The following is a 57,349-nucleotide window of genomic DNA, read 5'->3' as shown; positions in this document are numbered from 1 at the left end:
CTGAGCCATGCCGAGGTGGCGGCCGCCCTGGGAATCCCTTTCGGAACCGTCGCGTCCCGGCTGAACCGGGCGCGCAAACAACTGCGCAGGGCACTCGGCTCCGTCAACCCGCTGAAGGAGGACTCCGATGGATGAGATGGACCTGCTCGCTCGCGCCCTGCCCGACGCTCGACCGCCGTCGCCCGAAGTCGTGGCGCGCGCCCGCGCCCGCTCGGCCGCCGCCCCGGTCTCTCGGGCCCGGCCTCGCCCGTGGGTCCTGTGGGCGCCACTGGCCACGGCCGCGATCGTGGCCGTGGTCTTCGCGCTGGTGACGAACCTGGCCTCCGCTCCTGCCGTGCTCAAGCCGCCGAAGGTCAACCAGGAGCTGTTCGACCTGGCCGACAGGATCGAGAAGCTCCCGGCGGAGAGCAACACCTACTGGCGCGAGGTGGAGATCGACGGCAACTACCTGTCCACCGGCGGCTACACGCTCGTGGTGAGCGGGCGACGGGAGACCTGGCAGCCGCGCGACCCCGCCGATCTGGCGCTCATGCAGGTGTGGCGGCGGGAAAGCGCCCGCCCGGCCACGACCGCGGACGAGCGCGCCTGGCAGGCGGCGGGAGCTCCCGGCCGGGTCAAGGGCCGCTGCGAGTACGGCGGGCCGTGCCCTTCCGTTCCGATCGCCGATCAGCCGCAGGACTGCAGGTACAGCTCAAAGATTGATCCCACGGGAACGTATCCTGACCGGACGATCAGCGAGTTCACCATGGCCGATCTCGCGGCCATCCCCGCCGATCCCACCAAGCTCATGGAGCGGCTTCACTCCTACCACGAGATCTGGAAGGGCCGCGGCTTCACGGAGCCTTTCGAGAAGTTCCTGCCTACTACCGCGAACCTCCTCCACATGCCGATCAGCCCCGCCACGCGCGCCGCGATCATCCGCGTCCTGGCCGGTCTGCCGACCACCAAGGTCGTCGGCACGGTGACGGACCCCCTGGGCAGAAAGGGCATATCCGTGGACACCGGCGAGGCGGGCGGCTCCCTCGTGTACTCCGACAAACCACGTAAGGAGCTACCGGTCTACCACAGGCTGATCCTCAACCCCGGGACGGGGGAGACACTCTCCTCCATCACCTACGCGGCTCGCACGGCTCTGGGGGCGACAAAGGGTGAGGTCATGAGCTACCACGCTCGCGGTCCCGAGTCGGGCTGGTCCGGCCCACCGGCTTCTCCCCCGAAGGGATGCACGAAGGGGAAATAGGGGGTGTGAACCCCGGCGGCGGAGGGCGCGCGGCCGGGGTTCAGTGGTCACACCTGGCCGCGCGGCGGCATGGCGGCCAGCACCTTGGCCAGGGCCTCGGCCAGGTGGGCGGCGTGGCGGGGATCGTCCATGAGCATCGACTGCCGGACCCAGACCACCTCCCGAGCCGCCGCCTCGGCGGCCGGGCACGGCTCCACCCGCGCGCCCTCCCTGACGAGCGCCGCCATCGTCCCGAGCGGCGGGTACCCGCCTTCGAGCGGCACCCCCTCGGCGGCCATGGCGGCGAACAGGAACTCCCGGTCCACCGGCTCGTGGAAGCGGAGCATGAGCAGATGGCGGGAGTCCCGGGTGGTACCAGGCGGCCGCGGCACCACACTCACCGAACCCACACCCGCCGACTCACCGCCGTGCGCTACGCACCACTCGGTGCCCAGTTCGTGTTCGGCGGCGGCGCAGAAGGCCTCGCGGCGGGCGATCTCGGTGTCGAGGCGGTCGAGCCAGGGCAGCAGGAGGGCGGCCTGGATCTCGGTGAGCCGGAGGTTCCAGCCGACCGATGGGTGGCCGTACCACTGACCGCCGAGCCGACGGCCGAGGTTGCAGACCGACCAGATCGCCTCGTACGCGGCCTCGTCGCGGCAGACGATCAAGCCGCCCTCACCCGCCGTCATGGCCTTGCTCGCCTGGAAGCTGTACACCCCGGCATCGCCAAGGCCGCCGACCGGGCGGCCCTTGTAGGTCGCGCCGTGCGCCTGGGCGGTGTCCTCGACCACGACCAGGCCGTGGCGGGCGGCCAGCGCGTTGAGCGGGTCCATGTCGGCGGGGCTGCCGGCCAGGTGGACGGGCATGATGGCGGCCGTTCTGTCCGTCAGCGCCGCTTCGACGGCCTCCGGGGAGAGGTGCAGGTCCACCGGGTTCACGTCGGCGATCACGGGCGTGGCACCGGCCAGGAGCACCGCCGTTGCTGAGGCGACGAACGTGTAGGCGGGCACGATCACCTCGTCGCCCCGCCCCACGCCCAGACCTCTCAGCGCGGCGAACAGGCCCAGTGTCGCGTTCCCGACCGCCACGCCGTACGGCACGCCGGACCTGTGGGCGAACGCGGCGGTCAGGTCCGTGACCGTGGAACCACCCTGGGTGGCGCCCCACTGGCCACTCTCCAGGACCTCGGTGACGAGAGCGCGCTGGGCCGGGTCGAGCGGCGGCGGCCACGCGGGCCAGGGCGCCGAGCGGACCGGCGTACCGCCGTGGAGGGCGAGTGTCACGGGGAACGTCCCTTTCGATGCGACGTCGGGGAAGGCCGGGGAAGGTCGAGGAGGCGGGCGAGGTTCGCGCCCTGGACGAGGGTGCGGTCCGCGTCAGTGAGCGGGGCGAGAGCGATGCGGCCGAAACCGGTGCGCAGGTCGAGGAAGCAGGCGTCCGAGCCGAACAGCACCCGGTCCGCCCCGATCATGTCGACGAGCCGGGCGATCCAGCGGCCGGTCATCTTGGAGCCGCAGATCTCCAGGTAGAGGTTCGGGTGGTCGGCCGCCAGACGGGCGGCGCGGGCGAAGCCGTACGCCCAGAGCCCGGTATGCCCCATGAGTAGCGGCACCGCCGGATGGCGGGCGGCGACGGCGGCGAACTGGGCGGGGTCGCTCCACGGCGAATCGGTCTGGCCGTGGGCGAGAACGGGCAGGCCGAGCTCCCACACCGGGTCGTAGAGCGGGTCGTCCAGACGGCACTGGTGTACGTCGGGATGCAGCTTCACGCCCCACACGCCCTCCAGGGTCAGGGGCGTGCGGTGGTGCGGGTTGTAGACCTGCCAGACGCCGAACCGGCCGGGGAAGCGCTCGGCGATCTCGACAGCCAGCCGGTTGCCGCGTACGGCGTCCGGGCCGACGGCGAGCAGGTGGCTGATGCCCATCGCGGTGACGCCGATCCGGTCCATCGTGGCCACCAGGCCGTCCGCGGACGGATCGGGGATGAGGAAATCGGGCCAGTCGCCGACGTGACCGTGCGCGTCGAGCACCACATCAGCCCGCCCAGGAAGAGAGCTCACGTCGGCCGGTTCAGGAAGGAGGGTCACAGCAGCCCGCTCAGGGAGCCGGCGGCGATCAGGTCGACGGCGGTCGGCTCCAGGTCGAGGTGGTCGAGGAGGAAGCGAGGGCCGCAGTCGTCGGCGATCGGTGCGCCCGTACCGAAGACCAGCCGGTCCGCCCCGAACCGGTGGGCGAGCCATTCGACGCCGCCCTGGGTGTTGACGGTGCCGATCTCCAGCCAGAGGCGGCGGGTCTCCGCCATCAGTTCGGCCACCGCGCGCAGGCGGCGGTAGCCGGGGTTGAGCAGGAGGACGCGCTGCTCGGGCAGCCGCTCCAGCAGTGTGCGGAGCTGGGCGGGCGACGTCTCGTCCAGGTCGATCGCGATGGGCAGGGCGATGGCGGCCAGCCAGCGCAGGGCGATCGGGCCGGTGAGGTCGAAGCGGTGGCGTTCGGGGCAGAGCCTGATCATGCGGACGTTCCACCCCAGCACCTCGTGAACCGCGACCGGCGCGGACGCCCCCGTCACGCCGGGCACCACGACGGGCACCGGGATGAGCCGGGGGTCGTCCAGTCTCAGGAGGGCCTCGTTGCCCGCCTGCGCGTCCGAGTAGAGGCTGAGCGTGTGGGTCACACAGGCCCGGTCGATGCCCAGCCGGTCCATCTCGGGCCCGGGGTCCGACGGCAGGTCGGCGAACGGTACGGGGCCGATCAGCCGGTGGGCATCGATCACTGATTTCGGCACAGACCGAAATCTAGCCAGCGGTCGCCGGGATGGTCAAGGGCGGGCAGCCGGGGTCGAGCCTGATCCGGGCCAGGTTCCGCCCCACCAGGGCCCAGGCCCGCCAGCTGCCGGGCTCGAAGTGGAGCTGGGGGTTGGTGTACCACTCGTCGCCCAGGCCGGTGGCCAGCAGCTTGGCGTCGGTGCCCAGTTCGTAGGCGTTGCCGCCGCCGAAGAAGGTGGACACGAACACCTTGCCCCGATGCGCGGTCAGCTCTCCGTAGCCGGCGAGCTTGCCCTGGCTGACCACCTTCTTGGTGGCCAGGTCCAGCGCGATCCAGGCTCCCGAGTCGCGCTTGTACACCCCGTACAGCAGCCCGCGGTGCACCTTGATGTCCTGGAACGTACGGAAATTGGCGACGGGATCGACCTGCCAGAGCACCTTGCGCTTCCTCAGGTCGAAGGCCGCCACGGACGCCGAGGTCTTGACCGGCGGAGTGCCCCCGCCGCCGAGCACGTCGCCGCCCAGGTAGACGACGCCGGTGCCCAGCGACAGGCTCATCAGGCTCTGGCCGGGGATGACGTCCACGTACACGTCCATCTTGCCGGTGTCCGGGTCGACCACGGACAGGGCGCCCGACAGCTTGGCGCCGAGCGGCGCGGAGGCCACCAGGAGCTTGTCGGTCAGCGGGTCGTACTCGATGTCCCATGGCCGCTGCTGGTCGTGGCCCAGGTAGCCGAGCCCGCGCACCTGGTCGGTGCGGATGTCGATGGAGAGGATCTGCCCGCTCGGGTACATCGCCGCGTAGATCTTGTTGCCACGCCGCACCAGGTCCTTGGGCTCGCCGGGCAGGCGGAACCTGCGCTTGGCGCCCGTACGCAGGTCGCGGACCTCCATGGAGAAGTGCCCGCCGATGTAGAGGGCGCGGTTGGGCACGAGCAGCATGCTCTGCGGCCGTTCGGCGCCGGCGGGTATTCCGGCCTCGATCAGGTCCACGAACTCCGACTTGCCCGTACGCAAGTCGAGCCACCACATGCCGCCGCTGCCCGAGACGCCGAACAGGGTGTTGTCGTCGAGCAGTTGCAGTCGCCTGGTCTCGTCGCCGAGGGACGGCGGGTCGGCGATCTTCGTGAGCGTGGCGTCGCCCGTCCGGTAGCGGTAGACGGCGCCGTCCGGGCGGGTGGTGGCGTAGACCGTGCCGTCGGCGGCCACCGTGAGCATGTCCAGGCTGCCCTCCGCCAGGGCGGGCTGCCGGAGGTCGGTACCGTCCTTGCGCACGTCGATGAGGGTCCCGCCGCTGGCCGCGAGCACGCGGTCGCCGTACTCGGCGACGGCGCCGAAGCCGGTGGGGCCGGTGGCGAGCCGCGTGACCGCGCCGGTGGCCCGGTCGATCGACATGAGCTGGGCCTTGTCGAGCAGGCCCGCGTAGACATGGTCGGCGTCCGCGGCGATGGCCCTGACGTAACGCTCGCCGGGCGCCAGTACGCCGAAGTTCCGGACCGCGCCGGTGCTGGGAACGTACTCCCAGACCTTGCCGTCCGGGTACGTCCCCGCGTAGAGGGTGCCGTCGGGCGCCGCGGTCAGGCTCCAGACGAAACCGCCGTTCTTCCCGAACGAGTACAGGTGCTTCACCTCACCCGTCGCCGGGTCGAAGCTGTAGAGGTCGGGGACCGGGTACGTGCCGACATAGATCTTGCCGCCGGACACGGCGGTGGCCCAGCCACCCTCCGCCTCGCCCGCCGCCGGGCCGTCGGGGAGCGTGACGCTCCTGACGACCTTGCGGGTGGCCAGGTCGATCTCCGCCAGTACGGGCGGCTTGGGGCCGCGTTCGACGACGTAGGCGTGTCCTTCGTGGACGACGGCGCCGACGATCGCACCGGTGACCGACGCCGGTCCGAACGTCTCCACCGCCGGGCTCTCACAATTGGCGACGGCAGCGGCTTCGGCGGTGGGGGCTGTGAGGAGGGCGGGTAACAGGCCGGCCACGACGACCATGAGTGAGCGGAGCATGTGGGCCTCGCGTTCATTTCTGAGCAATTATGGCCCTGACCGTAATCTTCTGCGCGCCGTTCGTCAATGGCATGATTGGCCGCATGGCGATTAGGGACAAGGCCGGTATGGTGTTCGACGCTTGGGGGCTGATCGGTGGGCTGGAGGTGGCCCTGGACGTCGACGTGCTCGTGGGCGCCTACCCGGACCGCGACGGGCCGCCCGGGACGCCGGCCACCGTACGGGCGATGCTGGCGGCGCACCGGATCCGGGCGGGGGCGGTGGCGAGCCTGCGCGCGGCACTCTTCGACGTACGCTCGGGCAACGACGCGACCCTCGCGCTGGCCGCGCCCGATGATCTGACGGCGCCCGGCGCGGCGGCGTCCGGCGGAGGTTCGTCTGCGGCGTTCGTGCCGGTCGGGGTGGTGGATCTGCGGGATCCCGTGGGTGCGGGACGGGAGATGGACCGTCTCGCGGCGGCGGGTGTCCGGGCGGTCCGGCTGTTTCCGGACGAGCAGGGCGTGGAGGCCGGTTTTCCATCAGTCCGGCATGTCGCCCGGCGGGCGGCGCGGCTGGATATGACGGTCCTGACCGGTGGCGACGTACGCAGGTTCTGGCAGCCGTTCGCCGGACTGGAGGCCAGGGTGGTCTTCCTCGACACGCACTTCTACCATCTGGGCGACTTCCTGGTGGCCGCCGCCGACGAGCCCGGCTTCCACACCTCCACCCGCCTGCTCAACTCCCCCGACGCGCTGGAGACGGTCGCCGCGGAACTCGGCGCCGACCGGCTGCTGTACGGCTCGCGGACCCCCCACTACGAACCCATTGTCCCGCTGCTCAGGCTGGCGACCAGCGGCCTGAAGCCCGACGAGGTGGCCGCCGTGGCGGGCGGCAACGCCAGGAGGCTACTCGGATGATCATCGATGTCCACGCCCACTGGGGCCCCTGGTTCTTCACCATGGACGTGGCGGGGGCGACCCTCGCCACCATGGACCGCTACGGCATCGACCGGGCCATCGTGTCGTCGACCGAGGCGGTCATCTACGACGCCCCGGCGGGCAACCGCGCCCTGGCCGCCGCCCTCAACGACCAGGGCAACGGCGGGGTCGGCGGGCGCGGAGACGGCCCACACGCCAGACGTGGAGCCGCCCCAGACAGCGGGCGCGGAGACAGCCCGGACGGCGGGATCGAAGGCGGCCGACATCGGTTGTACGGCTATGTCACCATCAATCCCCGCAGGCTCCAGGAGGCGGTCCGGGACTTGGCCGAGTACCTGCCTACCGGCCGGTTCGTCGGTGTCAAGATCCACACCGACTACACGGGCTCGCCCGCCACCTCGCCCCAGTTGCGCGACGCCCTCGAACTGGTCGCCTCGGCGGGCTGCCCGGCGCTGGTCCACACCTGGGGTCCCTCAGTGCTCGACCTGGCCCAGGTCTGCCTCGACACGCCGGGGCTTCGGGTGATCGCCGGGCACATGGGCGCCGACGGGTTCAGGTACGCGATCGAGGCGGCCAGCGCCTGCGACCGTCTCTACCTGGAGCCCTGCTGGTCCCACGCCCCGGCGGGCCGCATCGCCGAGGTGGCGGCGAACGTGGACGCGCGGCAACTGCTGTTCGGCACCGACGCGACGCTCATCGACCCGTCATCGGCCTTCGGCTCGGTCGCCGCGGCGAACCTCACCGGCGAGACGGCCGAGCGGATCGCGTGGCGCAACGCGGCGGAACTGTTCGGCCTGGAGACGGCCCTCTAGCGGCCGTCCGGGGGATCCGAGGCGGTCCGGGGGATCCGAGGCGGTCGGGAGGGGTCCGAGGCGGTCGGGAGGGGTCCGAGGCGGACTGCCAGAGGGGCGGCGGCCTCAGCGGCCCGAAGCCTTCTGGACATTACGGCCTGGTCCGTTATAGCGTGCGGCGCAACTTCACCAAGGGAGCCGCACATGATCCCCCGTCGTCGTTTCCTGCGAGCGGCCGCCGCGGCCGCCTCCCTCACCGCCGTACCGGTCATCCAGGCCCGGACCGCCGCAGCCCAGTCCGGCGCGGAGACCAGGAGCAGCCGCGAGCCCGAGGGCACCGTCACCGGCCTCGGGCCCGCGAGCGTCGCCAGCCCGCTGGGCAACGGCGAGTTCGTCGGCGGCATCCTGTACGTGGGCTCCCGCGGCCTGTCTCCCAATGTGGTGGGCGCCTACGACTTGGCCAAGGATTCGGTCACCACCCATTTCGACATCCCCACCGGTGTGGGGATCTGGGCGATGTGCCGGGTGGGCACCGACGTCTACGTGGGCACGCACGCCCGTTCCGACCTCTACCGCATCGACACCGTCGCGGGACAGGTGACGAAGGTCGCCGAATACCCCGACCACTACATCTGGACCATGGCCTCCTCCCCCGACGGCAAGGTCTACATGGGCACGTCGGAGCCGGGCCGCGTCTGGGAGTACGACCCGGCCACGGGCACCAGCCGCGACCTGGGCCAGCCCGCCCCCGGCGAGGCGTACGTACGCAGCATCCAGGCCGACGACAAGTACGTCTACGCGGGCGTCGGCTCCCACGCCCACCTCGTCGCGATCGACCGGGCGACCGGCGAGAAGCGGGAGTTGCTCCCGGCCGCCCTGGCCGACCGCGACTGGGTGTCGAGCATGAACATCTCCGACACCCACATAGCGGGCGGTATGAACTCCCTCGCCGAGCTGGTCGTCCTCGACAAGACCGCGCCGGGGGACTACAAGCTGGTCAAGGCCACGGCTCCGGGCGAGAAGTACGTCGTCGCGGTGCTGATCCACGACGGCTACGTCTACTTCTCCGGCCGCCCTTCGGGCACCTTCTACCGCTACGAGCTGGCCACGGGCAAGCTGGAAGCGCTCGGCGTGCCGTACTTCGAGGCGCTCACACACCGGCTGCTGGCCCACGAGGGGCGCGTCTACGGCATCCAGGACAGCGCGGTCTTCGTGTACGACCCCGCGACGGGCACCCTCGACTACCTCAACCTGGTGCAGCGCGGGCTCAAGGCGGCGCCGGAGGAGCCGATGTCGGTCCATTCCGACGGCCGCCGCGTCTACGTGGGCGGCAAGGGCGGCGCCGACGTCCACGACCTGGCCACGGGCAAGGTGAGCAGGCTGGGCATCTCGGGCGAGCCGAAGACGCTGCTGACCGTCGGCGGCACCACCTACCTCGGCGTCTACACCCAGGCCGCGCTCTACTCCTACCGGCCGGGGGACGCGGAGCCGAAGCTGCTGGCCCGTACCGGCAACCAGCAGGACCGGCCGCGCGACCTGGCCTACGACGCGCGGACGGGCCTGGTCGTGATGCCCACGCAGCCGGAGCCCGGCCACATGAACGGCGCGCTGTCGCTCTACTCACCGCGTACCGGCACGTACGAGACTTATCGTCCCGCCGTCGAGCGGCAGACCGTCTACTCCGTCGCCACCCGCCTCGGCACCGCCTACCTCGGCACCACCACCCAGGAGGGCCTCGGGCTGCCGCCCGTCACCACGAGCGCCAGGCTGGCCGCGTTCGACCTGGTCAAACGGAAGCTGCTGTGGCAAGTCGAGCCGATCGCGGGCGCGCGGTACATCGCCTCCCTCGCGCTGGGCCCGATCACCCTGTACGGCATGGCGAGCACGGGTGAGGTGTTCGAGTTCGACCTGATCCGCAAGAAGGTCACCAGGACGCTGAAGGTGGGCGCCAAGGGCGGCGAGCTGTTCGTCACCGGCCGCGTCGCCTACTGCACCGACGGCGACAAGGTGTACAAGCTGGACCTGGTCACGTTCACGGCGAAGACGATCGTCGAGGGTCTGGCCGGTCAGTGGTTCGGCGGCGAGCCCAAGCTGGCCCTGGACCCCTCCGGCCAGGCCCTGTACGGCGTGCGCGGCCGCGACCTGGTCCGCATCGCCATCTCAGGCCGCCGCTGACCCCGTCAGACCGAGAGCCGTCGCTGAGCCGACAAAACGAGCGCCAAGCCCGTCAGATCCACCCACGTTCCCTCGCCGCCATCCCCGCCTGGAAGCGGGTGATGGCGTTGAGGTCCTGCATGAGGTCGTGGATGCGGCGCTGCACGGTACGCAGCCCGAGCCCGAGCGCCCGCGCGATGCCCTCGTCGGTCAGTCCCCCGGCCATCAGCGCCAGCAGGTCCCTGGCCAGCTCGTCCGGGCCGTCGGCGGCGGGCGGCCGGGGCACGGCGCGTAACGGGAAGCCGCGCAGCCACTCCCGCTCGAACAGCGCGATCAGCGCGTCCAGCAGCGCCGAGTGGTGCAGGATGAACGCCGCGTCGATCGAGTACGCCCCGTTGCGGATGGGGATCAGCGCCAGCGCGTCGTCGGCGATCCACATCTTCACCGACGCGTCCGCCACCACGCGCGCCTTCTCGCCGCGCGCCGCCGCGTCCTGGATCAGCTCCAGCCGGCCGGGCATCGCCAGCACCTCAAGGTCGTAGACGCTGCGGTAGTCGACGCCCGCCTGGATCATCCGCTGCTCCCGCTCGACGTTGTTCGAGTGGTCCGGCATGACGTACGGGGGCTTGTCGATGTTGCGGAACATGCTCTGCGCGCTGTCCTGCAGCGCGTACGCCCGGCTGATGATGTTGTCGGTGCCCATGACCACCTCCACCTGCTCGGCCGGATGCGCCGCGTAGCGCGAGGCCCGCTGGAACGACGCGGTGAGTTCGTGGATGGCCGTCCGCACCTGGTGCAGCTCCTCCTCCTGGCGGCTGAGCATCGGCCGGATGGCGATGTCCGGCGCGACCGCCACGTACCGGGCGCGGCGGCCGGGCAGGCGGCTGGCCAGCCCGCGCCTGGCGAATCCGGCGAGCGTGCGCGCGGCCAGCGGCGTCGACACCCCGCAGTGCGTGGCGAGCTCGGCGGCCGATGACCGCGGATTCTCGACGAGCATCGTGTACAGGCGGCTCTCGGCCGGTGACAGGCCGATCGCTTCGAGCATGGCGGCACCCTTCTGACCGATGGCGGGATACCGCCACCTGGCGGGTTTTGGCCCCTCCGGCGTACTTGTGCCCTGACTGATTCCCAGATTAGGTCAGCGAGGAAACGATCTCCACCGCACAGGAGAGTGCCGTGCGCATGCTGTCCACCCCCCGGCGACGCGGTCTCGGGGCCTTACTCGCGTTCGCGCTGGCGGTGCCGCTGGTCGCCGTAGCCGAGCCGGCCACCGCCGCGCCCGCCGCCGCACCCGCCGAGGCGCCCGCCAACGGGTCCGCCAACGCGCCCGCCGCCGTCAAGGCACCGGGTACGGCGCCCGTCAAGATCACCCTGGTCACCGGGGACACCGTCACCTACTCCAAGGACGCCGCGGGCCGCGCGGCGGTCGTCGTGGACCCCCGCGACGGCCACGAGGCGACGACCTACCAGGCCCAGCAGGACGAGCACGGCTACTACGTGATCCCCACCGACGCCGGGCCTTACGTCAGCAGCGGTCTGCTGGACAAGGAGCTGTTCAACGTCGACTACCTGGCCGTCAACGGGTACGGCGACGCCAAGGCCGATCGGCTGCCCCTCATCGTCCAGTACCAGCCGCAGGTGAAGTCCGGCGACGTTGCGGGCAAGGCCCGGTCTCTGAAGGGCGGCGCGGAACCGCTGGTCCTGAAGAGCATCGACGGCGCCGCGCTGAAGGTCGACAAGAAGCAGGCCCGAGCGTTCTGGCAGTCCGTAACCGGGGAGACGACCCCGTCGGAGGCCAAGGCGAAGGCGGCCCCCGCCCTCGAGAGCGGCCTGCGCAAGGTGTGGCTCGACGGCAAGGCCAAGGCGCTCGACGACGTCAGCAACCCGCAGATCGGCGCGCCGAAGGCGTGGGCCGCCGGGTTCGACGGCACCGGCGCCACGGTCGGCATCATCGACACCGGCATCGACGCCCGGCACCCCGACCTTCAGGGCAGGATCGCCGAGGCGCGCAGCTTCGTCCCGGCGGGCAGTCCCGGCGGCGGCGACCCGGCCAACGTCTCCGACAAGTTCGGCCACGGAACCCACGTGGCGGGCATCATCGCGGGCAGCGGCGCCGCGTCCAACGGCCGCTACAAGGGCGTCGCGCCCGGTGCCCGGCTGACCATCGCCAAGGCGCTGGACGACACCGGCAGCGGCAACAACTCCGAGATCATCGCGGCGATGGAGTGGCAGGCGGCCACCGAGCACGCCCGGGTGGTCAACATGAGCCTGGGCAGCAACGGCGCGACCGACGGCACCGACCCGCTGAGCCAGGCGGCCAACGACCTGACCGCCGAGTACGGCACGCTGTTCGTGGTCGCGGCGGGCAACTCGGGCCCTGACCGGTTCACCGTGGCCGCGCCCGGCGCGGCGACCTCGGCCCTCACGGTCGGGGCGGTCGACTCCGCCGACAAGATCGCGTCGTTCTCCAGCCGCGGCCCGCGCCTGAGCGACGACTTCGCGATCAAGCCGGAGATCACCGCGCCCGGCGTGAACATCATCGCGGCCCGCGCGGCCGGGACCTCGCTCGGCGAGGGCAGCAGCGTCCCGGGCGGCGGCCCGATCGACGACAACTACACGGCGGCGTCCGGCACCTCGATGGCCACGCCGCACGTGGCCGCCGCGGCGGGCATCCTGGCCGCCCAGCATCCCGACTGGACGCCCGACCAGCTCAAGACCGCCCTGGTGGGCACCGCGCAGCCCCTTGACGCCACCTCGCCGTACGACCAGGGCGCCGGCCGGCTGGACATCGGCCGGGCCGTCACCCAGCAGGTCTTCGACGACCTGTCGGCGGTGTCGGCCGGGTTCACCGACCCGTACACCGGCCAGACGCTCACCAAGAAGGTGACCTACCGCAACACCGGCAAGGACCCCGTCACGCTGGCCCTGTCGGTGGCCCTGACGCACGACGGCACGCAGGCGCCCGCCGGGATGGCCACGATCACGCCGTCGTCGGTGACCGTCCCCGCCGGCGGCACCGCCGCCGCGGACCTCACCATCGAGCCCAAGCTCGGCGACCCCGGCTGGTACGAGGGCCGCCTGACGGCGACGGCCGGGACCGACCGGCTGACGGCCCCCATCGCCTTCCGTAAGCAGGCCCAGATGGACACGGTGCACGTCAAGCTCGTCGGCAAGCCCGAGTGGACGAGGCTGAACCCCGGACCGCTGGCCGTGATCAGGGTCAGCGACACCGATCCGATCCTGGCCGGCGAGCCGCTCACCGTGGTCACCGAGAACTGGCGGACCACCGACGTGCCCGGCACGGTGCAGGTGGACGTGAAGCTCGCCCACGGCGGCGTCTACTCCATCAGCGCCCAGCCGTGGTGGTACACCATGCCGGCCCGCCAGCTCCAGTACGGCCTGCTGATCGCCCCCGAGACCAAGCTCACCGGCGAGACCACGATCACCCTGGACGCGACGAAGACCGAGCAGTTGCGGATCAGCACGCCGCGCGAGTCGGAGCCGGTGTTCCTGAACGTGATGAACGTCCGCACGACCGCCTCGGGACGGATGTACGCCGGCGCCTCGCTGCTGAGCTACGAGCCGGCCATCACCGGTAACTACTGGGTCACGCCCCTGACGTCCAAGCCGACCGTGGGCACCTTCACGTTCCTGTTCGACCAGATCCGCCGGGCGCCGGAGGTCTCGCTGAGCGTGCCGGGCCTGTCGCTGCACCCGCGCTACGTCAGTGAGCACGACGCCCTGGTGCCCAAGTTCGCCGCCGACCAGCGGCTGAGCCTGACCACCATCGGCGCGGACATACGCGGCAAGCTGGTCTACCTCCCCGCCAGGAACTCACTGCAGCTCCTCCTGACCGACATGGAGACGGCGATCAAGGGCGGGGCCGCGGGTGTGATCACCAGCGACCGCTTCGCCTGGATCCTCAGCGCCGACGCCTACCTCGCCCAGAACAAGCTGCCCCTCCTGTGGCTCGACAGCGCCGAAGCCGACACCCTCGGCAAGGCCATGGCCCGCAAGCCGTACCCGGCCGGCAAGCTGACCGTCCAGCCGACCAGCCCGTTCGAGTACAAGCTGGCCTACTACGTGAAGGGCGTCACCGCCGGCCGCCTGACCTTCGCCCCGAAGGCCCGCGACCTGACCGCGATCGACACCACCTACCACGCCCAGTTCCCCATGCAGGCGGGGAGGTGGGGGCCGTACCCGAACTTCAACGAGGTCGACCACACCTACATCCCCGTCCAGCCGCTCAGCGTCCGCGGCTCGCACCTCTTCAACGCGCCCGTGACCCGGACCGAGTACTACAACACGACCGGCAGCGAGGTGCTGTGGCAGCGCGGCTATCAGTTCCGCGACCCCGCCACGGACACCACTCGCCTGGCCATGTCCGAACGGGGGTTCACCCGCGCCACCCAGGAGCGGGAGGACTGGAACGAAGCCCTCATGCCCACCCAGATCACCGCCGGGCCTGACCGGCCGGACTGGGTCGATCCGGGGATCTTCTGCGACGGCTGCCGCCAGGGCGACCGGATGCGGGTGCGCGCGCTCGTCCCGGCCGGCCTGGGCTACTACACCGACGCCTCCGACCCCAGCCACACCTACGTGGGGGCGCCGGGCGACGAGCAGACCCACCTGTTCAGCGGCGAGACGGAGGTGCAGCCCCAGTACGACGAGATCGGCCTGCCGTACTACAGCGTGCCGGCCGGGTCGGGCACGTACCGGCTGACCGATGTGTGGAAGGACGGGTTCACCGGCAAGCACCCGGGCACCAGCGTCGAGTCCACCTGGACGTTCCGATCCGCCCGGCCGGCGAAGGACAACGCCCCCTACCCCTGTCTGGACGGCTTGCTCTTCGGCGACAAGCAGCCGTGTGCCCGGTTGCCGCTGATCCAGCTCCGGTACCAGCTCAACCTGCCGGGGAACGACACCGTGGCGGCCGGCCGGCCGTTCGCGTTCACCGTCAAGGCCGAGGGCGGCGCGTCCGCGCTGCGGGTCTGGACCTCCGCCGACAAGGGCGCCCACTGGACGCCGGCCGTGGTCCTCCCGGCGCCGGGCGGCTCCTACAAGGTCCTGGTGGTCAACCCGGCCGGCAGCATCACGATCAAGGCCGAGGCGAAGGGCAAGGACGGCAACACCGTCACGCAGACCGTCGCCGACGCCTACTTGGCGAGGTAGCCCCCCGCCCTCGCCACCGCGGCCCGCTCCTGCTCCGGCAAGGGCGGGCCGTACGGGTCGTGGGCGTGGGACTCCGGGATGCGGCCCTCGGCCGCCGCGAGCCACAGCATGCGCTGGACGTAGCCCTCCATGGGCTCGGTGAAGGTGGCGGTGGCCAGGCGGTCCAGGCGGCCCGACGCCGCGTCGAAGGCCCGCAGGTCCGAACCTCGGTAGGCGGCCATGACCGCGGCCGTGACCGGGACCGACGCGGCCGCGAGGCCCACCAGGGCGGCCTCGGCGCCCCACAGGAGCGACGGGCCGAACATGCGGTCCTCGCCGGTGATGGCCAGCCTGCCCGCCTCCCTCGCCAGGGTGATGGCACGCTGGCAGCCCATGGCGTCGGACAGCAGCGCGGTCTTGATCCCGGCCACGCCGGGATGCCGGAGGAGGTCCCGCATGGTCTCGGGCGGGCAGGGCCGGGTGTAGAGGTCGAAGGCGATCATGGGGATCCCGGCCGCCCGCCAGATCGCCTCGTGGCCGCCCAGCCGGTCGCCCTCGGCGGGGAAGACCAGGACGCCATCGGCACCGAGCCTCGCGGCCACCCGGGCCTGCTCCTCGGCCTGAGCGACCCCCCCGGAATGCGCCGACGAGCCGCCGACGCCGACGATGACCGGCACGCCGAGCGCGACCGCGCGCTCGATCACGGCGGCGCGTACGTCCGGACTCAGGTACGGCCCGCGGCCGGTGTGCGCGAGCACCGCCAGCCCGTCGGCGCCGTCCTCGACCAGCCCGGCGAGGTAGCGCGACACCACGCCGAGATCCACCTCGCCCGACTCCGTCATGGGGGTGGCCGCGGCGGCGAGCAGCGTGCCGCGAAGACGATCACGGAGGACTTGTGCCGAAATATCCACCCGAGAGAGCTTATTTCAGCCCAGTCATCGCGATGCTGTTGACCAGGTACCGCTGCAACAGAAAGAAGACCAGCAGGCACGGCACCACGGAGATCGCCGCCGACGCCATCAGCACCGACAGCTGCATCTCCTCGGTCCGCAGCGTGGTCAGGCCGACGGTGAGCGTACGGGTGGCGTCGCTCTGCCCCACGACCAGTGGCCACAAGAAGTCGTTCCAGTGCCACAGGAACACGAACACGCCCAGCGTGGCCAGGACGGGCCGGGTCAGCGGCACCACGATCGTCCAGTAGACCCGCAGCTCGGAGGCGCCGTCCACCTTGGCCGCGTCGAACAGCTCGTCGGGCAGCCCCATGATGAACTGCCGCATCAGGAACACGGCCTGCGAGTTGGCCAGCGTCGGCACGATCAGCCCCCAGAACGTGTCCACCCCGTCCAGGCTGTTGACCAGCACGAACGTCGGGATCAGGGTGGCCTGGAAGGGCACCATCATGGTCGCGAGGAACGTCCAGAACATCGCCTGGCGGCCGGGGAAGCGCTTCTTGGCGAACGCGTACCCGGCCATCGAGGCGGTGAGCAGGATGATCACCACCGAGACCACGGAGTACACCAGCGAGTTGACCGTCCACCCCACGAAGCCGGAGGCGGACAGCACCCGCGTGAGGTTGTCGAGCGTGAGCGAGTCCGGCCACTGCGCGGGCAGGGTCGGGGCGCCCGCGGGCGACAGCGCGACGATCAGCATGGCGGCGAACGGGCTGACGGTCAGCACCGACAGCACGCCGAGCAGCGCGACGAGCGGCCATCTCTGCCGCGTGCGCGTCATGTGTTCCCCCGGTCCAGGAAGCGGCGCTGGATCAGCGACACGATGAGCACCAAGGCGAACAGGACCATCCCCCACGTGGCGGCGTAGCCGAAGTCGAAGGATCTGAAGCCGTGGTCGTAGATGCCGTAGATGAGGGTGTAGGTGGCCCTGGCGGGACCGCCACCGGTCATCACGTAGACGGTGTCGAAGGTCTGGAAGGCGCTGATCGTCTCGATCACCAGGACGAAGAAGAGCGCGGGCTTCAGCAGCGGCAGCGTGATCCGGCGGAAGCGCTGCCACGCCGAGGCCCCGTCGACCCGGGCCGCCTCCAGGTAGGAGCCGGGGATGGCCTTCAGCCCGGCCAGCAGGATCAGCATGGAGTAGCCGAAGCCCTTCCACGCCGACACCACGGCCAGGGCCGGCAGCACCAGCGACGACTGCTCCAGGAAGGCCACCGGGCCGAGCCCGGCCTTGCCCAGGACGCCGTTGATCAGGCCGTCGAACTCGTAGATCCACCGCCAGATGACGCCGGCCAGCACGAAGCTGGTCACGTACGGCAGGAACAGCATGCCGCGGAACAGGCCGCGCAGGAACACGACCTGGTTCAGCAGCAACGCCGTGCCGAGCGAGACGAGCAGGGTGAGCGGCACGTAGACGGCCACGTACACGAGCGTCACGCGCAGGCTCGTCCAGAAGATCGTGTCGTCGAGCAGCCGGGCGTAGTTGTCCGCGCCGACGAAGCTCCACTCCCCGCCGATGTTCCAGTTGGTCAGGCTCATCCCCGCCGCGCCGAGGGCGGGGAAGATCCGGAAGATCAGGAAGAGCACCAGCACGGGCAGCACGAACAGCAGGCCCGTGACCGGGTCACGCAGGCGTTGGCGCATCCCTATCCGCCGTTGCCCAGCAGCGCGTCGGCCTCCTTGGCCGCCGCGTCGAGCGCCGTCTTCGCGTCCTCCTTGCCGAGCAGGGCCGCCTGGATGTGCGGGGCGATGACGCCCATCACCTGGCGGGCCTTCGGGTGGGTGTCACCGGGGAAGGCGTACTGCAGCGACTTGGCGAACTCCGTGGCCGCGGCCGACTGCCCCGGCACGGTCACGTCGGTACGGGCGGGGAAGAAGCCCGACTCCGCGGCCAGGCTCGCGGCGACCTCGGGCGAGGACAGGTAAGTGGCGAACTTCTTCGCCGCGTCCTTGTTCTCGGCGTGCTTGGCCAGCACCAGGGCACCCGGGATGCCGAACGCGACCCGCTTGACGCCCTCCAGCGGCAGGCCGATGCCGACGTTCTCGGCGCCGATCGCGGCGCCGAGCTGGGTGGCCTGCAGGGCGGTGGCCGCGTGGTACATCGCGCTCTTGCCCTTGGCCAGGGCGCCGCCCTCGACCTCGTTGCCCTTGCTGGCGGTGTCCTCGGGCAGGCCGCCGGCGGCCTTCAGGTCGAGCAGCAGTTGCAGGCTGTCGACGCCCTGCTGGCTGTTGAAGGCCACCTTCTTGCCGTCGGGGGCGAAGACGCTGCCGCCGTTGGCCCACAGGATGGGGTAGAAGCTCTGGTTGAGGCTGACCTCGGGCTTGCCGGGGTAGTCGAGCACGGCGACCTTCTTGGCGGCCAGCTTGGGCGCCGCCGCCTTGAGCTCGGCCAGCGTCTCGGGCACCTTGTCGACGCCCGCCTCGGCGAACAGCTTCTTGTTGTAGATGGGCGCGGTGATCGTCTGATAGATCGGCACGCCGTACAGCTTGCCGTTCACGGTCAGCGCGGTGAGCGCGCTGGGCAGGTAGGTCGCCTTGTCCTTGCCCACCACGTCGTCGACGGCGTCGATGGTGCCCTGCTGGGCGTACTGCGGGATCTGGTCGGGACCCAGGACGACGAGGTCGAAGCCCTTCTTCGAGACCAGTGCCGTGGTGACCTTCTCCTGACGGCCCTCCCACGGCTGCTGGTCGATCTTGATGTCGATCGTCGCGTTCTTGGCCTCGAAGTCCTTCTCGACCTTGGCCCAGAACGCCTGGCTCTTGGCCTGGTCCCCGATGACGGGGTACATCCAGAGGGTCACGGTGCTCTTGTCCGAGCCGCTGGATCCGCACCCGGCGGCGGCGAGGGCCAGGGCGGCCGTCAGGCCGAGTGCCGCTGTCTTCCTCATCGGCGGATTCCTTTCGAGTAATACCGGTCCTGACCGAAACCTAATGACGAGGACCTCGTGCGGTCAATGGGCGATACCTGAACGTAACTACGGCCTCCACCGTTAACGCGCGGTGAATCGGGTGATCTCGCGGGCGACGGCGTCGGCGTGCTCGGCCGTGTAGTTCTCGTTCCAGTCGATGATCAGCAGCGTCTCGGCGACCAGCCGCTCGGCTTCGGGGCACGGGTTCGGGACGTAGCCGTCGAGCGGGTAGCGCGAGGAGCCGTAGATGGGCCGATCCCACAGTGGGGCGCGGTTCAGCGGCTCCTCCAGGTAACCGGCCCGCGCGGGTATCCCGGCCGCGGCCAGGTGCGCGGCCAGCTCCCGGGCGTCACCCTCCGGCCGCACGATGGGGAACAGCCACCAGGCGTGCCCCTCCGGGCGCGGCAGCCGTACCCCTGGCAGACCCTGAAGGGCGTCGAGCAGCCGTACGGCCGTGCTCCGGCGGGCCGCGACGACGCCGGGCAGCTTGGCGAGCTGGGCCCGCGCCACGGCGGCCTGCAGCTCGGTCATGCGGTAGTTCAGGCCGAAACCGGCGTGCGAGCGCCCGGCCGCCCGGTCCCAGCCCTTGTCGGCGAACAGCCGCATCCGGCGCGCCAGCTCGTCGTCCTCGGTGAGCGCCAGGCCGCCGTCGCCGCAGGTGATGTGCTTCCACTGCTGCAGGCTGAGGGTGGCGACGTCGCCCACCGTGCCGGACGGCCGGCCGTCCGGCAGCTCGGCGAGCCACGCCTGGGCACAGTCCTCGATCAGCGCCAGGCCGTGCTCGTCGGCCAGCGCCCGCAGCTCGGCCACGCGGGCGGGCGCGCCGAACAGGTGGACGGCCATGATCGCCCGCGTTCGCGGGCCGATCAGCTTGGCCACCGCGCCGGGGTCGAGATTGCCGTCCGAGGGATCTACATCCGCGAAGACAGGGACCGCGTTCTGCGCCAGGATGGGGGCCACGGTCCCGAAGTCGGTGATCGGCGTCGTGATGATCTCGTCTCCGGGGTCCGGCGCAGCCGCCACGACCGACAGATGGAGGGCCGCGGTGCCGGAGCCGCACGCGACCGCGTGGCGCACGCCGTACAAGGCGGCGACCTCGCGTTCGAGCGCTCTGGTCTCGGTCCCCCAGACGGAGCTGAGCATGCCCGAGCGGATCACCCGCGCCGCGGCGGCGACCTCCTCGTCGCCGAGCGTACGGCCGGCGGCCTCGGCCATGGACGGGAACTTCACAGGGGCACCTCACAAGTTATAATTGCGGTCTTGACCGAAAACAGCGAGAGGGAGGCGTGGGTGGGAATCGTCATCGGGGTCGTCGGCCCGCATGATCTGGTCGACGACGTCGCGGCCACCTGCGAGGAGCAGCCCGGGGTCACCGCGCTGCGCCTCGACTACGACCACGAGTCGCAGGCGCCCGCGATCGTCGAGGCGCACGCCGCCGCCGTGGAGGGATGGCTGTTCACCGGCATCGTCCCCTACATGCTCTCCCGCGACGCCGAGGTGCTGAGCCGGGCCGCCGCGTTCGTCGACTACTCGGGCGCGACACTGCTCAGCGCCCTGGTACGCCTGCAGCACGAGGGCCAGGACGTCACCGGGCTGTCCATCGACACGCTGCCCGCGGCCGACGTGGTGGCCACGTTCGCCGAGGCCGGGCTGCCCGCCGACACGCTCAGGACGCTGCCCTACCGGCCGGAGATGACCTCCAAGAAGGCGATCGCCTTCCACCGGCGCGGCCCCGCCCATCCGGTGATCACCTGCCTGAGCTCGGTGCACGAGGCGCTGCGCGGTGAGATGCACGTGCTGCGCCTGGCGCCGTCCGTCCACTCGGTCCGGGTGGCGCTGCGCCAGCTGCTGCTGACCGCCGAGGGGCAGGCGCAGGAGGACGCGCAGATCGCGCTCGGGCTGATCGAGGTCGAGAACGAGGAGGGACTGCTGCGCGAGGCCACCGCGCTCGGCGGCACGCTGGCCGCCTTCCGGGGCGGCACCCATCTCCTGGTGACCACCCGGGGTCCGCTGTACGACGCCACGGGCGGCTTCACCGGCCTGCCCATGCTGAGCCGCCTCGCGGCGCAGAATCAGGTGGTACGCGTGGGTTTCGGGCTGGGCCGCAGCGCGGCGGAGGCCGAGAGCCTGGCCCGCCGGGCCCTGGCCCGCGCCCGGCGCATCGGCGAGGTCGCGGCGGTGCTGTCGCTGCGCGCCGACACGGACATCGTCCTGGAGTCGGTCGCCGGCGTCCCGGAGTCGGAGCGCAACCTCTCGGTGATCGCCCGCCGCGTGGGGCTGTCGGTGGCGACGATCGAGCGGCTGCTGGAGGCGCGGTCGGCGGCGGGTGACGAGCCGCTGACCACCAGGGAGATCGCCGACCGCCTCGACGTCCAGCAGCGCACGGCCCGGCGCATGCTGCACCGGCTGGAGCTGGCCGGGCTGGCCGAACGCACGGGCAACCTCACCAGCGGCTCCAGCGGCCGCCCCCTGACCCTGTACCGCCTCACACTCTGAGGCGGCAGGCTCGGGGACGGCCGTTTTGGGGACGGTGCCGCTGGCTCGCATGAGGGTCAGGCGAGCCAGCGGGACAGGCCGGCGCTGACGAAGTCGTCGTCCCGAAGCCACGGGTAGGCGGCCCAGATCCGGTCGAGCTCCGCGAGCTGCCCCGGTGAGAGCTCCTCCGCCGGGTCCAGGCACCAGCGCCCCGCCAGCAGCCCCTGGCGGCGCAGCACCTCGTGGATGCCGGGGATGCAGCCGTGGAAGGCGTTGGCCGAGTCGAAGATGGCGGCGTTGGCGTCGGTGAGGTGACCGTCGAGGGTGAGCAGCCGCCGCATGGCCGCGTCGTCGCCCGAGCGGGCCAGCTTGGCCTCCTCCAGCAGTTCGACCGCCCGCCGTACCCAGACCGCCCACTGACCGAGCAGCCCGCCGACGAACTCGATCTCCACCTCGTGGCCGTCCACGACGACCCGGTGGGTGGTGACGAGATCGGCCAGGATGTGGTCGTCGTTGCCGGTGTAGAGGGCGACCTCGGCCGCGCGACCGGCCCGGACCACGCCGTGGAGCACGTCGAGCGTGCGATAGCGGTCGAAGGGGGCGACCTTGATGCCCACCACGGACTCGATCGCCGCCAACCGGGTCCAGAAATTTCGTGACAAAGGGCGTCCGCCGACCGCGGTCTGCAGGTAGAAGCCGATGACCGGCAGCACCTCGCCCACCGCCCGCGCCCGCTCGATCAGCCCGTCCTCGTCCAGTTCCCGGCACGGGCTCAGCAGCACCATGTGGTAGCCGAGCGACCTGGCCAGCTCGGCCTCCGCCACGGCCTGCCGCGTGGTCCCGGTCGCGCCCGCGACCAGGACGACCTCGCGCTCGTATTCCCCCGCGGTCCGCGCGGCCAGCTCCAGCACCGGCGGCAGCAGGTCGGTGCCGTGGATGGCGAACTGCGTGGTGTGCACGCCCACCGCCAGCCCGCCCGCGCCCGCCTCGACGTAGTAGCGGGTCAGCGCCCGCTGCCGCCGCTCGTCCAGCTTCCGGTCCTCGGTCAACGCCAGCGGGTGCGCCGGAATCACCAGGCCGCGCCGGAACAGCTCGCGCACGGACGTCTGCGCCTCTGGAATCGTGCTGAGCACGTCGGATCCCCCTTGGGTCAATGGGCCGGGCACGCGGTTAGAAGCGGCCGTCACGGCGTTCGAACTTGGTGGGCTTGCCGAGCAGCGGGCCGCCGTCGGCCACCCAGCGCGCCGTGTGCTCGATCAGCTCGGCGGGCGTGAGCTCGGGGTAGCCGAACAGGCGGTGGCACTTGCCGGCGTTCGACAGCAGCGCCGTGGGCGCCTCCTCGCCGCTGAACACCGGCTCCTTGCCCAGGGCCGCGCCGAGGTCCAGCGCCGCCTGCCGGACCGAGACCAGCTCGGGCCCGGTCACGTTGAGCACGTACGGCGGTGACTCGGCGAGCAGCAGCGAGCGGAGCACGACCTCGTTGGCGTAACCCTGCCAGACGACGTTGACCTGGCCGGTGGCCAGATCGATCGGCTCCCCGGCCAGGATCTTCCCGGCCAGGTCGACGAGCACGCCGTAGCGCAGCTCGACGGCGTAGTTGAGCCGCAGCAGCGACATGCGGATGCCGTACGTCTCCGCGAAGTGCGACAGCACCCGCTCCCGGCCGAGGCAGCTCATCGCGTAGTCGCCGACCGGCCCGGTCGGCGAGCCCTCCGTGCTGCCGCCGCCCACGGGGACCAGCGGGTAGACGTTGCCGGTGGACAGGGCGGCGATCCTGGCGTCCCTGAACCTGTCGGCGACCCTGCCCGGCAGGTACGCGTTGGTGAACCAGGTGGCGTGCTCCCGGCCCTCGGTGCCGAACTTGGCGCCGACCAGGAACACCACGTTCGGCGCGTCGGGCAGGTCGCGCAGCGCCCCCTCGTCGGCCACGTCGGCGGCCACCACGGTCGCGCCGTCGTCCTGGAGCGCCTGGGCCAGCCCGGGTTCGGAGAACCGGGACACCGCGATGATCCGCCGGTCGCCACGCGTGGCGTTGAGCGCCAGCCGGACCAGGCTCGGGCCGAGCTTGCCGCCCGCGCCGAGGATCAGGATGTCGCCGTCGAGCCTGCTCAGGTCGTCGACGAGGGCGGCGCTCGGCCGCGCCAGCCGTTCCTCGAGTTCCGCTGTCGTCCGCACGCGGTCTACCTCCGTTACGTCATTTACGGTCCAGACCGTAACTGCGGCGGAGTTCGGCTGTCAATGGGCGCCCTCGGACGCCTGTCGGCGGGCGTCCTCGGAGGCCGGGCAACGGGTGGTTCGCGCGCCGGTCGTTGGGCGCTCTCACGAGCCGGTCATTGGGTGGTTTCGCGGGCCGCGACCAGTACCTCCAGGATGGCCCGGGTCTGCGCCCACGGGACGGGGCTCGGCGCGCCCCCGATCATGGCCAGGAACGCCTCGATCGTCCCCTCGTAGCCCAGGCCCTTGACGTGGTCGTCGCCGCCCTCGATCACGACGGTGTCGGTGCCGCCGCGCCGATGGATGGTGATGGAGTAGGACTCCTCGTCGGAGACGCCGAGGATCTCGACCGTGCCCGTGACGCCGCTGTCCCAGCGCAGGGCCATGACGCCGGTGTCCTCCGAGCGCAGGCCCGCGTAGTGCCTGGTGGCCGAGGCCGCGCCGGCCAGCCGTACGTCCGGGCCGAACAGCGCGACCAGCAGCTCCACGCCGTGGATCCCCATGGTCACCATCGTCCCGCCGCCCTCGCCGGGGGTGTCCTGCCAGGCGTTGTAGCCATTGGCCCAGAGGCCGACGTCATGCCGTACGGTGGCCCGGACCGCGAGCACGTCGGCGGGGTCCACCCGCAGCCCCGCGAAGGCCGGGGCGAAGCGGAGCACCGAGCTGGACAGCACGCGGTCGTGGATCCGCAGCCGGTCCAGCTCGCGCAGCTGGGCGCGGGTGGCGACGGCGGGCTTGTTCACGAAGCAGGCCGCGCCGGTGTCGAGCACGGCCGCCAGCGCCCCGGGCACGCGCGGGCTCGGCACGGTCAGCACCACGCCGTCCGGCTCGGCGGCCAGCAGCGCGGCCAGGCTCGGCAGCACCTCGGCGCCGGGGTGCTCGCCGGTGAAGCGGCTCAGCCGTTCCGGGTCCTCCTCCCACACCAGCAGGTCCGCGTGGCGGGCCAGGGTACGGGCGTCGGTGAAGGGATGGCTAGTGGCGAGACCGGCTAGGGCGACACGCATGGCTGGCTCCATTTCGCGACATTTCAGGAAATCTCAAGGAATCTCAGGAAATGGAGCCCATCATGGCATCCGCTAGAGCTCGTCCACCTCCGCGTGGGAGCGGCCGCCCGACAGCTTCGGGTAGCCGGGGCCGCGGTCGAAGAAGCGGCCCGCCGGCGGGCGCAGGTTGGCGCGGAGCTGGGCGGTGCCCTGCTCGTCGATGCGGTCGCCGTCCAGCACCACGCCGTAGTCGCCCAGGGCGCCGGCGATGGACACCTTGCCGTCGCGGACGTCCGCCGCCACGGCGCGCGGGTCCCGGTCGTACGGTGAGCCCCAGCCGCCGCCCCCGGTGGTGCGGATGCGGATGGTCTCGCCCGCCTGCACCTGGTAGTCGTCCACCAGGCCTTCCATCTCCTTGCCCGCGATCTCGACCCGGAACGGCCGCCCGGCCAGCCCGCCGTTGACGCCCCAGCACGACAGGATCGACCGGTCGGCGATCGACATGTACGAGGCGTCCCTGAGCATCCTGATGTACTTGTCGTAGCCGAGCCCGCCCCTGAACATGCCCGGCCCGCCCGAGTCGCAGGCCAGCGCCAGCCGCTCGACCCGGAACGGCCAGCGCGCCTCGGCGAACTCCACCGGGATGTTGCGCGAGTCGGGCACCACGTGGATGGTGTCCTCGCCGTCGGCGTACCAGCGCCCGCCGGAGCCGCCGCCGAGGACCTCCCTCATCAGGTACGGCACGCCGTCGGCGTGGGCGCCGTGGACGCCGGTGTAGCGGATCGTCTCCTGGTCGGCCGGCATGCGGCCGCCGGTGGCCTTGGCCAGCACGCCCGCGAGCACGCCGAGCAGGCGCAGGATCACGAACGTCCGCGCGTTGGTTGGCGCGGGGAAGATCGGGGTGAGTAGCGTCCCCTTCTCCGGGAAGACCATCTCGATCAGGGGGACGACGCCCTCGTTGACGTCCAGCTCGGCCATGCGCTCCGGGGTGTCGGCGAGGTTGCGCAGGATGGGGGCCAGCCACTTCTTCAGGAACACCCCGTCGGCGTAGTCGCCCGCGTGGTTGATCGGCCCCTTGGCCTGCGGTGACGTGCCGGTGAAGTCGATCTTCAGCGGGGCGTCCGCCGCGTGGTCGACGGTGAGCGTGATCCGCTGGGCGTGCAGCCGCGGCTCGTCCACGCCGTCGTGCTCGGCGTAGTCCTCCCAGGTGTAGGTGCCCTCGGGGATCTTGGCCAGCAGCTCGCGCCGGAACGTCTCCGTCGTCTTGCCGATGATCGCGTCGAAGCACGCCTCGACCTCGGCCCGGCCGTACCTGTCGAACAGCTCGCCCAGGCGGCGCGCCCCCATGAGGCAGGCCGAGCACTCGGCGTCGAGGTCGCCCGCGAGGGAGTCGGGCATGCGCGAGTTGCGGGTCATGATGCGCAGCGCGGCCTCGTTGGGCACGCCCGCGTCCCACAGCTTGATCGGCGGGACCATCAGCCCCTCCTCGTACACGCTGCGCGCGTGCGAGGGCATCGAGCCGGGCACGGAGCCGCCGATGTCGTCGTGGTGCCCGAACGCCTGCACGAAGGCCACCACAGAGCCCTCGTGGAAGACCGGGACGGTGACGCACAGATCGGGCAGGTGGCCGATCCCGCCTTCTGACAGGTAGACGTCGTTGTGGAAGAAGACGTCGCCGGGGTTCATCTCCTCGATCGGGAAGTCGCGGACGATCGGCTGGACGAGCGCGCTGTAGGAGCGGCCGGTCAGCTTGCGCAGCCGCGCGTCGTGGATGCCCGCGCGGAAGTCGTGCGCGTCGCGGATCATCGGCGAGCGGGCCGTACGCGCGATCGCGGTCTCGACCTCCTTCTCCACGGAGGCCAGGGTGCCCTCGACGATCTCGACGAGAATCGGGTCAGCCACGCCGCACCTCCACGTTGCCGTAGTCGTCCACCTGGGCGGTGAAGCCGGGATGGATGGGGATCGTCGAGCCGTACTCCTCGATGACCGCCGGACCCTCGACCACGGTGCCCGGGTCCAGGTCGGACCGCTGGTGGATCGGCGTGTCGGCGGCCGAGTCGAAGTGCACGCTCCTGGTCGCCGCCGCGGGCCGCTCACCGGCGCCGGGCTCCCTGCGGCGGATGGCCGGGCGGGTGATGGGACCGATGCCGGAGACGCGCAGGTTGACCCATTCGACGCCGTGCCGCTCGTCGTCGCGGTAGCCGTAGCCGTAGAGCTTCTCGTGCGCCTGGTGGAAGCGGTCCAGCACCTCCCGGCGCCACTCCTCGTCCACCTCGCCCGCCGGGGCGGCCACGCGCACCTCGTACGCCTGACCGTAGTAACGCAGGTCGGCGCTGCGGGCGTAGACCGGCTCGTCGAAGCCCTCCCGGTCGAGCGCCTGCGCCGCCTCGCCCTCCAGCTCGCGGAAGATCTCCCCGGCCGTCGCCGGTGACAGGTCGCGGGTGACGTGCGTACGGACGTAGTCGTTCTTGACGTCCACCGTGAGCAGGCCGAACGCCGAGACGTTGCCCGGATCGGGCGGGACGACCACCGCGGGCAGTCCCAGGATGTCGATCAGCCGGCAGGCCAGCAGCGGCCCCGAGCCGCCGAACGTCACCAGCGGGAAGTCCCGCACGTCGAGCCCGCGCTTGACGGTGAGCTGGCGGATGGCGTTGCTCTGGTTGAACGCGCTGATCTCCAGGATGCCCGTCGCGGTCCGCTCGGCGCTGAGCCCGAGCTTGTCGGCCAGCGCCTGGATGCCGGTGCGCGCGGCCGCCACGTCGAGCGGGATCTCCCCGCCGAGCAGGTGCGGCGGGATGCGGCCGAGGAAGACGTGCGCGTCGGTGACCGTCACCTCGGTGCCGCCCCTGCCGTAGCAGAGCGGTCCGGGATCGGCCCCGGCCGACTTGGGGCCGACCTTCAGCGTGCCCTCGGGCGAGATCCAGGCGATCGAGCCGCCGCCCGCGCCGACTGTGACGATGTCGATCATCGGGATCTTGCACGGGTAGCGGCCGATGACGCCCTCGGTGGTGATGGACGGCTCGCCGTCGATCACCACCGAGACGTCGGTGGACGTGCCGCCGCCGTCCAGGGTGATCACCGACGGGTGTCCCGCCGTGGAGGCGATGAGCGCCGCGCCCAGCGCCCCGGCCGCGGGCCCCGACAGCACCGTGGTGATCGGCTGGTTGACGACCTCGCGGGCCGACAGCACGCCGCCGTTGGACTTCATCACCGAGAACGGCATGCCGAGCCGGGCCGACAGGTTGGCCAGGTAGCGGCGCATCGTCGGCTTGACCGCCGCGTCCACGAGCGTGGTGACCGACCGCTCGTACTCGCGGTATTCGCGCAGCACGTCGCTCGACAGCGAGACGATCGCCTCGGGGTGCTCACGGGCCAGTACGTCCCGCATGCGCCGCTCGTGGTCCGGATTGGCGTACGAGTGCAGGAAGCACACGCCGATCGCGGTGACGCCCTTGGCCTTGAACCAGCGGGCCACCTCGGCGGCCTGCTCCTCGGCGAACGGGCGCACCTCGGCACCGGTGTGGTCCAGCCGCCCCCCGACGGTCTTGACCAGGTGGATCGGGACGATCCGCGGTGGTTTGACCCAGAAGTAGGAGTTGCCATAGCCGTCGGGCACGCTCTGCCTGGCTATCTCCAGGATGAACTCGAAGCCCTCGGTCGTGATGAACCCCAGGTTCGCGATCCGGTCCTCGAGCAGTTGATTGGTGGCCACAGTGGTGCCGTGCACGACGGAACTCGCGTCGAGCGGCCCCAGCTTCTCGATGCCCCTGACAAACCCGTCGGCCGGGTTCGCGGGGGTCGAGGGGGTTTTGGTGGTGACGATCTCACCGGTCTGGTCGTCCACGGCCACCACGTCGGTGAACGTGCCCCCGGTGTCGACTCCAATACGGACGCTACGCATGGCTCCTCAGCTTCGGCGCCGGCCGAGCACTTCATCGATGACCCGGGGCGCGTTCTCAGTGCCAACATAGGCGGCCAAGCGCACCACTAGCTCCTGTGACCTGGCAAGTTCGGCCTCGACCCTGGCCTTACCCGACTGCCCTGCCTGCACGCCGAAGTAGGCGCCGATGATCGTACCCACCACCCCGGCCACGCCCGCGAACAACGCCGCGAACTCCTTCGTGGCGAACACGGCGGCCCCGAAGGCCACCAGCACCGCGACGATCCCCACCACGACCACAAGGAAGCCGTACCGCCACCTCGTGGCGTCGGCCTGCGCCGCCGTGAGGTCGTCGGTCGTCATCATCGCGTCGAGCGAAGGGGGCTTCTCTGTGACCACGGTTCCTCCTGATAACTCCAGGGGAGAAATCTCCCACGAGGTCAGGTAACAAGCCAAGCCGCTAAGGTGGCCCCCTGTGACCGACACGTTTGCCCTGTCCGCCGTCCCGTCCGGCGCCCGTGATGCCGTACTGAAGTTCTACTTCGGTCCCATGGACTGCGGGAAGTCCACGCTCGCGCTGCAGATGAACTACAACCACGGCCGCCAGGGCCGGCGCGGGCTGGTCCTGACCAAGCACGACCGCTCGGGCGGACCCCAGGTCACCAGCAGGATAGGGCTCGGCCTGGACGCCATCGAGGTCGTGGACTCCCTCGACCTGGTGACGCTCGTGACCGGCCACGACAGGATCGACTACCTGATCTGCGACGAGGTCTGCTTCTACACCGTCGACCAGATCGAGCAGCTCGCCGACCTGGTGGACGACCACGGCATCGACGTCTACGCCTTCGGGCTGGCCTCGGACTTCAGATCCGTGATGTTCCCGGCGGCGCAGCGGCTGTTCGAGCTGGCGGACGAGGTGTGCCGGTTGCAGGTCGAGGTGCTGTGCTGGTGCGGGCGCCCCGGCCAGCTCAACGGGCGGATCGTGGGCGGGGAGCTGGTCCGTACGGGCGAGCAGGTCGTGATCGGCGACACGGACGCGTCCCCGGTCCGCTACCAGGTCCTCTGCCGCCGCCACCACCGCGCGGGCCTCCTGGGCGAGGGCACTGCCTGAGCCTGGCCACCTTCTTCCACGGCCCTTAAAGGGGCCCCAGCCACGACAGACCGTCTACCCTCGCTCCCCCGGAGGGGGTATCCCACCCTAAGGACCCCAGCCCGAGCCTAGATCAGCTTGTCGAGCAGCTCTCTGAGGCGGGCCGCGTCCTCAGGCGTCAGCTTCGCCAGGAACGCCCGCTCCGCCTCGTCCACGGCCTGACCCCCGTCGCGCAGCGTGTCGCGCCCACGCGGGGTCAGCTCGACCATGTTCTTGCGCCGGTCGGCCGGATGCGGCCGACGGCTGACCAGCTTCTTGCCCTCCAGCGTGTCGATCATCGCGACCATCGTCGTCCTGTCGATCCGCAGCCGCGTCGCGGCCTCCTGCTGGGACAGCGGATCGGCCGAGTCGAGCACGTTGAGCACCGCGAGCTCGCGGCCGTCGACGCCGTACGGCTCCAGGGCCGGGCCGGTGTGCTGGGCCAGGCGCAGGTTGGCGTGCTTCAGCAGGTATCCAAGGCGGCGTCTCGACACCTCCCGATTCTCGCACTAGCCTAATCGTCAGTAGAGCTGACAATCAGTGGAGCTGTCATATGCTGAGCTTCGGAATGAAGACCGTCCCTGTCGGCGTCACGTACGACACGCTGCTGCGAACCTGGCAGCAGGCCGACGCGGTCCCCGCCATCGAGCACGCGTGGCTCTGGGACCACATGCTGCCGCTGTTCGGGCCGGTGGACGCGCCGATCCACGAGGGCTGGACGATGCTCGCCGCCCTGGCCGCGCGGACCTCCCGGCTCCAACTGGGGCTCATGGTGACGAGCAACCTCACCCGGCCGCCGGCCGTACTCGCCAAGATCGCGGCGACCGTGGACGCCATCGCGCCCGGCCGGCTGGTCCTCGGCCTCGGCGTCGGCGGCACGCACCAGCCGGGCGACACGCTCGTACCCAGGGAGTACAACGCGTACGGCCTGCACATCGCCTCACCCGGTGAGGGCGTGGCCCGGCTGGCCGAGTCGTGCGCGATCATCAAGCGGATGTGGACCGAGGACCGCTTCGACTTCGACGGCCGCTACTACCAGTTGCGCGAGGTGGTCTGCTCGCCGAAGCCGGCCGTCCCGCCGCCGCTGCTGATCGGCGGGTGGGGCGACAGGACGCTCGGGGTGGTGGCCGAGCACGCCGACATCTGGAACGTACCGGGGCCGCCGCACAACACGATCGAGTTCATCCGGGAACGGAACAAGGTGCTCGACGAGAAGTGCGCCGCCATCGGCCGCGATCCGGCGGAGATCACCCGCTCGACCCAACTCGTCGTCTCCACCGAAGACCCCGCCGCCGCCCGGTCAGCGATCCGCGAGCTCGCGGACGCCGGCCTGACCCACTTCGTCCTCGGCGTCCGCCTGCCCGGCCCGGCGAACGTGGCCGAATGGCTGGCCGAAGAGATCATCGCTCACACGGCGCGGTAGCCGTTAGGCGGCGCAGCAGCCGCCACCTTCCCTCAAACGGCGCAATAGCCGTCGTCGCAGCCGTCGGCCGGGGGCGCGAGGATGGTCACCGGGGTCTGGCCGGTGCGGGCCGCCACCTCGTCGAGAGCGGCGTCGAACGTCTCCGCCGGCTGCGCTCCCGACACCGCGAACTGCCCCTCGAACAGGAACAGCGGCACACCGGTTATCCCCAGCGCCCGCGCCCGGCCGAGCTGCTCGCTTACCTCCTGCGCGCCCTCACCCGGCGGGTGCTCCACGCCCAGTTCGGCGGCCAGCTTCGTGAGCACGTACTGGTCACCGACGTTGAGCCCGTCGGTGAAGTGCGCGTGGAACAGCCGATCGACCGCCTCCAGCCCGCGCCCCTGCCGGGTGGCGAGTTCGACCAGCCGGTGCGCCTCGAACGTGTTCGCGCTGATCGCCTGCGAGAAGCGCAGGTCCAGTCCCTCTTCCGCGGCGACGGTGGTGACATGGGAGGTCATCTGCGCGACGTTCCCGCCGAACTTCCGCTCCAGGGACGGAAGCAGCGGTTCGCCTTCGGCGGGGGCGTCCGGGTTCAGCTGGAACGGGCGCATGGTGATGTCCACGGTGCCGCCCTTGGCGCGGAAGCGGTCTGCCGCTCGGCCGAAGCGGGTGTGGCCGATGTAGCACCAGGGGCAGACGATGTCCGAAAATATCTCGACTTTCACGCTCGACCACAACCTCTACGACCCCGACCCCATTCCGCCGGCCTGGGCCGTATGTGTGCGCGGCCTTGTCCGTACTCCCGCACGGCCTTGGCCGGATGCGCGCGGCCTTGTCCGGCCGCTCCCCCGCTGGCCCGCTCCCCGCCGGGCCGGTCACCCGGCCGCCAGTTCCTCCAGCCGGTACGGGAGGTACGCCGAGTCGTCCACCAGGGCGGAGGCGCCGCGCCACCAGCCGAACCACTCCCCGCTGCGCCACATCCAGTCGACCCGCTCGATGGCCGCCACCACGTCGCCGACCGTCTGCCACCGCTCGCCCAGTTGCTCGCGGGTGGCGCCGTGCCGTAGCGCCCAGGCGCGCAGGATGCCGACGGCGGTGCCGGGTACCTCACGGGCGTACGGGTCGGGATCCTCGTCCGGCAGCCGGTGCGGTCCGAGCCCGGCCGCCACTCCCCAGCTCCACTGGGCCTCGGCGGGACGCGAGTAGCGCAGCGAGTGGAAGTCGAGGTTCGACCCCAGGTCCTCGTCGGGCCGCCGGGTGACCACCGCGTCGAGCCGCCCTCCGGCGTCGAAGTGGACGACGAGCCGCTGCCCCGGCTTCGCCCCGTCCGGCAGGTCGAAGCGGTCCTCGGCCTGCCACGAGTTGAGGTCCACCTGGGCGACGGGCTGGCCCCACAGCTGGTCGGCCGCGTCGTCGGAGATCCAGGCGGCGAGCATCTCCAGGGCGGTCAGGTCGGTCCACGGCTCGATCGCGACGGCCGTACGCAGCACCTCGTCGGGCGCGGGCAACTTGCCGCCCCTGGGCCGCGTCCACCACTCCTCACCCAGCTCCCGCGCCCCGACCAGCAACGCGGCGATGGCGGCCAGCTCGGCGGACCGCCTGGTGAGAGACGCGCCGAGCGCCAGGCTCAGGCAGCGGCCGAGCCGCGCGTCGCCGAGCACGGAGCGCGCGTCGCCGATCAGCGCCTCGGCGGTCGGGCGCTCCTCTCCAAGTAGGTTGCGGATGATTCGCCGGGCCTCGGTTCGTGCGTCTTCAGCATGTGCCTGCCGCATATAGCCACGCTACGCCTGGAGATCCTTTTCCGCGAGAGGCCAGATCCGCGCTCATGAGCAGCCCGTTTGACGACATCGACCGCCCTCGGACAGCGGGCGGTCCGAGGGCACGACCGCCCTCGATCGCAGGCGACCGTCAGCGGCGTGGACGGCGGCCTGCCCGGCCGAACAGCCAGCCCACGGCGACGCCGGTCAGCGCGATGCCCGCTCCCATGCCGAACGACGCCAGCATCACCCAAGGCCTCGTCTCGGTGTGGCTCTTGGGCGGGCGCTCGTACACGCCGGACGGCCGTTCGTACACGGCGGGCGCCCGACGCCCCTCCGCGACCTCGTCGGCCGTACGCGCCATCGCGGCTCGCCGGGCGGCCAACTCGTCCACCCCCGTACCGTCCGGGGCGAGCAACGGACCCTCCGGGAGGCGCAAATGGTCCTCGACGGCCGCGAAGAACTCCCCCGCCGTCCTCTTGGCCACCGAGCCGAGCATGCGCTGCCCCACCCCGCCGATCATCCCGCCGACGACCGCGTCGGCGTCGTAGTCGACGCGGGTCCCCCCGTCGACCTCGCTGAGCCGTACGAGCACCGTGGCCTCCACCGTCCCCGGCGCGCCCTGGCCGCGCGCCCGCAGCACGAAGCTCTCCGGCGCCGACGGTTCGGACAGCGACACCTCGCCCTGGTAGACGCCCTTGATGGAGGCGACCCCCGCCGTCACCGTCATCCGGTACGTGTCCGGCCCCGTCTCCTCCAGGCGCTCACAGCCGGGGATGGTGCGTACCAGCACCGCCGGATCCTGAAGCGCGTCCCACACGCGATGCCTCTCAACGCCGATCATGGCGCTACCTGCCACCTTCACATCGCCACTCTAGGGATCCGTCTGGCGAGTGTTGCCCTTTTGAAGCGCTCCCCACGACTAAAGTCGGGGGATTCCAGCCAGCTCGGGCTCCGGCTGCGCGGTGGCCTGGGCTGCTGTTGCTTGGCGGTTCGCCTTCCGGCCCACGCGGTTGCGTGGTTTGCGCGCCCCAACCCGCACACCCGGTCTGGGTTGTGCGTGCTCCGCCCTCCCGGCGGTGAGGATGTTCTTGGCGGCGTTCACGTCGGCGTGCTCGGTGTGTCCGCACGAGGTGCACCGGAAGACCGCTTGACTCTCGCGGGACTTGCGATCCACCACCGTGCACACGTTGCACGTCTGACTCGTGTACGCCGGATTGACAGTGATCACGTTGGTGCCCGTGTACCGGGCCTTGCTCCGGGTGGCCAGTTCGATCCGATGCCAGCCCTTGTCCAGAATGCTGCGGTTCAAGCCGGACTTGCCCGCGGCCCCGTTAGGCAGGAAAACGCCCGGCCGTTCGGGATCCGGCCGGGGCGCGACACGGGCGGCCATGTTCCTGGTCGCCAGCGCCTCGAACACCACCAGTTCGAAGCTCGCGGCCAGGATGCAGGCGGTCTTGGCGGCGAAGTCCTCCCGGCGACGGCGGATCTTCCGCGCCAGCTCGGCGACCCGCGCGGCGGCTCTCCTGCGCCGGGCCGATCCCTGGGTAGTCCGGGCGAAGTCCCGCTGGAGCTTCTTGGCGTGCCCGGCCTCCCGATCGCGGGCGAACACCTGATGGTGGAAACGCCCGTCCGAGCGGGTCACGACCTTGACCACACCCCGGTCGACACCGACCGCACTGCCCGGGCTGGCGTGCCGCCAGGGTGTGATCACACCGTCTTCGACGAGGAAACTGATGTGCCAGTGCTTGCCGTCCCGGCTGACGGTGGCGTTCTTGACCCTGCCGCCCAGCGGGCGGGTGATGCGGAAGCGGACCCAGCCGAGCTTGGGCAGTTTCGCCCGCGCCCGGCGCCGGTTCAACCGCTCGATGGCGATCTTGGCGCCCTCAGGAAACCGGAACGACGGCGGATTCTTGACCTTGGACTTCCAGCCGACCTTCCACGTGCCGTGCCGGGAACACGCCTGGTCCAGATCGATCAACGTCTGCTGAAGGCAATGGCCGGGCGCCTCGCCCAGCCACGCGAACTCCCGCTTGGCCTCGGCGAGCTGGCGGGCCTGCTCGTGGTAGCCGATCAACGCGCCGCGTCGCCGGTAGGTGCGGCGCTGCTCCAGCGCGGTGTTCCACACGCTGCGGCATGCGCCGCCGATCCGCTCGGCGAACTCCGCCTGGCCGGCAGTCAGATCCAGGCGGTACTTACGTCCGGTCAGCATCCGCGATCACCGGTTCTTCTGGTTCTCGACGTACCGCTTGACGACCTCCGGGGGCGCCGCGCCGACGGTGGCCACGAAGTAGGAGTTGGTCCACAGCGTCGGCAGCTTCGACTTCAGGCTCGGGAACTCCTGACGCAGGACGCGAGAAGAGCGGCCCTTGATGGCCTTGACCAGCTTGTGGATCCCGAGCTGGGGATCCACCTCGACCAGCAGCCGCACGTGGTCAGGCACGACCTCCACGTCCACCAGCCACGCCCCCTTCTCCTCGACCACCTCGCCGATGAGCTGCTTGAGTCGTTCCTCGATCCCTCCGCCCAGCACCCGCCTGCGGTACTTGGGACACCACACCACGTGGAAGGCGCACTGGAAGGCGATATCGCTGTTCGCGCGCAAGGTCACGGCCACATGGATCAATATACAGCAGCGACCTATCTACCGCTCAAAGATTCGACAGAAGGGCTCACCGCCAAGGCTAAAGCCAGGGGTCCGCGCCCTAGATCACCGATCGGATGCGCCCGCCTGGCGATCAAGACTGGCAGGATGGGACCGGTGTGCGAGGGGCGAGCCGGGGGACAAAACATGACGATCGTTGCCGATATGGCACGAGCGGCCCGAGTGGGCGATATGACCCCTGTGGCGCGGCCCGTCCGCGTTGCCGCCGTGGCGGCGGTCGCGGTCCTGCTGGCCGGCTGCGCGGCCAACGGCGGGTCAAGCGGTACGGCGGACGGCCCAGGAGGCGACACCACCGGCGCCACCCCGGGCAGCACGGCCACCCCTGCCGCCCAAAGGTCCGACGCGACCACGCGGCCGCTCGACGGACCGCCCGGTGCGGTGCCCCGACGCGGCGAAGTAAGGGAGATCCAGGCCACGGGCTCCTTACCTCCGGTGATCAGCTCCATCCCCACCAAGCGCAAGGTCGTCTTCCTGACCATCGACGACGGCTGGGAACAGGATCCCGGCTTCGTCCAGCAGGTACGCGACCAGCGCATCCCGATCACGGCGTTCGCCATGCGGGACGCGGTGGAGGCCAAGGGCACGCCCGACCCGGCCGGCGGGCCCGGCCGCTTCGTAGGAGCCGGGAAATGGGGATATTTCCGCTCGCTACGTGACGCCCACGTACCCGTCGAGAACCACACCCTCACCCACCCGAACCTCCGCCTCCTCGGCTACGACGCCCAGCGACGGGAGATCTGCGGCTCCTCCACCATCATCAGGAGGCAGCTGGGGACCAGGCCGACGCTGTTCAGGCCGCCGTTCGGCAACTACAACACCGACACGCTCAGGGCCGCCAAGAACTGCGGCCTGAAGTCGGTACTGCTCTGGACGGCCACGGTGCAACCGGGCGGCAAGATCGCCTACCAGGTGCCCGACAAGCGCCTGCGCCCCGGCGACATCCTGCTGCTGCACTTCCGCCCGAACCTGGCCAGAGACTTCCGCATCCTGGTCGACAAGATCAAGCGCCGGGGCTTCGAGCTGGGCAACCTTCAGGCGTACCTGGACGCCGCCACCGCCCGCTGAGCCCCGCCGGCCCCCGTACGCCATCGTGGGACCACCGATCCGCGGGCTTGTGACAAAGATCGCATAGCCGTGCTCTACGAGCTGTAGTACTACTTTAAGTAGATGCACTACAGCTTGTAGAGCTAAGCACCCGGTGGGGGGAAGATGGACGCGCTCGATCTCGCGCGGTGGCAGTTCGGGGTGACCACCGTTTACCACTTTCTGTTCGTACCGTTGACGATCGGCCTGGGCGTCTTCGTGGCCGGCCTCCAGACCGCCTGGCACCGGACGGGGAAGGAGCAGTACCTCCGGCTGACGAAGTTCTTCGGCAAGCTGTTCCTGATCAACTTCGCCATGGGCGTGGTCACCGGCATCGTGCAGGAGTTCCAGTTCGGCATGAACTGGAGCGAATACTCGACCTTCGTCGGCGACGTGTTCGGGGCTCCCCTGGCGATGGAGGCGTTGCTGGCGTTCTTCATGGAGTCCACGTTCCTGGGGCTGTGGATCTTCGGCTGGGAGCGGCTGCCAAAAAGGGTCCACCTGGCGTGTATCTGGGCCGCCGCCATCGGCTCTAACTTGTCCGCGTATTTCATCCTCGCGGCCAACGCCTGGATGAAGCACCCGGTCGGCTACGAGGTGGTCGACGGCCGGGCCAGGATGACCGATCTGTGGGCGGTGCTCACCAACCCCACCGCGATCGCCCAGGTGCCGCACGTCGTCGGCGCCGCCTTCATCGTGGCGGGCGGGTTCGTACTGGCGGTCTGCGGCTACTGGCTGCTGAGGACGAAGGCCCCCATGTGGCGCAGCGCCGCCCGGGCCGCGCTGGTCATGACCGCACTGGCCGGCGCCGTCGTCGCGGGCACCGGCGACACCTCGGCCCGGCTGCTGTACGAGCAGCAGCCGATGAAGCTCGCCGCCGCCGAGGGCCTCCAGCACGACACCGCCGGAGCCCCGTTCTCCATCGTCCCCGGTGTCGAGATCCCCAGCCTCCTCAGCCTCCTCGCCAGCCACGACCCCACCGCCACCGTCCAGGGCACCGAGGACCTGCAGGCCCGGCTCGAGCAGCAGTTCGGCCCCGGCGACTACCGGCCCGACCAGACCGTGGTGTTCTGGTCGTTCCGGGTGATGATCGTCTTCGGCCTGACCACGGTGGCGCTGTCGGTGCTCGGCCTCTGGCTCACCCGCCGCAGGCGCGAGTTGCCCCCCTGGCTGGCCCGGATCATGGTGCTGGCCCTGCCGCTGCCGTTCCTCGCGATGATCTCCGGCTGGCTGCTGAGCGAGATAGGCCGCCAGCCGTGGACGGTGACGGGCGAACTGCTCACGGCCGCGAGCGTGTCCCCCGGCGTGAGCCTCGCCGAGGTGGCCACCTCACTCACGATCTTCACGCTCCTGTACGGCGGGCTCGCGGTGGCCGAGGCCGTACTCCTGACCAGGCACGTACGCAAGGGCCCCGAGCAGACGGAGCCCGTCCCCGCGACCGAGCGACTCCAGCCGTCGCTGATGTACTGAGGTGGAGACAGTGGTCAACCTGTGGTTCGTCATCATCGCCTTCCTCTGGACCGGCTACTTCGTGCTGGAGGGCTTCGACTTCGGTGTGGGCCTGCTGGCGCCGTTCGTGAGCAGGGGTCCGGAGCAGCACCGGCAGAGCCTGGAGACGATCGGCCCGGTCTGGGACGGCAACGAGGTGTGGCTGATCACCGCGGTCGGCGCCATGTTCGCCGCCTTCCCCGCCTGGTACGCCGGGATGTTCAGCGCCTTCTATCTCCCGGTCGTGCTCATCCTGGTGGGCCTGATCGTGCGCGGCGTCGGCCTGGAGTGGCGCGGCAAGGTGACCAATACGCTCTGGTGCGACCTGGGCATCGTGGCGGGCAGCGCTCTCCCGGCGTTCCTGTGGGGCGCGATCTTCGCCGACGTGCTCTTCGACAGCGCTCTCGCGGCGCTCGTGGGCGGCCTGTTCACCCTGGCGACCTGCGTACTCCATGGCGCCGTCTTCCTGTCCCTCAAGACCGACGGCCCCGTACGACGGCGCGCCCGCGCGGTCGCCCTGGCCGCGAGCGCCGTGGTCCTGCCGCTGGCCGCGGCGGCCCTGTCCAGCCTGGGCTCGATCCCCGCCCTGATCTCCATGGCGGCGCTGGCCGCCGGGGCGGCGCTGACGTACCGCCGCAGGGAAGGCTGGGCCTTCACCGCCACCGCCGGCGCCATCGCCCTGGCCTCGGTGGCGGTCTTCGCCGAGCTCCGATGGGCCCCGCTACCAGGCATCACGCTGACGGACGCGGCCTCGGGGCCCTACACGCTGACGATGCTCAGCTGGATCGGGCTGATCACGCTGCCGTTCGTACTGGTGTACCAGGGCTGGACCTACTGGGTGTTCCGCAAGCGGGTGGCGCTGACGCACTGAAGGATCAGCGGTGAGTGCACAGCGCGGTGAGCAGCCATTGGAAGGCCGGGACCGCCGGCGGATCCGGCGGCAGGCCCTGGAGGAGCTGGAGAAGCTGCCAATACCGCTCCACCCTGGGCTCGGCGACCAGTCCCAGCCAGTCCGTCAGGGAGGCGGTTTCGTCGGCGGGGAGGTCCACGGGGATGATCCGGTCAAGCGTCGCCCTCGCGCCTGGCGACTCCGGCGGGATCCCCTTCTCCAGGGCGGCGGCCGCGTGCTCAAGGACCAGGGGCCGGAGGTTGAGGCCGAACTCGAGGCGATTGTCCTGCCGGCCGCTCAGGACCAGCTGCCGTACCGTCCGCTGGAAGCTCTCGTCGGCGACCAGCTCGGCCAGCTCTATCCAGGCGTTCACCTGCTCGGCTGTCGGATCCTCGGGAAGGTCGGCGGGGATGTCACGCATCCAGTCCGCGACGAGAGCGGCGTCCTCGTCGAGGATGTCGGCGAATGCCCCGTCAACGAACTCGTCGATGATCTGCTGGCGTTCCCGCGCCGACAATCGGGCTAGCGCATGCATCAAGGTGATCTCCTCTGTGGTGCTGTCACGTTGGGCGAGAACGTGCAGGACGGCACGCCGTACCTTCAAGGTGCGGATCTCCGCGTCGAGGGCTTTGACGTGGGTCTGCGCAAGTTCCCGCAGTGCGACCCGCTTTTCCACGATCTGCTGGATGGCATCAAGACTGAGCCCGAGATCGCGAAGGGTCCGGACCAGGTCCAGCCGTGCGACCGCCTCCGCGTCATAAAGCCGGTATCCCCCGCTCGACCTGTGGGCCGGTGGGACAACGCCACTGTCGGACCAGAAGCGGATCGTGCGCGCCTGCAGCCCGGTGCGCTGGGCCAGCTGCCCAATCGTGTACAGATCGGTCGCATCGCTCATGGCTCGACTCTGCACCTTCCACCCACTGGAACCTCAAGCGATACGGCACACGTTCTCGCCTCAGCCCGGCAGCGGCTTGATCCGACGGTAGGTAGCCGCACCGGAAGAGGGCGCCTTCCGGTGCGATCTCAGCCGGCCAGGACGAGCAGGTCGCAGTCTTCCTCGACGGGGCCGGCGTCGGGACGCGTGGCGAGGTCGGCGTCCAGCGCGGCGAAGCCCTCGGTGATTTCCCGCTCCGTCATGTGGTCGAAGATCGAACTGGCGCGCAGCCGCAGTCGCGCGGCGTAGTCGGCACGGCCGGCCGCGAGACGGTGCCGAACCGAGGTGAGGGCGACCGGGCGCAGGTTGACCGTGGCGAAGGCCGCCGCCACTTCGGCGACGGTGGGAAAGGCCTCTTCCTCGATGGTCCGGGCGCGTGGAAACCAGCGGTGCCACAGCGGGTTGGGCGACCGATCGGCGAAGGCGTTGCGGATGAGCACCCGGCCATCTGGGGCCAGCACGCGAGCGATCTCCGCGGCCGCCGCCGGTAGGTCCTGGATGTGGTGGATCACCAGGTAGAGCAGGGTCAGGTCACAGGCGTTGCCGGGCAGCGGGATCTCGTCGGCGGCGCCCTCGAGATAGCTGACCGACGGGTGGGCGGAGATGTTCGCCGCTACCTGACGCATCCGGACGGAGGGCTCAACGCCGTACACCGGGCCGCCGAAGGTGTCGGCGAGGGCCGGGGAGAACCGGCCGGTACCGCTGCCCAGGTCCAGGACCGTCAGTGGCCGCCGGGACGGCGCGTGCCGGGCGAATTCCGCCATCCAGGCGGCGACGACGTCGGGAGGCAGCGCTCGGCCACGGGCGTACACCAGGTGCTGGCGGTCGTCGTAGTTGATTCGTCTCAGCACGCTCCCGAACCTACCCCGGCATTTCTCCTCACACGGGATTTCTAGCCGGAAATTCAGCGGCTTTCCTTCTGATTTCGGGGAGGTTGGGCTCCATCCGGGACGAAGACAGGAGCTTCTCCGCAGGGTCCGACGCGACCGAATTCCCCGTTCAACAGGAACCGAAAGGAGAATCGCATGCCAAGAAACTTGCCACGCGCCATTCCGGCGCTCGTGGCAGCCGGATTGTGCCTGGCCAGTTCAGTCACTCCGGCCTCGGCGACGTCGAGAACCGCGTCGACCCAGCACGTGCTCTACATCACGACGCAGCACCGGGAGAAGACGAGCTGGTGCTGGGCCGCTGCGGGCGCGACCATCGCCGCCAACCACGGCGACTACGTGTCGCCTTACGCGTTCTGCAACCTGGCCAAGGACTATCCGGTTACCGGAGTCTGCCCAATGACGCCGGTAACCCGTATCGCGTACAGCACGCACTGGAAAGACGCGGCTTCTACTGGCCCGGCGAGGTCATCGAGACCTCGATCAGCTGGACCGCCCTCAAGGGCCAGATCGACGTCGAGCGTCCCTTCTACGCCGGGGTCAGCTGGGCGGCAGGCGGGGGACACGCGCTGGTGGTCTACGGCTACGACACGGCCTCTTGGTGTCGAGCTCGGAGGCTTGCCGATGTCCAGCGCCGCGATCCGTCCGATGATCTCCTCGCGGTCTTTGATTTCCTCCAGCATGTCGTTTCTCCTGCCGTCATTACGCGCGAGGACCCTGCACAGGCTGCCCGCAAGAGCCGCCAGGACGGAGCGAATCTCATCCGCGTGCTCGAAGCACAGTGAAGGGCCCATGACGCGGCTCCGGCGTCCGACCAACAAACGACCTCAACGGGTCAAGCACCTACGACGTCGGCGGGCAACCACCCCGATTTTCAGTCCGGAACGGGCATCCCGCCAGGGATATCGAGGACTGACAACTGGATTCGGCGGAATCGCCTACCACTACATCTCCGACACCTACGTGGAGCTGTTCTCCCAGTTCATCCCGTGCGGGGCTGGGGTCACGGCCCGCGTGTCCGGGTGGAGGGCTCGGGCGCACAGCGTGAGCGTTTCCGCGAGTGTCGTGCGGTCCGGGTCGTCGATCTCGGCGAGCATGACGGCTTCGATGCTGTCGAGGGAGCGGTCACATCTCCGGAGGGTGCTCAGGCCCTTCGGGGTAAGGCGGGTGCGCAGAGCGCGGCCGCCACGGGGATGCGGGTCGCGGCGGATCAGGCCGCGTTGCTCGAGATCGCGGATGACCAGGTTCATCGCCTGCGGGGTGACGAAGGCGATGCGGGCCAGGTCGGCCGAGGATGGGGCGTCGCGCAGGCGCAGCTCGCTGAGCGCCATGTATCCGGTGGTCGTCATGCCGTGCCGGGCGAGCGCTTCATCCAGGCAGGCGCGGATGCGGCGTTCCAGCCGGAACACCAGGTAGCTCACACGGGGCGGCGGTGCGTCGGGCGCAGCGGCCGCGGGGACACCCGGATCGGTCACCAGGAGACGATATCGCGCCCCGTCAGAACGGGCCCCATGTAAGTTTCCCACACCGCTATCAAGAACCTTGATAACAAGTTACTTGATAACCAGGGGAAACAGCTCTCTGCCCGGTGAACCGGCGGACATGCACACCAAGCGTGCATTGACGGTGGATTGTGGCTCTTCTATTTTCCAGCGACCGATGTCAATACGCGGCGGACCGGTCCGCGGCGCGCCGCGGCTGTGGAGAGGAGGAGCGCGAATGACACGATTGACCACGGTGCTGGCTCGTGCCTGCACCGCGGCGCTCTTTGCCGTCATGACCGTGGTACTCGGATCGCCGGCCGTCGCCGCCACCCTGGTGGAGGTGACCAGCTTCGGCAACAACCCGGGCAACATGCGGATGCACGTCTATGTGCCGGGCTCGCACCCGGCCTCGCCGGCGATCGTGGTGGCGATGCATGGCTGCGGCGGCTCCGGTCCCGGCTTCTACCAGGGCAGTGAGTTCGCCTCGCTGGCGGATCGATATGGCTTCATCGTCATCTACCCGACCGCCACCCAGTCGGCAGGGTTCGGCAACTGCTTCGACACCTGGTCGGACGCGGCCAAGCGGCGCGGCGGCGGCAGCGATCCGGTCTCGATCGTCTCAATGATCGACTATGTCGAGCGGACCTATCAGGGAGACCCGAACCGTGTCTACGCCACTGGAAGCTCGTCCGGCGGCATGATGACCCAGCACATGCTCGCCGTCTACCCGGACCTGTTCAAGGCAGGGGCCTCCTTCATGGGCGTGCCGTTCAACTGCTTCGCCGGCGCCTCCGACTACCCGCCCGGAAGCAGCAGGTGCACCGGCGGGAGCATGGACCGAACACCCCAGCAGTGGGGCGATGCGGTCCGCCAGACGTACCCGGGATATTCCGGCCCCCGCCCGCGCATGCAGCTGTGGCACGGCACCAGCGACACCCTCGTGCCCTACTCGCTGCTGGGAGAGTCGATCGAGCAGTGGACCAATGTGTTTGGGCTGAGCCAGACCCCGACCGGCACCGACACCCCGCAGGCAAACTGGAACCGCAGCCGATACGCCAATCTGTCCGGCACCGTGCAGGTGGAGGCGTACAGCATCCAGGGCGCCGGGCACACTCTTCCGCAGAGCGGTATGGCCCTCTACGCCATCGAGTTCTTCGGCTTGACTACCAGTCCGACCGACACCACGCCGCCGACCGCCCCGGCCGGGCTCACCGCCTCGGGCACCAGCACAACCGGCACCAGCCTGACCTGGACGGCCTCCACTGACGACACCGGTGTGACCGGCTATGACATCCTGCGCGCTACCGGCGCGATGGGCGGCACATTCCCCCAGGTCGGCACCTCGGCCACGACCTCGTTCACCGACACGGGCCTGACTGCGAACACCACCTACCGCTACCAGGTCCGAGCGCGCGATGCCGCTGGTAACGTCTCACCGGTCTCCAACACTGTGCAGATCACCACTCAGGGAGGCACGACCGGTGCCTGCTCGGCCACCCCGACCGTGCAGTCCCAGTGGGGGACCGGGTATGTGATCCAGCCGCTGACCATCACCAACACCAGCACCTCGACGATCACCAGCTGGACCGTCACCTTCACCCTGCCGGCCGGGCACACCCTGACCGGCTCGTGGAACGCCACCATCACCACCAGCGGCCAGACCGTCACGGCCAGAAGTGTCAGCCACAACGGCACGCTCGCGCCGGGAGCCAGCACCACCGGCTTCGGCTTCCAAGCGAGCAGGCCCGACGGCAACACCGCCCTGCCGTCCGGCTACACCTGCGCCTGACCGTCAGCGCGCTTCCCTGATCACGGCCCCGTCATTGACAGGTGGGACCGGCGAGGTAGCGCTCGATCCACCCCGCCATACCGAGCTCGTCGACGAGCTTCACCTCGGCATGTCCCGCAAGCTGCTCGCGTCTGCGAGCGCCTCCGCGAGGAAGACCTCGCCATCGCCCAACACACCCCGGGGCTGCGCGCCGAGGACCAGCCGCCTATGACCAGGAACTCAGCGATGAGGCTCAGGAAGAACACCGGCTCACCCAGCGGCGGATCTCCCGCGAGCAGCAGGAGGAAGCCCGGCCCCGGCTGACCGTCAGGCGCTACGGCCTCTCCCAGCACGCGCCTGGCTATTGGGGCTCGCATTCGATCAGGGGTGACCTCAGGTCAAGTGTCCGGAGTACGGGGAAGCTCCGGGGTGAGGCCGGTCGGCGGCGCGATGAGTGTTCTTCGTCGATGCCGCTCGCAACCTGTATCTCGCAACCTGTATGAGGTGATGTCCCCGGTCCGAACGTCACCAAGTCCCGGCGGCGGGGCGCCTGGTGCGCGCGGAGCCGCAACTCGCCGTGGGCGCCGGCGCGGGCCTTGCCCGCGCGCCGCGTCCGGCGTCCCCCTCCTGAGCTGGGAGATCACCGGGCGCGCGCGACCGGGCGAGCGAGCAGCGTCATGGCGGTGGCACGTCCCTCCGCCACCGCGTGCGACATCCGGCGGGGCACCACGCAGTCGCCGATCGCCACCACGGTCCGCCCGGTCCGTCCGTCCGCCGGGAGGGGCCACGGCGCGCGCGGGATCCGTTGGCCGACGACGACCAGCAGGTCGGCCTCGATCCGGCGCGCCCTGCCGCTGAGCACGTCGCGTACCTCGATGGCGGCGGTCAGGGTGGCCGTCACCGTCGTGAACGGCATGACCCGCAGCGGCGCGCCCTTCAGCCTGTGCAGCAGTTGCACCCTGTTCTCCACCGACACACCCGTGGCGAAGCCCGCTGCGGGAGTGAGCAGGACGACCTCGGCCGCCTCCCGCTCGATCGCGGCCTGCACCGCGCCGATCCCGGGCCACCATCCGAAGCCGTCGTCGAGCACGGCGATGCGGCCGCCCGGCGCTGCGAGCCCGGGGTCGCCGAGGAACTCCGTGCTGGACGTGACCGGCAGGTCGCCGGGCAGCTCCGGGGCCTCCTCGACGGCCCCCGTGGCCACCACCACGGCGTCGAACTCACGCAGATCGGCGGCCGACGGCGCCGCGCCCGGGCGTACGCACACGCCAAGGTCGGTGAGCTGTGCGTACTGGTAGTCGACGAACCGCTGCCAGCCGCCGCGCTGCGGCGCGAGGCTCGCCAGCGCCGCCTGCCCGCCGACTGACGGCTCCGCCTCGAACACCGTTACGGCCACGTCGTGCCGGGCCAGCGTCAGCGCGCACTCCATGCCCGCGGGCCCCGCCCCGACCACCGCCACCGGCCCCGACCCGCCGGCCCGTGCTCCTTGACGGCCGTCACCGTGGAGAAGGATGAGCGGCGCCGCGGGCCGGCTGGTCTCGCCGGGGGGCGCGAGCTCCGGATTGACCGCGCACAGGCCCGTCGGCTCGAACGTGCGGCAGTCCTCGTTGCAGGAGGTGCACGGCCGGATGCCACGCTCGTCGCCGGACAGCAACTTGTTCGCCACGTCGGGGTCGGCTATGAACGGCCGCGCCATGCCGACCAGGTCCGCGCCCAGCCGCAGCGCCCGCCCGATGTCGGCGGCTGTCCGGAACGACTGGCTCACCAGCAGCGGGACGGAGGCCGCCCGGCGCAGCGCGGCGACCGATTCCAGCAGGGGCGGCCCGGTGGTGGCCATACCGGGCACGTAGGTGTTGCGCACGCCCGTGGTGACGTTGAGGTAGTCGAACGGGGACGCGGCGGACACACGCCGGGCGATGTCGAGCAGGTCGTCGAGCTCCAGCTCGGGCTCGGCACCGTTCGCGATCGACAGGCGCACCCCGATCGGCCGCCCGCCGATCTCGGCGCGGACCGCGTCGATGACCTCGCACAGCAGCGCCGCCCGCCGGTCGGCGTCCCCTCCGTAGGCGTCGTCGCGGTCGTTGGTGACCGGCGACAGGAACTGGGCGAGCAGGTACCCGTGCGCCGCGTGCAGCTCGACGCCGTGGTAACCGGCCTCCACGCAGTTGCCCGCCGAGACGCGGAACCCCTCCACCACGCCCCGCACCTCGGCCGCGGTCAGCGGGCGCGGGGCGGTCGGCTCCCGCGGGGAGCGTACGCCGCTCGCGGACACGGGGTGGAAGTGGTTGCCGGCGCCGAGGGTCTCCCGGCCCAGGTGGAGGAGTTGGGAGATCGCCACTGCGCCCTCGCCCGTGATGGCCTGGGCGCGGCGCCGCAGCGCCTCGCGGATCGGCGGCCGGTACGCCTCGGTGAGGTAGCGTTGCCGCAGCGTCGACTCCCTGGCCACGACCGTGCCGCCGGTGATGACCATGGCCGCGCCTCCCGAGGCGAGCCGCCGCCAGTAGGCCGCGTCGGTCTCGGTCGGCGCGCCGTCGCGCACGTCCGCCAGACCGTGCGCGACCGCCACCAGCCGGTTGCGCAACCGTAGCCCGGCGAGATCGAGCGGGTCCCTCATGCCGCCGGCCATGTCAGAGCCGCCCATCCCCGTGGCCGGCTCCCGCCGCCGCGGGAGCGTCCGCCTGGGCCCGGTGTCCCAGCTCGGGCCCCCGGCCGCCGACCGCGGCCAGGTAGCCGGTCGTGTCCGTGCGCCGCTCGCCCCACAGGATCTCCAGTACCAGACTGCTGATCCGCCAGCCGTCCGGCTCCCGGCGCAGCCGATTGTGGTACCGGCCGACCAGGACGTGAGCCGTGTCCGGGGCGGCGGCGAAGCACTGGTGTGAGGTGTGGTAGACGAGCGCGCTCGCCTCGTCCCCGGTGACGTCCACGTGGTAGACGCTGAGCAGGTGGTGCTGCCACAGGCAGTCTCGGGTGGCCTCGTCGATCCACCGCGCGACGGCGTCGCCGCCGGTGATGGGTTCCGCGTTGCCGTACTGCGCCCGCAGGTCGTCGGCGAGCGTGGTACGCAGCCCGCCGAGGTCCCTTCTGTCGATGCACGAGGCGTACCGGTACAGCACGTCGGTCACCTTGACCCGGTCCAGCATCGCCGCCACCTCTGACTGGGTCCTCATGGTCGCTCCCTCCACGTTCGTCAGCCGACCTTCATCCACACGCTCTTGACCTGGGTCAGGTCGTCCAGCGACGCCGCGCCCAGGTTGCGGCCGTGCCCGGACAGCTTCACGCCGCCGTAGGCCACCGTCGGATAGACCATCTGGTAGGTGTTCACCCACACGGTTCCCGCGCGCAGCGCCCGGCCGGCACGGTGGGCCCGGCCGAGGTCGTTCGTCCAGACGCCGGCCGCCAGGCCGTAGTCGGTGTCGTTGGCGATCGCGTACGCCTCCTCCTCCGAGCCGAAGTCCAGCACCGACATCACCGGCCCGAAGATCTCCTCCTGGGCGATGCGCATGTCGTTGCGCACCGAGGTGAAGACGGTCGGCTGGTGGAAGTAGCCGACGTCACCGTGCCGATCGCCGCCGAGCACGAGCTCGGCGCCGTCCTCCAGGCCGTAGCCGACGTAACGGCGCACGCGCTCCAGCTGCTGCGCGGACACCAGCGGGCCGAGCTGGCTGCCGGGGGCGAAGCCCGAGCCGATCCGCAGATCGCGCGAGCCCTCGACGATCCTGCTCACCAGTTCCTCGCGCACGTCGCGGTGGACGAGCACCCGGCTGCCGGCGGTGCACACCTGGCCGGACGCGCCCCACACGCCCATCATCGCCGCCGCGGCCGCGGCCTCCAGGTCCGCGTCCGGGAAGACGATCAGCGCGCTCTTGCCGCCCAGTTCGAGGCCCACCCGCTTGACCCGGGCAGCGGCCGCCGCCTGGATCGCCGATCCGGTGGCGACCGAGCCGGTGAAGGAGACGGCGTCGACGTACGGTGACGTGACGAGCGCGGCGCCCGCCGACTCGCCGGACCCCTGCAGCACGTTGAACACGCCGGGCGGGATGCCCGCCTCCAGCGCCAGCTCGGCCATGAGCACCGCGGACATCGGGGTCTGCTCGGCGGGCTTCAGCACGACGCTGTTGCCGGCGGCGAGCACCGCGGCCACGAAGGCCAGCACCGAGGTCGGCCCGTTCCACGGTGTGATGAGGCCGATCACGCCGATCGGCTCGCGGTGCTGGTAGACGACCAGGTCGGACGGCACCGACGGGATCGTTCCCTCCAGCTTCGTCGGCCAGCCCGCGTAGTAGTCGATGCCGTCGACGGCGAACTGCACGATGAAGCTCTCGTACCACCGCAGCAGTCCCGAGTCGATCACGTCGAGCTCGGTGAAGACGTCGGCCCGCTCCGCGAGCAGGGCGGACAGGCGGCGCAGCCGCCGCTCCCGCTCCAACGGCGCGAGGAAACGCCACCGGCCGTCGTCGAACGCGGCCCGCGCCGACCGCGCAGCCCGTTCGGCGTCCGCAGCGGAGCCTGCAGCCGCGATGGCCACCTGCCGTTCTGTCGCCGGGTCGACGACCGGCATGGTCGCGCCGTCGGCGGACGGGACCACCTCGCCGTCGATCACGTGACCGAACAGCTGGCGGGACAGCTCGCGGACGGTGTCCGCCGAGATCGGGTAGACAGAGGGGTCGGTCAACGTGCTGCTCATCCGGCAACACTCCTTTCAGGTGACGGAAGCATCGTCGGGGCCGGTCCGGCGTGCCTGTGCCCGCCGGCAGCGCCGGGTGTGAGTGATCTGCCTGCTCGCCAGGGCCACCGCGATCATCAGCGCCGCGCCCTGGAACAACGGCTGGATCCAGAAGGTGCCCGGCCCGAACGACAGCTGCAGGCCCTTGACGCCGAACGCCGGGGCGAAGTACGCGAACAGGAACACCGCGCTGTAGCGGCCCAGGGTCGCGCCGATCGGGGTGTGCGGCGCCTCCTGCGGGGCGCCGTCACCGCCTGAGACGGCCACCCCGGTGCGGTCCGCCAGGTCCTGGTGGACGAAGCGGATGCCCGCCTCGTGCGCCGCGACCGCCGGTCGAGCACGACCTGGCCGGCGAACGTCTTCGAGACCGTGTGAAGATCCAGTGCGGGGCCGCTCACCTAGACGCCCCACAGTTCTTGAACGTGTCCGTGAACCCGGCGAGGCCGGGCCAACCGTCCTTCTCTCCCTCGATCTCCTTCGCCGCCTCCGGCGTGGTGACCAGGTAGTCCACGCCGGCGTCGATCGCCTGCTGGACGGCGGCGCCCGGGTCCGTGGCCGTGGCGCTCACCGTGACCAGTTCCCAGCCTCGGGCCTTGACGGCCTCGTCGAGGTATCCGGCCAGGATGGCGCAGCTCGGGTCCGCGCACTGGACGAAGGCGACCTTCTGCGAGGCCGGCTCCGAAATCGTCCCGCACGCCGCCAGAGCGGTCGCGAGCACGCCTGTGGCGAGGAGCGTCAGGGTCTTGGTGCCGTACATGTGGCTACCCGTCGTAGTGATCAATTGGGGGTGGTCGAAACGGGTCTACGGGGAGTGGCGGCCGGAGCGGCACGTCGCACCGGGGCATGCCTCGGACCATAAATGTCATGAGGATTAACCGCAAGTACCAGAATCCTTGTCGTTATTTCTCATGAGGATTATGGTTCGGTACATGCTCGAAACAACAGTCCGGCCCGGTCCACGCCTGTGTCGCGTGAGGGAGAGGAGGAGATGGACGTGAAGACGTGCGCGGCCTTGACCCTGTGCGACGACGGCGCCGTGGCGCTGGTCGGCACGATGGACGAGATCGGCCAGGCCTACGAGGACGAGCGCGCCTGGCACGGCATCCGGGACGTCATCCGGTTCTGATCCCCGAGTCTTCCTCAACGGTAGCCTTGACGTCATGTCCATCAGGCGTGACAGCGCTGAGACCCCCGCCATGAGCCGCGTCGCGATCGGACGTGGCGACGGCCTGATGCGTGTTCTCAAGACGTCCGAGAGCATGGCCCGCGATCTCGTACGCGACATCATCGCATCCGGACGGCAACCCGGTGACGCGTTGCCGGCCGAGGCGGCCATGCTGGCCGAGTACGGCGTCAGCCGCGAGTCGCTGCGGGAGGGCCTGCGCCTGCTGGAGGTCCAAGGGCTCATCTCCATCCGCCGGGGGCCCGGCGGCGGCCCCGTGGTCGGCATGGTGGACCCGGCCAACCTGGGCCGCACCGCGACGCTCTACTACCAGATGGCCGGCGCCACGTACGAGGAGCTGTTCGAGGCATGGGTGTTCGCCGAGTGCGAGCTGGCCGCGCGCGCGGCGCGCCACCCCCTGCGCGACGCGCGGTTGGCCGCGATGGCGCCCTTCCTCGGCTCCGACGACTGTGCCGACGACGAGCAGGCAGGGGTTGAGGACTTCGTGGCGCAGCACTCGTCCTTCCATGCCACCATCGCCTCGCTGGCCCGCAACCGCGTCCTGGAATTGACGTTGCAGACCATGGGGCAGGTCGTCACGCACCATGTCGCGGTGAACGAGGATCCCAGAGCGATCCGCGACCTCATCGCCACCAGCCACCGGCGCCTGGCCAAGGCGATCGTCGGCGGCCACGGCACGCTGGCCCGTACCCTCATGCAGCAGCACATCGAGGACATCAGCAGCTATCACCGCGAGCAGAGCAGCGTCCAGATGGACGAGGTCATCGAATGGCAGTGAGCCCGGAGCGCACGGCTTGTGCGGTTCCAAAACGCGAATACTGCTGCTGAGCTGGGCGTTCGCCGGACGATCAGGCTGCTGTGCGGTACGTGGTACGCGAGGTCGTAGTGGGAGACCACCTGATCCTTATGCGTTTCCTCGGCCTGGTGGGCGTCCCGGCGATCGTGGGCGGGGCGGTCGCCGTGCTGCGCCACCACCCGCTGGACACCGCACCCGCTAGGCATCCAAGCGGAAGCCGTACTCCTGGGGCTTCCGCCCCGGAAGGCGGTAGCGATCATTCGGCGGGGGGGATGGCGGTAGACGTTGACGAGGAATCGGCTGAGGTCGCGAGCTTGCCGACGGACAACGGCAGCCGCGTGATGGTCAGCGCCCACGGCTCCGTGTTCACCATCCGCAGGCGTTCGATCTCGACGATGGTCGTGCCTGGCGTCACCCCTAGCTCGGCGGCGGCCGCCGTGCTGGCCGGCACCGTCTCCAGCCGCCGTCCGGCGATGGTCTGCTCGCCGCCACGGCCCCGCACGTCCTCCTCGAAGTGGCCGATCATCGCGTGTCCGAAGCCCTTGCGAATGATCCCTGGCATGCCGCTTTGTGGGCGGGTGGGCAGGAAGAACGCCCTTTAGGGCGGCCCGATGGTGCTGGCGCGCAAGATGACCGTGCCCGGCACCCGTTCGATTCGTCGTCGTCCCCGGCTCCCGTCCCGCAGGGCCAGAGCGATCACCCGCTCCCCCATCTCCTCCAACGGCAGCGACACCGTCGTCAGCGGTGGTGTCAGGTCCCGTACCACCGGGATGTCGTCGAAGCCCGCCAGCGACACGTCCTCCGGCACCCGCAGCCCGCGTTCCCGCAAGGCGGCCAGCGCTCCCACCGCCATCACGTCCGTGGCGGCGAACAGGCAGGTGGCGTCGAGACCTCGGTCCAGGAGGGCGGAGGCCCCGGCGTAGCCGCCTTCGCGGTTGAAAGGGCCCTCCTCGATCTGGTCGACCGTCACTCCGGCCGCCGCCAGGGCGTCGCGGAAGCCGCTGACCCGGTCCACGACGGTGCTGAGGCCGGGCGGGCCCGACAGGATGGCGAAGCGGCGGTGGCCGAGGGCGAGCAGTGCGCGGGCCAGGGCGGCGGCGCCCTCGCGGTTCTCCGGAAGTACGGTGTCGACGCGCAGGCTGCGGTGCCGGCTGACCACGGCGACCCGGCCGCCGGCGTTCAGGTAGGGGCGTAGTTCGACGTCCATGGCCCGTTCCCAGCCGCGGTCCTCGAAGCCGGAGCCGATCAGCAGGATCGCGCGGGCCCGCTGGGCGCGCAGCATGGACACGTAGGCCACCTCGCGCGTGCTGTCGCGGAACGTGCTGGCCAGCATCACCAGCAGGTCGCGCTGCGCGGCGGCGCGCATGACTCCCCTGGCGATGCCGGAGAAATAGGGGTCGCTGACGTCGTGGCAGATGACGCCGACGGTCTCGTTGGAGGCCCGGACGAGGGCCTGGGCGTGGGCGTTCGGCGTGTACGCGAGCTCGGAGGCGGCGGCCTCGACCCGGTCGCGCAGGTCTTCGCGGACCTTGGCGGTGCCGTTGAGGACACGTGAGGCGGTGGCTAGGGAGACTCCGGCGGCCATGGCCACATCCCGGAGAGTGACGTGAACGCGATCGGCCACTCGCCCTCCTGTAACAGGAAGTTAACGACCATTGACCCCTGGACCATGCCGGGTTAGCGTACCGCAGGAAAGCGCTTTCAGATAGCGCTTTCTCGCATTTGGCCTGATGGCACGCGATGGAGGGATACCTTCGATCGTGGTACAGACCGCTGATGGAATCGTGCGGCGCGAGAGTCCGAGCTCGCGCGACCGCGTCGTGGAACTGGCGGACCGGTCCTGGCGGCCGTTCGCCCTGCTCGCCGCCTGCTACGCGATCTGGTGGGCGATCACCGAGTTCGAGATCGTGCCCAGGTTCCTCGTGCCCTCGCCCGGAGTCACCCTCCAGGTGATGGCCGACAAGGCCGGCTACCTCGCCCACCACACCTTGGTGACCGGCTACGAGACGGTGCTCGGCTTCGCGATCGCCGTCGTCGTCGGCGTCGCCGCGGCGGTGCTCATGGTGGCCTCGGCGGAGGTCGAGAAGACCCTCTATCCGCTGCTGCTGTTCGCGCAGGTCGTCCCGAAGATCGCGATCGCCCCGCTGTTCGTGGTCTGGCTCGGGTTCGGGCTGACGCCCAGGATCGTGGTCGCCGTGCTGATCGCGTTCTTCCCCGTCGTCATCTCCATGGTCACCGGCCTGAAGTCGGTGGATCCGGAGATGCTCCAGCTGGCTTCGACCATGGGAGCGAGCCCGGCGAAGACCTTCGCCAAGATCAGGTTTCCCGCCTCCCTGCCGTTCCTGTTCTCCGGGTTGAAGGTCGCCGTGACGCTCGCCGTCACCGGGGCGGTCGTGGGCGAGTTCGTCGGCGGCAACGACGGGCTCGGCTCGGTCATCCTGCAGGCCAACGGCAACATCGACACACCCATGCTCTTCGCGGGACTCCTCGTCATGTCCCTGCTCGGCGTCGTGCTCTTCGTCGCCGTCGAGTTCGCCGAGCGGCTGCTGCTGCCCTGGCACGCCAGCCGCCGCGGCGACGCCGTCACCGTCACGTACTAAGGAACGACCCCGCCGAAGACCTCACCCCCTGAGGACGCCATGAAGACACGCACGCTGATCGCCGTCATAGCCCCGGCTCTGCTCCTGTTCGCCACCGCGTGCGGCTCCGGCGGCGGCGAGAAGACCACCAGTTCGTCGGGCAAGCAGCTCGACAAGGCCACGCTCACCCTCAACTGGTATCCGTACGGCGAGCACGCGCCCTTCTACTACGGCAAGACGAAGGGCATCTTCGAAAAACACGGCATCGACCTGACGATCCAGGCCGGGCAGGGCTCGCAGAAGACCGTCCAGGCCACCGGCGCCGGCCAGACGGACTTCGGCTGGGCCGACACCCCCGCGCTGCTCGGCGGAGTGAGCTCGGGCGTGCCCGTGAAGAGCCTGGGCGTCTTCCTGCAGACGACCCCGGCCTCGGTGCAGTTCTTCCAGGAGAAGAACATCACCAAGCCGGCCGACCTGAAGGGCAAGACGATCGCCTCGACGGCCGGTGACGCGCTCACCAAGACCTTCCCGGTGTTCCTCAAGGCCAACGGGATGAGCGACGCCGACGTCAAGCTGCAGAACACCGACCCGGCCGGCAAGATCGCGGCCGTCATGTCGGGGCAGACGGACGCGCTGCTCGGCTACGCCTCCGACCAGGGCCCGACGATGCAGAACAAGGCCGGCAAGCCGGTCGCGTACCTGCGCTTCTCCGAGTTCGGCCTGAACTACTACAGCAACGGCCTGCTCACCTCCTCCTCCTTCCTGCAGAGCAAGGCCGACCTGGTCAAGCGGATGGTCGCGGCCACCAGCGAGGCGTGGGCGGCGGCGGAGAAGGACCAGCAGGCCGCGGTGGACGCCATGAAGGGCGCCTCGGAGCAGCTGCCGCCGGCTCAGGTACTGCTCGACCAGTTCAAGACCACGACCACGCTGCTGCACACCGACGCCACCCAGGGACAGGCGCCGGGCGTCAACACCGAGGCCGACTGGCAGAAGACGATCGACACCTTCGCCAAGGCCGGGATGGTCTCCAACCCGCAGGCGCCCAGCGCCTACTGGGACGCCAGCGTGGCGCCGAAGGGATGACCGTGACGCAACAGGCACCCGCCGTCGAGATCGACAAGGTGGCGGTGCGGTTCCGATCGAAGAAGCGCGACGTGGTCGCGCTGGAGAACGTGTCGATGGACGTCCGCCCCGGCGAGTTCGTGTCCATCGTGGGCCCGTCGGGATGCGGCAAGTCGACGCTGCTCAAGCTGGTCTCCGGGCTGCTCAAGCCGTCGGCGGGCGCGGTGCGGCTGCTCGGCGGCACGGTCGGCGGCCCGCGCCACGACGTCGGGTACGTCTTCCAGCGCGCCGCCCTGCTGGAGTGGCGTTCGGCGCGCAAGAACATCCTGCTCCAGGCCGAGATGCGCGACATGCCGCAGAAGGAGGCCGCCGCCAGGGCCGACGAGCTGATCGAGATGACCGGGCTGACGGGCTTCGAGGACGCGTTGCCGCATGAGCTGTCCGGCGGGATGCAGCAGCGGGTGGCGCTCTGCCGCGCGCTGCTGCACCGGCCGCCGGTGCTGCTCATGGACGAGCCGTTCGGCGCACTGGACGCCCTGACCCGCGAGCAGATGAACATCGAGCTGCACCGCATCTGGCACGAGACCGAGACCACGGTCCTGCTCGTCACGCACTCCATCGCCGAGGCGGTCTACCTGGGCAACCGGGTGATCGTCATGACACCGCGGCCCGGCACGATCGCCGAGGTCATCGACGTGGCGCTGCCACGGGTACGTGACTACGCGGCGACCATGTCCCAGCCCGCCTTCGCCGCCGCGACCAGCCACATCCGCGACCTGCTGGGGGCCGCCACGCACAACGATTGACCGCTCGGATCCGCCCCCTCCCCCCACTGAGAGGATTCCGATGCCCACATTCGTCCGCTTGTGCGCGCTCGCACTGGTGCTGGTCCTGGCCCAGTTCATCGCGCCCACCGCCCACGCCACCGCCGCCGACCAGGCGGCACAAGCTCCCGACTGTACGTTGGGCCGCACGGTCGTCCGCAAGACCAACGCCGCCACCAGCTGGGCACCGGTGACTCCAGCCAAGTGGCAGTTCCCCGGCGACCAGGTGATCCTCGCCGAAGCCGGGGAAGCGCGCCCCGGCCCGCGCCGCCCCTTCGAGTACGCCGTGCTGACCAAGGGCCCGGTCTTCGGATCGGTGCAGATCGACGCCGAGGTACGGCTCGACACCCCGACCAGCGTCAGCAACCGTGACGTGATCATCGTGTTCGGCTACCGCTCCGATCTGCAGTTCAACTACGCCCACCTGTCGCAGGACAACACCATCTATCCCCACAACGGGATCTTCGTGGTGAACAACGCCGATCGCCTGCGCATCGACGACCAGTGGAACGGCCAGGTCGGCGCCCCGCCCGCGGTCACCGATGAGGCGTGGCACAAGGTCCGCGTCCGCTACTGCGCGGACACCGGCCGCATCTCGGTCTTCATGGACGGCTCGACGACACCGCTGATCACGGCCACGGACCGGACGTTCCCCTCGGGCCGTGTCGGCTTCGGCTCGTTCGACAACATCGGGCGGGTGCGCAACCTGACCGTCACCGGCACACCGGCCTGCGCCGACCGCTCCCAGCCCTGACCGCCTGCGCCGAGCACCCAGAACCCCTGACGTCACCCTTCTTGACTGCTCTCACTTCTCCCTTTACCGTCCCCGGTAAGCGCTTTCCAACAACCCCTCAGGTGGTGCACAGGAATGCCGAAATCCCCCCTCCGGTACCTCTTAGCCGCACTGCTGGCGACCGCGCTCTGGGCGCCGCCGGCGGCCGCGATGGACTCGACCCCGATCGACGACCCCATTCCGGAGAATCCCACCGCGTCCGGTCTCACGCTGACGCTGACCGAGTACGCGACCTTCCCCAAGACCGAACCGGTCCCCACGCCCACCGACCAACGGCTGATGCGCTGGGCCAGGATCAACAACATCGGCGAGATCCCCGACGGGTCGCGGCGCCAGTTCGTCAACGACCTCAACGGCAAGCTGTACCTGCTGAAGAACGGCCAGCCGCAGGAATACCTCGACGTCGGTGCCACGTTCGCGCCGGACTTCCTCTCCGGCCGCGGTCTGGGATCCGGGTTCGGGTACGTCGCCTTCCATCCGGACTTCGCCCGTAACGGCAAGTTCTACACCGTACACACCGAGTGGGGCGCGGCCCTCACCACCAAGACGCCGGACCTGACGCCTCAGCCCGACACCAAGTTCCACGGCGTGATCACCGAGTGGACGGCCACGAACCCGAAGGCCGACACCTTCAGCGGCACCCACAGAGAGGTGCTCAGGCTCGGTTTCAACGGCCAGGTCCACGGCATCCAGCAGATCGACTTCAACCCGTACGCGCGTCGCCGCGACGCCGACTACGGCCTGCTCTACGTCGCCTCGGGCGACGGCGGCCGGGGCTCGTCGAGCGACGACCCGCAGAACCTGGCCATCCCGCAGGGCAAGGTGCTGCGCATCGACCCCCTGGGCACGAACGCCGCCAACGGCAAGTACGGCATCCCGGCCAAGAACCCGTTCGTCACCAAGGCCGGCGCGATCGGCGAGATCTACGCGTACGGCATGCGCGACCCGCACCGCTTCAGCTGGGACCCGCAGGGCAACCGGCTGTTCCTCGGCCACATCGGCGAGCACGCCATCGAGGCCATTTACGAGGTCAAGGCCGGTGACAACCTGGGCTGGAGCGAGCGCGAGGGCTCCTTCGTGTTCAACAAGGCCGACCGCTGCCATCTGTACACGCTGCCCGACAACGACGCGTCGTTCGGCTACACCTACCCGGTCGCGGCCTACGACCACGACCCGCCGCCCGGCCACTCCTGCACGGCCGACAGCGGTCACGCGGTGGCCGGTGGGTTCGTCTATCGCGGCACGCGGCTGCCGCTGCTGTACGGCAAATACCTGTTCGGCGACATCGTCGACGGCCGCGTCTTCTTCACCATCGCGAGCCAGATGCGGCAGGGCGGCCCGCGGGCCACGATCTACCAGCCCAAGCTCGTGAACGCGAGCGGCGCCACGGTCACCATGAAGGATCTGGCCGGGGACGCCCGGGTGGACCTGCGCCTGAGCCGCGACGGCGCGGGCGAGCTCTACCTGCTGTCCAAGGCCAACGGCAAGATCT

Annotated in this window: 53 protein-coding genes (2 of these 53 cut by a window edge); 21 read left to right on the top strand and 32 right to left on the bottom strand. The window is 70.4% G+C overall.

The window, feature by feature from the left end:
• Both AB0B64_RS07685 and AB0B64_RS07680 read left to right on the top strand, forming a co-directional pair.
• On the top strand, positions 1-135 hold the end of the coding sequence (locus AB0B64_RS07685; RefSeq protein WP_357941252.1) for an RNA polymerase sigma factor. 411 nt of this gene lie to the left of the window's left edge; the window shows 135 of its 546 coding nt (coding positions 412-546); its start codon lies off the left edge, out of view; its stop codon occupies positions 133-135.
• The gene (locus tag AB0B64_RS07680) at positions 128-1,240 is read left to right on the top strand and encodes a CU044_5270 family protein (protein ID WP_357941250.1); all 1,113 of its coding nucleotides are present in this window, start codon (positions 128-130) and stop codon (positions 1,238-1,240) included. The genes AB0B64_RS07685 and AB0B64_RS07680 overlap by 8 nt, the downstream gene beginning before the upstream one ends.
• 47 nt (positions 1,241-1,287) lie before the next feature.
• Here the strand turns inward: AB0B64_RS07680 and AB0B64_RS07675 are convergent, their stop codons facing one another.
• From AB0B64_RS07675 to AB0B64_RS07660, 4 genes are read right to left on the bottom strand one after another with little or no spacing between them, the layout of a single operon-like run.
• Positions 1,288-2,502 (bottom strand): DegT/DnrJ/EryC1/StrS family aminotransferase, encoded by a 1,215-nt coding sequence (locus AB0B64_RS07675; protein ID WP_358175488.1) that lies wholly within the window; start codon positions 2,500-2,502, stop codon positions 1,288-1,290.
• A complete protein-coding gene (locus AB0B64_RS07670) occupies positions 2,499-3,278 on the bottom strand; it encodes an amidohydrolase family protein (protein ID WP_358175485.1) in 780 nt (259 codons plus the stop codon). Before AB0B64_RS07670 ends, AB0B64_RS07675 begins: the two co-directional genes overlap by 4 nt.
• A 23-nt stretch (positions 3,279-3,301) precedes the next feature.
• Positions 3,302-4,000 (bottom strand): amidohydrolase family protein, encoded by a 699-nt coding sequence (locus AB0B64_RS07665; RefSeq protein WP_358175482.1) that lies wholly within the window; start codon positions 3,998-4,000, stop codon positions 3,302-3,304.
• A 10-nt stretch (positions 4,001-4,010) separates the two neighbouring features.
• Positions 4,011-5,987: a hypothetical protein gene (locus AB0B64_RS07660; protein ID WP_358175479.1), complete on the bottom strand. Its 1,977-nt coding sequence runs from the start codon at positions 5,985-5,987 to the stop codon at positions 4,011-4,013.
• 83 nt (positions 5,988-6,070) lie between these two features.
• Here AB0B64_RS07660 and AB0B64_RS07655 point away from each other — a divergent pair, with 83 nt between their 5' ends.
• The 3 genes from AB0B64_RS07655 to AB0B64_RS07645 all read left to right on the top strand — a co-directional run bounded on the left by AB0B64_RS07655 (position 6,071) and on the right by AB0B64_RS07645 (position 9,870).
• Positions 6,071-6,883: an amidohydrolase family protein gene (locus AB0B64_RS07655; protein WP_358175476.1), complete on the top strand. Its 813-nt coding sequence runs from the start codon at positions 6,071-6,073 to the stop codon at positions 6,881-6,883.
• Positions 6,880-7,716, top strand: a complete 837-nt coding sequence (locus AB0B64_RS07650) for an amidohydrolase family protein (protein WP_358175473.1) — start codon at positions 6,880-6,882, stop codon at positions 7,714-7,716. Before AB0B64_RS07655 ends, AB0B64_RS07650 begins: the two co-directional genes overlap by 4 nt.
• Positions 7,717-7,899: 183 nt before the next feature.
• A complete protein-coding gene (locus tag AB0B64_RS07645) occupies positions 7,900-9,870 on the top strand; it encodes a hypothetical protein (protein ID WP_358175470.1) in 1,971 nt (656 codons plus the stop codon).
• Between the two features lie 52 nt (positions 9,871-9,922).
• On the opposite strand, the gene AB0B64_RS07640 is transcribed toward AB0B64_RS07645, so the two are convergent.
• The gene (locus AB0B64_RS07640; protein ID WP_357941234.1) at positions 9,923-10,894 is read right to left on the bottom strand and encodes a helix-turn-helix domain-containing protein; all 972 of its coding nucleotides are present in this window, start codon (positions 10,892-10,894) and stop codon (positions 9,923-9,925) included.
• Positions 10,895-11,031: 137 nt separating this feature from the next.
• Here AB0B64_RS07640 and AB0B64_RS07635 point away from each other — a divergent pair, with 137 nt between their 5' ends.
• Complete coding sequence (locus AB0B64_RS07635; protein ID WP_358175983.1) at positions 11,032-15,021, top strand: S8 family serine peptidase; 3,990 nt, start codon at positions 11,032-11,034, stop codon at positions 15,019-15,021.
• On the opposite strand, the gene AB0B64_RS07630 is transcribed toward AB0B64_RS07635, so the two are convergent.
• The 5 genes from AB0B64_RS07630 to AB0B64_RS07610 form a co-directional block, all read right to left on the bottom strand.
• Positions 15,006-15,911, bottom strand: a complete 906-nt coding sequence (locus AB0B64_RS07630) for a dihydrodipicolinate synthase family protein (protein WP_358175468.1) — start codon at positions 15,909-15,911, stop codon at positions 15,006-15,008. The two genes, AB0B64_RS07635 and AB0B64_RS07630, sit on opposite strands and share 16 nt — an antisense overlap.
• Before the next feature lie 10 nt (positions 15,912-15,921).
• A complete protein-coding gene (locus tag AB0B64_RS07625; RefSeq protein WP_357941230.1) occupies positions 15,922-16,731 on the bottom strand; it encodes a carbohydrate ABC transporter permease in 810 nt (269 codons plus the stop codon).
• Positions 16,728-17,594, bottom strand: a complete 867-nt coding sequence (locus tag AB0B64_RS07620; RefSeq protein ID WP_225289419.1) for a sugar ABC transporter permease — start codon at positions 17,592-17,594, stop codon at positions 16,728-16,730. Before AB0B64_RS07620 ends, AB0B64_RS07625 begins: the two co-directional genes overlap by 4 nt.
• Positions 17,595-17,596: 2 nt before the next feature.
• Complete coding sequence (locus AB0B64_RS07615) at positions 17,597-18,838, bottom strand: sugar ABC transporter substrate-binding protein (RefSeq protein ID WP_357941227.1); 1,242 nt, start codon at positions 18,836-18,838, stop codon at positions 17,597-17,599.
• A 102-nt stretch (positions 18,839-18,940) separates the two neighbouring features.
• A complete protein-coding gene (locus AB0B64_RS07610; RefSeq protein WP_358175465.1) occupies positions 18,941-20,089 on the bottom strand; it encodes a DegT/DnrJ/EryC1/StrS family aminotransferase in 1,149 nt (382 codons plus the stop codon).
• Positions 20,090-20,119: 30 nt separating this feature from the next.
• On the opposite strand from AB0B64_RS07610, the gene AB0B64_RS07605 reads away from it, so the two are divergent.
• Positions 20,120-21,355, top strand: coding sequence for a hypothetical protein (locus AB0B64_RS07605; protein WP_358175462.1), 1,236 nt, complete (start codon positions 20,120-20,122; stop codon positions 21,353-21,355).
• A 56-nt stretch (positions 21,356-21,411) separates the two neighbouring features.
• Here the strand turns inward: AB0B64_RS07605 and AB0B64_RS07600 are convergent, their stop codons facing one another.
• The 6 genes from AB0B64_RS07600 to AB0B64_RS07575 all read right to left on the bottom strand — a co-directional run bounded on the left by AB0B64_RS07600 (position 21,412) and on the right by AB0B64_RS07575 (position 28,810).
• A complete protein-coding gene (locus AB0B64_RS07600; RefSeq protein ID WP_357941221.1) occupies positions 21,412-22,467 on the bottom strand; it encodes a dihydrodipicolinate synthase family protein in 1,056 nt (351 codons plus the stop codon).
• 37 nt (positions 22,468-22,504) lie between these two features.
• Positions 22,505-23,509, bottom strand: a complete 1,005-nt coding sequence (locus AB0B64_RS07595) for an NAD(P)-dependent oxidoreductase (protein ID WP_358175459.1) — start codon at positions 23,507-23,509, stop codon at positions 22,505-22,507.
• A 155-nt stretch (positions 23,510-23,664) separates the two neighbouring features.
• A complete protein-coding gene (locus tag AB0B64_RS07590; RefSeq protein ID WP_358175456.1) occupies positions 23,665-24,552 on the bottom strand; it encodes a Gfo/Idh/MocA family oxidoreductase in 888 nt (295 codons plus the stop codon).
• 72 nt (positions 24,553-24,624) lie between these two features.
• Complete coding sequence (locus AB0B64_RS07585; RefSeq protein WP_358175453.1) at positions 24,625-26,433, bottom strand: hydantoinase B/oxoprolinase family protein; 1,809 nt, start codon at positions 26,431-26,433, stop codon at positions 24,625-24,627.
• A complete protein-coding gene (locus AB0B64_RS07580; protein ID WP_358175450.1) occupies positions 26,426-28,432 on the bottom strand; it encodes a hydantoinase/oxoprolinase family protein in 2,007 nt (668 codons plus the stop codon). The genes AB0B64_RS07585 and AB0B64_RS07580 overlap by 8 nt, the downstream gene beginning before the upstream one ends.
• Positions 28,433-28,438: 6 nt before the next feature.
• Complete coding sequence (locus AB0B64_RS07575; RefSeq protein ID WP_357941211.1) at positions 28,439-28,810, bottom strand: hypothetical protein; 372 nt, start codon at positions 28,808-28,810, stop codon at positions 28,439-28,441.
• A 76-nt stretch (positions 28,811-28,886) separates the two neighbouring features.
• Between AB0B64_RS07575 and AB0B64_RS07570 the strand changes: the two genes are divergently transcribed.
• On the top strand, positions 28,887-29,522 hold the full coding sequence (locus tag AB0B64_RS07570; RefSeq protein ID WP_357941209.1) for a thymidine kinase: 636 nt from the start codon (positions 28,887-28,889) through the stop codon (positions 29,520-29,522).
• A 107-nt stretch (positions 29,523-29,629) separates the two neighbouring features.
• Here the strand turns inward: AB0B64_RS07570 and AB0B64_RS07565 are convergent, their stop codons facing one another.
• On the bottom strand, positions 29,630-30,034 hold the full coding sequence (locus AB0B64_RS07565; RefSeq protein WP_357941207.1) for a MarR family transcriptional regulator: 405 nt from the start codon (positions 30,032-30,034) through the stop codon (positions 29,630-29,632).
• A 59-nt stretch (positions 30,035-30,093) separates the two neighbouring features.
• On the opposite strand from AB0B64_RS07565, the gene AB0B64_RS07560 reads away from it, so the two are divergent.
• Positions 30,094-30,963: an LLM class flavin-dependent oxidoreductase gene (locus AB0B64_RS07560; RefSeq protein ID WP_358175448.1), complete on the top strand. Its 870-nt coding sequence runs from the start codon at positions 30,094-30,096 to the stop codon at positions 30,961-30,963.
• Between the two features lie 32 nt (positions 30,964-30,995).
• Here the strand turns inward: AB0B64_RS07560 and AB0B64_RS07555 are convergent, their stop codons facing one another.
• The 5 genes from AB0B64_RS07555 to tnpA form a co-directional block, all read right to left on the bottom strand.
• The gene (locus AB0B64_RS07555; RefSeq protein ID WP_358175445.1) at positions 30,996-31,667 is read right to left on the bottom strand and encodes a DsbA family oxidoreductase; all 672 of its coding nucleotides are present in this window, start codon (positions 31,665-31,667) and stop codon (positions 30,996-30,998) included.
• Positions 31,668-31,817: 150 nt separating this feature from the next.
• The gene (locus tag AB0B64_RS07550) at positions 31,818-32,714 is read right to left on the bottom strand and encodes a hypothetical protein (protein ID WP_357941201.1); all 897 of its coding nucleotides are present in this window, start codon (positions 32,712-32,714) and stop codon (positions 31,818-31,820) included.
• A gap of 136 nt (positions 32,715-32,850) precedes the next feature.
• Positions 32,851-33,543: a carbon monoxide dehydrogenase subunit G gene (locus AB0B64_RS07545; protein WP_357941199.1), complete on the bottom strand. Its 693-nt coding sequence runs from the start codon at positions 33,541-33,543 to the stop codon at positions 32,851-32,853.
• Positions 33,544-33,621: 78 nt separating this feature from the next.
• A complete protein-coding gene (locus AB0B64_RS07540; RefSeq protein WP_358175442.1) occupies positions 33,622-34,911 on the bottom strand; it encodes a transposase in 1,290 nt (429 codons plus the stop codon).
• Between the two features lie 6 nt (positions 34,912-34,917).
• A complete protein-coding gene (gene tnpA / locus AB0B64_RS07535; protein WP_358175439.1) occupies positions 34,918-35,316 on the bottom strand; it encodes an IS200/IS605 family transposase in 399 nt (132 codons plus the stop codon).
• A gap of 174 nt (positions 35,317-35,490) precedes the next feature.
• Here tnpA and AB0B64_RS07530 point away from each other — a divergent pair, with 174 nt between their 5' ends.
• The 3 genes from AB0B64_RS07530 to cydB all read left to right on the top strand — a co-directional run bounded on the left by AB0B64_RS07530 (position 35,491) and on the right by cydB (position 38,806).
• Positions 35,491-36,429, top strand: a complete 939-nt coding sequence (locus tag AB0B64_RS07530) for a polysaccharide deacetylase family protein (RefSeq protein ID WP_358175436.1) — start codon at positions 35,491-35,493, stop codon at positions 36,427-36,429.
• Positions 36,430-36,573: 144 nt separating this feature from the next.
• Positions 36,574-37,917: a cytochrome ubiquinol oxidase subunit I gene (locus tag AB0B64_RS07525; protein WP_358175433.1), complete on the top strand. Its 1,344-nt coding sequence runs from the start codon at positions 36,574-36,576 to the stop codon at positions 37,915-37,917.
• 1 nt (position 37,918) lies between these two features.
• Entirely contained in the window at positions 37,919-38,806 is an 888-nt protein-coding gene (gene cydB / locus AB0B64_RS07520) for a cytochrome d ubiquinol oxidase subunit II (RefSeq protein WP_357941188.1), read from the top strand.
• Between the two features lie 4 nt (positions 38,807-38,810).
• Here the strand turns inward: cydB and AB0B64_RS07515 are convergent, their stop codons facing one another.
• Both AB0B64_RS07515 and AB0B64_RS07510 read right to left on the bottom strand, forming a co-directional pair.
• Positions 38,811-39,719 carry a MerR family transcriptional regulator gene (locus tag AB0B64_RS07515; RefSeq protein ID WP_357941186.1) on the bottom strand — a complete coding sequence of 303 codons (909 nt, stop codon included), beginning with the start codon at positions 39,717-39,719 and terminating at the stop codon, positions 38,811-38,813.
• A 128-nt stretch (positions 39,720-39,847) separates the two neighbouring features.
• Positions 39,848-40,609: a class I SAM-dependent methyltransferase gene (locus AB0B64_RS07510; protein WP_358175430.1), complete on the bottom strand. Its 762-nt coding sequence runs from the start codon at positions 40,607-40,609 to the stop codon at positions 39,848-39,850.
• Positions 40,610-40,692: 83 nt separating this feature from the next.
• On the opposite strand from AB0B64_RS07510, the gene AB0B64_RS07505 reads away from it, so the two are divergent.
• On the top strand, positions 40,693-41,430 hold the full coding sequence (locus AB0B64_RS07505) for a hypothetical protein (protein WP_358175427.1): 738 nt from the start codon (positions 40,693-40,695) through the stop codon (positions 41,428-41,430).
• A gap of 174 nt (positions 41,431-41,604) precedes the next feature.
• Here AB0B64_RS07505 and AB0B64_RS07500 read toward each other — a convergent pair whose 3' ends face one another.
• A complete protein-coding gene (locus AB0B64_RS07500; RefSeq protein WP_357941180.1) occupies positions 41,605-42,120 on the bottom strand; it encodes a MarR family transcriptional regulator in 516 nt (171 codons plus the stop codon).
• 244 nt (positions 42,121-42,364) lie between these two features.
• Here AB0B64_RS07500 and AB0B64_RS07495 point away from each other — a divergent pair, with 244 nt between their 5' ends.
• Entirely contained in the window at positions 42,365-43,918 is a 1,554-nt protein-coding gene (locus tag AB0B64_RS07495) for a PHB depolymerase family esterase (RefSeq protein ID WP_358175424.1), read from the top strand.
• A 619-nt stretch (positions 43,919-44,537) separates the two neighbouring features.
• Here AB0B64_RS07495 and AB0B64_RS07490 read toward each other — a convergent pair.
• From AB0B64_RS07490 to AB0B64_RS07470, 5 genes are read right to left on the bottom strand one after another with little or no spacing between them, the layout of a single operon-like run.
• Positions 44,538-46,511, bottom strand: a complete 1,974-nt coding sequence (locus AB0B64_RS07490) for an FAD-dependent oxidoreductase (protein WP_358175422.1) — start codon at positions 46,509-46,511, stop codon at positions 44,538-44,540.
• A 13-nt stretch (positions 46,512-46,524) separates the two neighbouring features.
• Positions 46,525-47,064, bottom strand: coding sequence for a nuclear transport factor 2 family protein (locus AB0B64_RS07485; protein ID WP_358175419.1), 540 nt, complete (start codon positions 47,062-47,064; stop codon positions 46,525-46,527).
• Between the two features lie 20 nt (positions 47,065-47,084).
• A complete protein-coding gene (locus AB0B64_RS07480) occupies positions 47,085-48,581 on the bottom strand; it encodes an aldehyde dehydrogenase family protein (protein ID WP_357941172.1) in 1,497 nt (498 codons plus the stop codon).
• A gap of 15 nt (positions 48,582-48,596) precedes the next feature.
• Complete coding sequence (locus AB0B64_RS07475; RefSeq protein WP_357941170.1) at positions 48,597-49,031, bottom strand: hypothetical protein; 435 nt, start codon at positions 49,029-49,031, stop codon at positions 48,597-48,599.
• Positions 49,015-49,401, bottom strand: coding sequence for a hypothetical protein (locus AB0B64_RS07470; protein WP_357941168.1), 387 nt, complete (start codon positions 49,399-49,401; stop codon positions 49,015-49,017). The genes AB0B64_RS07475 and AB0B64_RS07470 overlap by 17 nt, the downstream gene beginning before the upstream one ends.
• 207 nt (positions 49,402-49,608) lie before the next feature.
• Here AB0B64_RS07470 and AB0B64_RS07465 point away from each other — a divergent pair, with 207 nt between their 5' ends.
• Both AB0B64_RS07465 and AB0B64_RS07460 read left to right on the top strand, forming a co-directional pair.
• Complete coding sequence (locus tag AB0B64_RS07465) at positions 49,609-49,746, top strand: hypothetical protein (RefSeq protein WP_357941166.1); 138 nt, start codon at positions 49,609-49,611, stop codon at positions 49,744-49,746.
• A gap of 34 nt (positions 49,747-49,780) precedes the next feature.
• Positions 49,781-50,581, top strand: a complete 801-nt coding sequence (locus tag AB0B64_RS07460) for an FCD domain-containing protein (protein ID WP_357941164.1) — start codon at positions 49,781-49,783, stop codon at positions 50,579-50,581.
• 274 nt (positions 50,582-50,855) lie between these two features.
• Here the strand turns inward: AB0B64_RS07460 and AB0B64_RS07455 are convergent, their stop codons facing one another.
• Entirely contained in the window at positions 50,856-51,161 is a 306-nt protein-coding gene (locus AB0B64_RS07455; RefSeq protein ID WP_357941162.1) for a UTRA domain-containing protein, read from the bottom strand.
• 36 nt (positions 51,162-51,197) lie between these two features.
• A complete protein-coding gene (locus tag AB0B64_RS07450) occupies positions 51,198-52,223 on the bottom strand; it encodes a LacI family DNA-binding transcriptional regulator (protein ID WP_357941161.1) in 1,026 nt (341 codons plus the stop codon).
• Positions 52,224-52,383: 160 nt separating this feature from the next.
• Between AB0B64_RS07450 and AB0B64_RS07445 the strand changes: the two genes are divergently transcribed.
• The 5 genes from AB0B64_RS07445 to AB0B64_RS07425 all read left to right on the top strand — a co-directional run.
• Complete coding sequence (locus AB0B64_RS07445) at positions 52,384-53,199, top strand: ABC transporter permease (RefSeq protein ID WP_357941159.1); 816 nt, start codon at positions 52,384-52,386, stop codon at positions 53,197-53,199.
• A 39-nt stretch (positions 53,200-53,238) separates the two neighbouring features.
• Entirely contained in the window at positions 53,239-54,261 is a 1,023-nt protein-coding gene (locus AB0B64_RS07440) for an ABC transporter substrate-binding protein (protein WP_357941157.1), read from the top strand.
• 2 nt (positions 54,262-54,263) lie between these two features.
• The gene (locus tag AB0B64_RS07435) at positions 54,264-55,046 is read left to right on the top strand and encodes an ABC transporter ATP-binding protein (RefSeq protein WP_357941155.1); all 783 of its coding nucleotides are present in this window, start codon (positions 54,264-54,266) and stop codon (positions 55,044-55,046) included.
• Positions 55,047-55,086: 40 nt separating this feature from the next.
• Positions 55,087-55,818 (top strand): hypothetical protein, encoded by a 732-nt coding sequence (locus AB0B64_RS07430; protein WP_357941153.1) that lies wholly within the window; start codon positions 55,087-55,089, stop codon positions 55,816-55,818.
• A gap of 114 nt (positions 55,819-55,932) precedes the next feature.
• A protein-coding gene (locus AB0B64_RS07425) for a PQQ-dependent sugar dehydrogenase (RefSeq protein WP_358175416.1) crosses the window boundary here: on the top strand, positions 55,933-57,349 show its 5' portion. It continues 38 nt past the right edge of the window; the window shows 1,417 of its 1,455 coding nt (coding positions 1-1,417); its start codon is at positions 55,933-55,935; the stop codon falls past the right edge of the window.

The organism is Nonomuraea sp. NPDC049129 (assembly GCF_040648495.1).
In the GTDB taxonomy this organism is placed as follows: Bacteria; Actinomycetota; Actinomycetes; order Streptosporangiales; family Streptosporangiaceae; genus Nonomuraea.
Note: the sequence above shows the minus strand (reverse complement) of the source record. Positions and strands in the feature narration are given on the sequence as shown.

What these genes read in the sequence shown, in the direction of transcription:
- AB0B64_RS07680 (WP_357941250.1), top strand. Translation starts at nt 128, where the DNA reads ATGGATGAGATGGACCTGCTCGCTCGCGCCCTGCCCGACGCTCGACCG.
- AB0B64_RS07660 (WP_358175479.1), bottom strand. Translation starts at nt 5,987, where the DNA reads ATGCTCCGCTCACTCATGGTCGTCGTGGCCGGCCTGTTACCCGCCCTC.
- AB0B64_RS07655 (WP_358175476.1), top strand. Translation starts at nt 6,071, where the DNA reads ATGGCGATTAGGGACAAGGCCGGTATGGTGTTCGACGCTTGGGGGCTG.
- AB0B64_RS07650 (WP_358175473.1), top strand. Translation starts at nt 6,880, where the DNA reads ATGATCATCGATGTCCACGCCCACTGGGGCCCCTGGTTCTTCACCATG.
- AB0B64_RS07645 (WP_358175470.1), top strand. Translation starts at nt 7,900, where the DNA reads ATGATCCCCCGTCGTCGTTTCCTGCGAGCGGCCGCCGCGGCCGCCTCC.
- AB0B64_RS07640 (WP_357941234.1), bottom strand. Translation starts at nt 10,894, where the DNA reads ATGCTCGAAGCGATCGGCCTGTCACCGGCCGAGAGCCGCCTGTACACG.
- AB0B64_RS07635 (WP_358175983.1), top strand. Translation starts at nt 11,032, where the DNA reads ATGCTGTCCACCCCCCGGCGACGCGGTCTCGGGGCCTTACTCGCGTTC.
- AB0B64_RS07625 (WP_357941230.1), bottom strand. Translation starts at nt 16,731, where the DNA reads ATGACGCGCACGCGGCAGAGATGGCCGCTCGTCGCGCTGCTCGGCGTG.
- AB0B64_RS07620 (WP_225289419.1), bottom strand. Translation starts at nt 17,594, where the DNA reads ATGCGCCAACGCCTGCGTGACCCGGTCACGGGCCTGCTGTTCGTGCTG.
- AB0B64_RS07615 (WP_357941227.1), bottom strand. Translation starts at nt 18,838, where the DNA reads ATGAGGAAGACAGCGGCACTCGGCCTGACGGCCGCCCTGGCCCTCGCC.
- AB0B64_RS07590 (WP_358175456.1), bottom strand. Translation starts at nt 24,552, where the DNA reads ATGCGTGTCGCCCTAGCCGGTCTCGCCACTAGCCATCCCTTCACCGAC.
- AB0B64_RS07580 (WP_358175450.1), bottom strand. Translation starts at nt 28,432, where the DNA reads ATGCGTAGCGTCCGTATTGGAGTCGACACCGGGGGCACGTTCACCGAC.
- AB0B64_RS07560 (WP_358175448.1), top strand. Translation starts at nt 30,094, where the DNA reads ATGCTGAGCTTCGGAATGAAGACCGTCCCTGTCGGCGTCACGTACGAC.
- AB0B64_RS07550 (WP_357941201.1), bottom strand. Translation starts at nt 32,714, where the DNA reads ATGCGGCAGGCACATGCTGAAGACGCACGAACCGAGGCCCGGCGAATC.
- AB0B64_RS07545 (WP_357941199.1), bottom strand. Translation starts at nt 33,543, where the DNA reads ATGATCGGCGTTGAGAGGCATCGCGTGTGGGACGCGCTTCAGGATCCG.
- AB0B64_RS07540 (WP_358175442.1), bottom strand. Translation starts at nt 34,911, where the DNA reads ATGCTGACCGGACGTAAGTACCGCCTGGATCTGACTGCCGGCCAGGCG.
- AB0B64_RS07530 (WP_358175436.1), top strand. Translation starts at nt 35,491, where the DNA reads ATGACGATCGTTGCCGATATGGCACGAGCGGCCCGAGTGGGCGATATG.
- AB0B64_RS07525 (WP_358175433.1), top strand. Translation starts at nt 36,574, where the DNA reads ATGGACGCGCTCGATCTCGCGCGGTGGCAGTTCGGGGTGACCACCGTT.
- AB0B64_RS07515 (WP_357941186.1), bottom strand. Translation starts at nt 39,719, where the DNA reads ATGAGCGATGCGACCGATCTGTACACGATTGGGCAGCTGGCCCAGCGC.
- AB0B64_RS07495 (WP_358175424.1), top strand. Translation starts at nt 42,365, where the DNA reads ATGACACGATTGACCACGGTGCTGGCTCGTGCCTGCACCGCGGCGCTC.
- AB0B64_RS07490 (WP_358175422.1), bottom strand. Translation starts at nt 46,511, where the DNA reads ATGAGGGACCCGCTCGATCTCGCCGGGCTACGGTTGCGCAACCGGCTG.
- AB0B64_RS07485 (WP_358175419.1), bottom strand. Translation starts at nt 47,064, where the DNA reads ATGAGGACCCAGTCAGAGGTGGCGGCGATGCTGGACCGGGTCAAGGTG.
- AB0B64_RS07480 (WP_357941172.1), bottom strand. Translation starts at nt 48,581, where the DNA reads ATGAGCAGCACGTTGACCGACCCCTCTGTCTACCCGATCTCGGCGGAC.
- AB0B64_RS07465 (WP_357941166.1), top strand. Translation starts at nt 49,609, where the DNA reads ATGGACGTGAAGACGTGCGCGGCCTTGACCCTGTGCGACGACGGCGCC.
- AB0B64_RS07460 (WP_357941164.1), top strand. Translation starts at nt 49,781, where the DNA reads ATGTCCATCAGGCGTGACAGCGCTGAGACCCCCGCCATGAGCCGCGTC.
- AB0B64_RS07455 (WP_357941162.1), bottom strand. Translation starts at nt 51,161, where the DNA reads ATGCCAGGGATCATTCGCAAGGGCTTCGGACACGCGATGATCGGCCAC.
- AB0B64_RS07440 (WP_357941157.1), top strand. Translation starts at nt 53,239, where the DNA reads ATGAAGACACGCACGCTGATCGCCGTCATAGCCCCGGCTCTGCTCCTG.
- AB0B64_RS07430 (WP_357941153.1), top strand. Translation starts at nt 55,087, where the DNA reads ATGCCCACATTCGTCCGCTTGTGCGCGCTCGCACTGGTGCTGGTCCTG.